The organism is Microbulbifer sp. SH-1, from assembly GCF_011326135.1.
Lineage (GTDB): Bacteria > Pseudomonadota > Gammaproteobacteria > Pseudomonadales > Cellvibrionaceae > Microbulbifer > Microbulbifer harenosus.
In genome coordinates, this window is record NZ_CP046948.1 from 286658 (window position 1) to 344328 (window position 57671).

38 protein-coding genes, 4 pseudogenes and 1 other annotated feature (1 of these 43 cut by a window edge) are annotated in these 57671 nt (G+C 48.0%); of the genes and pseudogenes, 13 read left to right on the forward strand and 29 right to left on the reverse strand.

Going from position 1 to position 57671, the window contains the following annotated elements:
* Positions 1 to 139: 139 nt before the first annotated feature.
* The 5 genes from GNX18_RS01300 to GNX18_RS01320 all read right to left on the reverse strand — a co-directional run bounded on the left by GNX18_RS01300 (position 140) and on the right by GNX18_RS01320 (position 4286).
* Positions 140 to 724, reverse strand: a complete 585-nt coding sequence (locus tag GNX18_RS01300; protein WP_166214954.1) for a nucleoside deaminase — start codon at positions 722 to 724, stop codon at positions 140 to 142.
* A gap of 74 nt (positions 725 to 798) precedes the next feature.
* Complete coding sequence (blaOXA, locus tag GNX18_RS01305; protein ID WP_166214956.1) at positions 799 to 1581, reverse strand: class D beta-lactamase; 783 nt, start codon at positions 1579 to 1581, stop codon at positions 799 to 801.
* A gap of 304 nt (positions 1582 to 1885) precedes the next feature.
* Complete coding sequence (locus GNX18_RS01310) at positions 1886 to 2443, reverse strand: dihydrofolate reductase family protein (protein ID WP_166214958.1); 558 nt, start codon at positions 2441 to 2443, stop codon at positions 1886 to 1888.
* 366 nt (positions 2444 to 2809) lie between these two features.
* Entirely contained in the window at positions 2810 to 3202 is a 393-nt protein-coding gene (locus GNX18_RS01315; protein ID WP_166214959.1) for a VOC family protein, read from the reverse strand.
* Between the two features lie 676 nt (positions 3203 to 3878).
* Positions 3879 to 4286, reverse strand: coding sequence for a GFA family protein (locus GNX18_RS01320; RefSeq protein WP_166214960.1), 408 nt, complete (start codon positions 4284 to 4286; stop codon positions 3879 to 3881).
* A 530-nt stretch (positions 4287 to 4816) separates the two neighbouring features.
* On the opposite strand from GNX18_RS01320, the gene GNX18_RS01325 reads away from it, so the two are divergent.
* Together GNX18_RS01325 and GNX18_RS01330 are read left to right on the forward strand one after the other, a co-directional pair.
* Positions 4817 to 5767, forward strand: a complete 951-nt coding sequence (locus GNX18_RS01325) for an IS5 family transposase (RefSeq protein WP_166214962.1) — start codon at positions 4817 to 4819, stop codon at positions 5765 to 5767.
* Positions 5768 to 6133: 366 nt separating this feature from the next.
* On the forward strand, positions 6134 to 7252 hold the full coding sequence (locus tag GNX18_RS01330) for an IS256 family transposase (RefSeq protein WP_166220267.1): 1119 nt from the start codon (positions 6134 to 6136) through the stop codon (positions 7250 to 7252).
* Positions 7253 to 7438: 186 nt separating this feature from the next.
* On the opposite strand, the gene GNX18_RS01335 is transcribed toward GNX18_RS01330, so the two are convergent.
* Positions 7439 to 7633 (reverse strand): hypothetical protein, encoded by a 195-nt coding sequence (locus GNX18_RS01335; protein WP_166214964.1) that lies wholly within the window; start codon positions 7631 to 7633, stop codon positions 7439 to 7441.
* Between the two features lie 692 nt (positions 7634 to 8325).
* Here GNX18_RS01335 and GNX18_RS01340 point away from each other — a divergent pair.
* Positions 8326 to 9837 (forward strand): tannase/feruloyl esterase family alpha/beta hydrolase, encoded by a 1512-nt coding sequence (locus GNX18_RS01340; protein WP_166214965.1) that lies wholly within the window; start codon positions 8326 to 8328, stop codon positions 9835 to 9837.
* A gap of 181 nt (positions 9838 to 10018) precedes the next feature.
* Here the strand turns inward: GNX18_RS01340 and GNX18_RS01345 are convergent, their stop codons facing one another.
* From GNX18_RS01345 to GNX18_RS01370, 6 genes are all read right to left on the reverse strand, one after another.
* Positions 10019 to 10855: an SDR family NAD(P)-dependent oxidoreductase gene (locus GNX18_RS01345; RefSeq protein WP_240914152.1), complete on the reverse strand. Its 837-nt coding sequence runs from the start codon at positions 10853 to 10855 to the stop codon at positions 10019 to 10021.
* A 232-nt stretch (positions 10856 to 11087) separates the two neighbouring features.
* Positions 11088 to 12818 carry an IlvD/Edd family dehydratase gene (locus tag GNX18_RS01350; RefSeq protein ID WP_166214967.1) on the reverse strand — a complete coding sequence of 577 codons (1731 nt, stop codon included), beginning with the start codon at positions 12816 to 12818 and terminating at the stop codon, positions 11088 to 11090.
* Positions 12819 to 12883: 65 nt separating this feature from the next.
* A complete protein-coding gene (locus tag GNX18_RS01355) occupies positions 12884 to 14266 on the reverse strand; it encodes an MFS transporter (RefSeq protein WP_166214968.1) in 1383 nt (460 codons plus the stop codon).
* Positions 14267 to 14363: 97 nt separating this feature from the next.
* Positions 14364 to 17183 carry an alpha-L-rhamnosidase gene (locus tag GNX18_RS01360; protein WP_166214970.1) on the reverse strand — a complete coding sequence of 940 codons (2820 nt, stop codon included), beginning with the start codon at positions 17181 to 17183 and terminating at the stop codon, positions 14364 to 14366.
* 156 nt (positions 17184 to 17339) lie between these two features.
* The gene (locus GNX18_RS01365) at positions 17340 to 19679 is read right to left on the reverse strand and encodes a glycosyl hydrolase (RefSeq protein ID WP_166214971.1); all 2340 of its coding nucleotides are present in this window, start codon (positions 19677 to 19679) and stop codon (positions 17340 to 17342) included.
* A gap of 86 nt (positions 19680 to 19765) precedes the next feature.
* Positions 19766 to 21481, reverse strand: a complete 1716-nt coding sequence (locus GNX18_RS01370) for a hypothetical protein (RefSeq protein ID WP_205828033.1) — start codon at positions 21479 to 21481, stop codon at positions 19766 to 19768.
* A 711-nt stretch (positions 21482 to 22192) separates the two neighbouring features.
* Here GNX18_RS01370 and GNX18_RS01375 point away from each other — a divergent pair.
* The gene (locus GNX18_RS01375; protein WP_166214973.1) at positions 22193 to 23824 is read left to right on the forward strand and encodes an AMP-binding protein; all 1632 of its coding nucleotides are present in this window, start codon (positions 22193 to 22195) and stop codon (positions 23822 to 23824) included.
* A gap of 121 nt (positions 23825 to 23945) precedes the next feature.
* Here GNX18_RS01375 and GNX18_RS01380 read toward each other — a convergent pair whose 3' ends face one another.
* Positions 23946 to 24731, reverse strand: a complete 786-nt coding sequence (locus GNX18_RS01380) for a DeoR/GlpR family DNA-binding transcription regulator (protein ID WP_166214975.1) — start codon at positions 24729 to 24731, stop codon at positions 23946 to 23948.
* A 455-nt stretch (positions 24732 to 25186) separates the two neighbouring features.
* On the opposite strand from GNX18_RS01380, the gene GNX18_RS01385 reads away from it, so the two are divergent.
* The 3 genes and pseudogenes from GNX18_RS01385 to GNX18_RS19510 all read left to right on the forward strand — a co-directional run bounded on the left by GNX18_RS01385 (position 25187) and on the right by GNX18_RS19510 (position 30286).
* On the forward strand, positions 25187 to 27868 hold the full coding sequence (locus GNX18_RS01385) for a TonB-dependent siderophore receptor (RefSeq protein WP_166214977.1): 2682 nt from the start codon (positions 25187 to 25189) through the stop codon (positions 27866 to 27868).
* 325 nt (positions 27869 to 28193) lie between these two features.
* Positions 28194 to 29890, forward strand: a pseudogene (locus GNX18_RS01395) (glycoside hydrolase family 3 protein); the annotation flags it as partial.
* Between the two features lie 111 nt (positions 29891 to 30001).
* Positions 30002 to 30286: a fibronectin type III-like domain-contianing protein gene (locus GNX18_RS19510; RefSeq protein WP_240914335.1), complete on the forward strand. Its 285-nt coding sequence runs from the start codon at positions 30002 to 30004 to the stop codon at positions 30284 to 30286.
* 100 nt (positions 30287 to 30386) lie between these two features.
* On the opposite strand, the gene GNX18_RS19515 is transcribed toward GNX18_RS19510, so the two are convergent.
* From GNX18_RS19515 to GNX18_RS01420, 5 genes and pseudogenes are all read right to left on the reverse strand, one after another.
* Positions 30387 to 30926: a glycosylhydrolase-like jelly roll fold domain-containing protein gene (locus tag GNX18_RS19515; protein ID WP_240914336.1), complete on the reverse strand. Its 540-nt coding sequence runs from the start codon at positions 30924 to 30926 to the stop codon at positions 30387 to 30389.
* A gap of 72 nt (positions 30927 to 30998) precedes the next feature.
* Positions 30999 to 33686 (reverse strand): annotated as a pseudogene (locus tag GNX18_RS01405) (glycosyl hydrolase); the annotation flags it as partial.
* A 178-nt stretch (positions 33687 to 33864) separates the two neighbouring features.
* On the reverse strand, positions 33865 to 35478 hold the full coding sequence (locus tag GNX18_RS01410; RefSeq protein WP_166214987.1) for a tannase/feruloyl esterase family alpha/beta hydrolase: 1614 nt from the start codon (positions 35476 to 35478) through the stop codon (positions 33865 to 33867).
* Positions 35479 to 35528: 50 nt separating this feature from the next.
* On the reverse strand, positions 35529 to 36356 hold the full coding sequence (locus tag GNX18_RS01415; RefSeq protein ID WP_166214989.1) for an alpha/beta hydrolase: 828 nt from the start codon (positions 36354 to 36356) through the stop codon (positions 35529 to 35531).
* Positions 36357 to 36531: 175 nt separating this feature from the next.
* Positions 36532 to 38172 carry a tannase/feruloyl esterase family alpha/beta hydrolase gene (locus GNX18_RS01420; RefSeq protein ID WP_166214991.1) on the reverse strand — a complete coding sequence of 547 codons (1641 nt, stop codon included), beginning with the start codon at positions 38170 to 38172 and terminating at the stop codon, positions 36532 to 36534.
* A gap of 694 nt (positions 38173 to 38866) precedes the next feature.
* Between GNX18_RS01420 and GNX18_RS01425 the strand changes: the two genes are divergently transcribed.
* Positions 38867 to 40153, forward strand: coding sequence for a glycoside hydrolase family 1 protein (locus tag GNX18_RS01425; protein ID WP_166214993.1), 1287 nt, complete (start codon positions 38867 to 38869; stop codon positions 40151 to 40153).
* 124 nt (positions 40154 to 40277) lie between these two features.
* On the forward strand, positions 40278 to 41894 hold the full coding sequence (locus tag GNX18_RS01430; RefSeq protein ID WP_166214995.1) for a tannase/feruloyl esterase family alpha/beta hydrolase: 1617 nt from the start codon (positions 40278 to 40280) through the stop codon (positions 41892 to 41894).
* Positions 41895 to 42024: 130 nt separating this feature from the next.
* Here GNX18_RS01430 and GNX18_RS01435 read toward each other — a convergent pair whose 3' ends face one another.
* Positions 42025 to 42858 (reverse strand): helix-turn-helix domain-containing protein, encoded by an 834-nt coding sequence (locus GNX18_RS01435; RefSeq protein WP_166214997.1) that lies wholly within the window; start codon positions 42856 to 42858, stop codon positions 42025 to 42027.
* 156 nt (positions 42859 to 43014) lie between these two features.
* Here GNX18_RS01435 and GNX18_RS01440 point away from each other — a divergent pair, with 156 nt between their 5' ends.
* Positions 43015 to 44817: an acyl-CoA dehydrogenase gene (locus GNX18_RS01440; RefSeq protein WP_166214998.1), complete on the forward strand. Its 1803-nt coding sequence runs from the start codon at positions 43015 to 43017 to the stop codon at positions 44815 to 44817.
* Positions 44818 to 44922: 105 nt separating this feature from the next.
* Here GNX18_RS01440 and GNX18_RS01445 read toward each other — a convergent pair whose 3' ends face one another.
* The 3 genes from GNX18_RS01445 to GNX18_RS01455 all read right to left on the reverse strand — a co-directional run bounded on the left by GNX18_RS01445 (position 44923) and on the right by GNX18_RS01455 (position 48251).
* The gene (locus tag GNX18_RS01445) at positions 44923 to 45573 is read right to left on the reverse strand and encodes a 2-dehydro-3-deoxy-6-phosphogalactonate aldolase (RefSeq protein ID WP_166215000.1); all 651 of its coding nucleotides are present in this window, start codon (positions 45571 to 45573) and stop codon (positions 44923 to 44925) included.
* Between the two features lie 57 nt (positions 45574 to 45630).
* A complete protein-coding gene (locus GNX18_RS01450) occupies positions 45631 to 46803 on the reverse strand; it encodes an alpha-hydroxy acid oxidase (RefSeq protein WP_166215002.1) in 1173 nt (390 codons plus the stop codon).
* 62 nt (positions 46804 to 46865) lie between these two features.
* The gene (locus GNX18_RS01455; protein WP_166215003.1) at positions 46866 to 48251 is read right to left on the reverse strand and encodes an FGGY-family carbohydrate kinase; all 1386 of its coding nucleotides are present in this window, start codon (positions 48249 to 48251) and stop codon (positions 46866 to 46868) included.
* A 428-nt stretch (positions 48252 to 48679) separates the two neighbouring features.
* On the opposite strand from GNX18_RS01455, the gene GNX18_RS01460 reads away from it, so the two are divergent.
* From GNX18_RS01460 to GNX18_RS01470, 3 genes are all read left to right on the forward strand, one after another.
* Positions 48680 to 50779 (forward strand): bifunctional rhamnulose-1-phosphate aldolase/short-chain dehydrogenase, encoded by a 2100-nt coding sequence (locus GNX18_RS01460; RefSeq protein ID WP_166215005.1) that lies wholly within the window; start codon positions 48680 to 48682, stop codon positions 50777 to 50779.
* Positions 50780 to 50807: 28 nt separating this feature from the next.
* On the forward strand, positions 50808 to 52100 hold the full coding sequence (gene rhaI / locus GNX18_RS01465; RefSeq protein ID WP_166215007.1) for an L-rhamnose catabolism isomerase: 1293 nt from the start codon (positions 50808 to 50810) through the stop codon (positions 52098 to 52100).
* A 180-nt stretch (positions 52101 to 52280) separates the two neighbouring features.
* On the forward strand, positions 52281 to 53078 hold the full coding sequence (locus GNX18_RS01470; RefSeq protein ID WP_166215009.1) for a DeoR/GlpR family DNA-binding transcription regulator: 798 nt from the start codon (positions 52281 to 52283) through the stop codon (positions 53076 to 53078).
* 185 nt (positions 53079 to 53263) lie between these two features.
* Here the strand turns inward: GNX18_RS01470 and GNX18_RS01475 are convergent.
* The 7 genes and pseudogenes from GNX18_RS01475 to GNX18_RS01505 all read right to left on the reverse strand — a co-directional run.
* A pseudogene (locus GNX18_RS01475) lies at positions 53264 to 53452 on the reverse strand (transposase domain-containing protein); the annotation flags it as partial.
* 2 nt (positions 53453 to 53454) lie between these two features.
* Positions 53455 to 53879 (reverse strand): annotated as a pseudogene (locus tag GNX18_RS01480) (transposase); the annotation flags it as partial.
* Positions 53494 to 53610: a sequence feature (AL1L pseudoknot), on the reverse strand. (Overlaps the previous pseudogene by 117 nt.)
* Before the next feature lie 756 nt (positions 53880 to 54635).
* Complete coding sequence (locus GNX18_RS01485) at positions 54636 to 54818, reverse strand: hypothetical protein (RefSeq protein ID WP_166215013.1); 183 nt, start codon at positions 54816 to 54818, stop codon at positions 54636 to 54638.
* The gene (locus GNX18_RS01490) at positions 54815 to 55276 is read right to left on the reverse strand and encodes a hypothetical protein (RefSeq protein WP_166215015.1); all 462 of its coding nucleotides are present in this window, start codon (positions 55274 to 55276) and stop codon (positions 54815 to 54817) included. The genes GNX18_RS01485 and GNX18_RS01490 overlap by 4 nt, the downstream gene beginning before the upstream one ends.
* 218 nt (positions 55277 to 55494) lie before the next feature.
* On the reverse strand, positions 55495 to 56235 hold the full coding sequence (locus GNX18_RS01495) for a response regulator (RefSeq protein ID WP_205828034.1): 741 nt from the start codon (positions 56233 to 56235) through the stop codon (positions 55495 to 55497).
* Between the two features lie 264 nt (positions 56236 to 56499).
* On the reverse strand, positions 56500 to 56892 hold the full coding sequence (locus GNX18_RS01500) for a VOC family protein (RefSeq protein WP_166215017.1): 393 nt from the start codon (positions 56890 to 56892) through the stop codon (positions 56500 to 56502).
* A 385-nt stretch (positions 56893 to 57277) separates the two neighbouring features.
* On the reverse strand, positions 57278 to 57671 hold the 3' portion of the coding sequence (locus GNX18_RS01505; RefSeq protein ID WP_166215019.1) for an NYN domain-containing protein. 323 nt of this gene lie beyond the right edge of the window; the window shows 394 of its 717 coding nt (coding positions 324-717); the start codon falls outside the window, past its right edge; it ends in the stop codon at positions 57278 to 57280.

Below are 57671 nucleotides of genomic sequence, written 5' to 3' on the forward strand. Positions count from 1 at the left end.
GGTGGCAGGCGCGCAGTGATGAGGGGGACGGCTACCTGAATGACCACACGCTGCCAGCTACGGCGACCATTTCGTCAGTAGAGTCCGTTTGAACGGACGCAGGCGGCCGGGGGCAACCGGACGCGCTCGCTCTGCGTATTTATTTTCCGTCGCGTTTTTTCAAGGCACTTACACCTTGCCAATCTTCCAGATCCTGGTCGGGCTTTTCAGAGCGGAAGCGGGCGTAAAGATTTATGCCAACGCTGTCTTCCAGAATTCTCACCTGGATACCTTTACTCTCCAGCAGCTTTTCATTGCCGGAGGCATTTGTCACGTCTCCGACGACTACCTGGCTGAATCCCCTCATGTAAATTAATGTCGCGCAGACATCGCAAGGGCTCAGGCTGGTAAATAGGGTGGTCTTGCTAAAGTCAATGCGGCCGGCGTCTCGAATAGCGGAAGTTTCACCGTGGTTGTAGGGATGGTTTTCCTGAACAAGAGTGTTGTGCCCCTTTCCCAGGATTTTTTTTGTCACGTTGTCAACGATAACTGCGCCAATCGGACAGCCTCCTTCGTAGTAGCTCTTTTCTGCAAGAAATACCGCAATGCGCATTAGGTTGGCATCGGATAGCCCCATTGCAAACTCCCGGTCCACCAGAACATCCAGACTTTTCGTCGGCATATGCGCTATCGCTCTCAATACCTCATCACTTTTTTCAGTCTGCTTATTAAAAAGAGCCCGCATGTGTTTTGCCCTCGAATCCATTATGTGTAGGGTGTGTTAGAAACCCACCTTTGCCCGATTAGGCCCAAACTCGCTCATAGAATGCCCAGAGTCTTGAGGCTCGCTTTGCCAAGTTCTAAACGCTTCTTTGCGTCAGATGGCTGCTTAATATCGATATTCAAGGCAAAAGAATACACATGATTATTCTTTGTTACCCAGCCAACCCACCAACCGATACCAGGCCCTGGTACATTTTCCCAGCCCGTTTTTCCATACAACTGCCAATTTTGTCCTTTTTCTTGAAGAACGATTTCTCGGACACTAGTTTGAATGTCATTTGATATTGGAAGTTGGCCTTGAGCCAGTTTGGCTAAAAAAACAGCTTGCTCTTCAGCGCTAATTTTAAGCGGGCCTTCTAGCCAGAACGTATCTACAGATGTGCCAATATCTTCATTTCCAAAGCCAAGCTTAGAAACATACTCTTGCATTCTCTCTAGACCAATACGACGGGCCAATTCCTGATAGATTGGAACATTGGAGAGGGTGATTGCTTCGCGTAGTCCCATATCTTTCTCCCATGCATCAAATAGCTGATCCTGCCCTCCATAGGGGAGAACATCGTCAACACTCTTCACTGCACCTACGGAGAGGCCAATCATGCTGTTCGGGATTTTGAACGTAGACGCTGGAACAAATCGCACTTTAGATCTTTCCTGGTTGTGCCCTATAAAATCTCCAGAACTAGCGTCATACAGTACGAATGTTCCTGTTACGCCTGAACGTTTAAACAGGTCATTAATTTGTGGGCTTTCTTCCCAATTTGAGGCGAAACATTGCGCAGTAAAAACTGTGATCAATATTGCTAGAAATAATCTCATCTCTTTATATCTCGATATGGCCTGACGAGGCCGTGGAAAAACTCCGGGCTCTGTGTTGTCTATATTTCACGCACAGGAAGCCGTACCTGTACGTAATTTTTTGGCCTACTTTGTTTTTCGGTTCATAGTTTTTTGGTTCATTGTTTGGCTCCCTGTGTCAGGATAGATATCGCGCTCACATAGCGAGATGGCCGCTACACTCGCATCTGTAGAATTTTCAAATGAATGGAGCTGGCCTGGCTCGCTCAACAACCAGATATGTTGCGGCAAGCGCAACATATCTTTATTTGTTAGACCATTCTCTCTAATCACTTTTATGCACTACATAACGTAACTCAGCCATACCTACCCCCATCTGGCGGACGGAAGTGAGCTGTAGTGTTGAGCCCAGAACACGACGGGGAAAAAGTGGTTTCCCTTTACCAAGAGTGGCAGAGCCAATCTGGACAATAACTTCATCCAGCAAGCCTGCGTCATAGAACTGACCAGCCAGATCACCACCGCCCACAATCCAAATGTTCTTATCCTTAGCGGCGATTCTCATTTCTCTATGAACTTGATGGACATCTCCATTTGCAAAATGGGTATCTGCGCCATCAATCACAGGCAGCTTACGACTAGAGAATATCCATGCAGGTTGGCTGTATGGCCACGGTGAGCCTGTCTCTCTAGCGACCTGATCGGCATTACGTACCATCCATTCATAGGTTGCTGACCCCATAACCAAGGCACCTACTTCGGATATGAATTCTGGATAGCTAGAATTATCAAGATCCCCAAGAGGGAAAAGCCAATCAAGAGAGTCATCTTCCGTCGCGAGAAATCCGTCAAGACTTGTGGCTGTGTAATATTGAGTTTTCATTGTGTGCTTCATCTGCTGATTATATTTGCCTAACATTTGGTGAAGGGGTGGACTTTAGCCCGTCCCAGTGAGCGAGGCGAACGGTTTGAACATTTTGTCGGGCTTTCTGAGAGCGATAAGCTATCTGCTCGGATTTTCTGTTTCGATTCCAGCTCTATTTTTATTTCCACATCTCTTACATGTATAGACGACTTCGAAGTCATTGCTCGATTGTAATGGTTCATTACCATATGTCATTAAGTTATCGCACTCGGTGCACCACCCGGAAAACTAACGCCGCCAGCAGGGTAGCTTACCTTACCTTGTGCGCCTTTTTGGCGATAATGGGGTCTGTAGTGGCCAAAAACTCCAAGTTAGCTGATGGATTTATTTCACGCGATAGATTGCGCAGAGCTTGTTTCCATCGGGATCGCGAACGTAGGCAAGATACATTGCACCCAAGCTGCTCTCGCGCAGGCCTGGCGGTTCTTCAACCGTCTGCCCGCCATGTGCAACCGCTGTATCATGAAATTCTTGAACTTGCTCGGGTGAGCTGCATTTGAAGGCAATAGTACCTCCATTTGCGGGAGCTGCCTCTTTGCCATCTATTGGCTCTGTGACACAGAAGGTGTTGCCATCGTGGCGATAGAAGAGCCGGATATGGCCTGAGCCGGCTTCGTTGCGCAGTGGTTCGCCTGCTCCGAGTGTTCCAAGTACGGCATCGTAGAAATTCTTCGAACGTTCAATATCGTTCGAACCTACCATGATGTGATTAAACATAGCTTGTATCCTGTATCAGTTGAATTTTCTGTCGCTATAGTATGGCATCGCAAGAATCACAGTCTGAGGATGTAAAACGTATCATGTCGATATCCTTGGTGTACATTACATCCATCGCATCGATCACAGTGCAATATTGGACTTGGTCTGATCATACTGCTGCACTGCCTTGATCCCGCGTTTGTACAGTAGCTCTTTCCTGCTCCCTGTGTGGATAATTTCTAATTACCATAGGCTTTGCGGATGGATATTTCGCAACTCCGCTCAGGACATCTTCGATATTGCCTGCAGGGTGGGCGCGTTAATGACAAGGGCAGTTTTCTGATTGATTTCGCCCATTATGAATCCATGGTGGCTCAAGGAATAGGGCGATATATGTGTCAAAACTTTGATCTGACCCCATTGATCTCTTTCAGTAGGTGGGTATCCGCGATGGTAACCGAATTAACGGGTTTCACCTGAAGTATTGTTGTTTACCTCCGCCATGCTCATAGCTGAAAAGGACTCCGTCTCAACCCTCGATGCCGCTCGCCGCGAATCGATCAGCTCTTTTTGCTTTTTCTTGCATCCCGGTCATCCAACGCCTGTACTTTGGGGTGGCGAAGCGACAGCGTAGTTGTCCTAGGCGTATGTATTTTATGCGGCGAACAACATGCGCTTGTTAGCGATGGCTGAGTTACGGCTGCTTGTCATATACCGCTACGCCTTCTGGTAAGGAATACCAGTCTTGCTTCTCGCTTATCCAAACATGAGCGGTCGGTTTAATAATGCTGGTATCTGATAAATTTGAGGGTTTTAACTTGATTTTTCCAGGTTCCTTTGGGTCGAAGTGGTATATTCGATTGCCGCAGGTTGGACAAAACTTTGCCCCATTTACATTGCCGCTATCTGCGACTCTACTCCATTCAGTCATATCGCCCTGAAATTCGACCGTGTCAGTGTCTACAATCGCAGTTATGCTAAACGCGCTTGTAGATAGTTTTTGACATTCTTTGCAGTGGCACGCTACAACCATCAGAGGATCAGAGAGTAACTGATACGTTACACTTCCGCATTGACATGATCCTTTTATCGGATACTTCATTTATATCTCCGAGTTTCTGTATATCGCTAACGCCGCAATCGGCCACGCCTTGCTTTTTTAAGCGGGCTACTTCTTGATTAGCCGGATATCTACGTTTAACACTTGGCTCATTTGCACCGCTTTGCGCTGCTAAAACGAGCCACTGGTTAAGCGGCTCCTGTACTCGCTAACGAGACAAAAGAACCTACTCACTGAGTTTTCATGAATGGAGTTGCTCGCGCCATCATCAAAGCCGACCCAGCTAAAGTTATTGGGTTTAAGGTTCAGTTCTACGGCTAGTATCATATTCCGCCACCCGGAGGTGGATTCATAGAACCCATATTTTTGAGCTACCCAGTCGTGGAACCCAGGAAAATCATCTAAAAACTCGACGTCGCCTACAGCGTGGTAATACCCATCCAGGTATGACCTAACGTTAGAAAGCTCACACTCACCGGTGTACATCGCGGTTCTTTTGCTAATTAGGGAACCTCTGATTAAGCCCCCGAATTCCGGTAAAATAGCCTAAACCCAACTTCGTGCCTAATCCAATGTCTCAACTGACCTTTGCAGAAGCAGAATTCAGCAACAAGAAGCGCCAGACCCGCCGCGAAAAGTTCCTTTCCAAAATGGATGCGTTGATTCCATGGAAAAAGCTCGAGAATCGAATTCGGCCAGTCTATCCAAAAATCGGCAATGGTCGACGTCCATACCCATTGTCCGTGATGCTTCGTATCCACTGCATGCAGCTGTTTTACAACCTTAGCGATCCCGCGATGGAAGATGCGCTATATGAAATCGAATCTATGCGGCGCTTTGCTGGCCTGCGCCTGTCAGATAGTCTGCCTGACGAAACCACGATTTTGAAGTTTCGCCATTTGCTGGAGAAGCACAATCTCGGCAAGAAGTTATTCCGAGAGATCGAAAAGCACCTCGCTGAACATGGGCTGACCCTGCGTGAAGGGACGATCGTTGATGCGACGATCATCGCCGCCCCCAGTTCTACAAAAAATCGTGAGGGGAAGCGAGATCCAGAGATGCATCAGACCAAGAAAGGCAATGAGTGGCAGTTTGGGATGAAGATGCATATTGGTGTAGATGAAGGGTTGGGTTTGATTCACAGCATTGAAATCACCGGAGCGAATGAGCACGATATTACGCAAACGGAAAAATTACTGCATGGCGACGAAACGCGAGTTTGGGGAGATGCAGGCTATCTCGGTGTAGAGAAGCGACCTGAGCATAAAAATAGAGATGTAGAGTGGTATATCGCCATGCGCCCCGGTAAACGACGTAAGCTTGCGAAGAACAGTGATCTGGCCAAGGCTGAGAAAATTAAAGCTCAGGTTCGTGCAAAAGTTGAGCACCCATTTCTCACGATCAAGCGTATCTTCGGATACAGTAAAGTCCGTTATCGCGGTCTGGCAAAAAATGCAGAGCGTCTGCATTTTCTGGCTGGGTTTACGAATTTGTTAAAGAGCAAAGATCACCTCCTCGCGTAGGGGAGGTGCGCCTTAAATCCGCCCAAAAGCGGATTTAAGGCGAAAAACAGGTACAAACGTGAGCCGTCATCTGCCTGGAATTGGGAAATTCCGAAGAAAATCTGAATTTTCTTAAAGTTTCAGGACTTGCGCAGAGGTTCCTTAGATCAATTAGTTCGTAAATATTCTTCACGGATACACTTACGCTAATGTTTAGTAAACGGTTTTAACCTTTTTTAGGCTTTCTGGTAGTGCACCATCCCTTCTGTAAATTCGCCTGTACATGATTTAGGAGCAGGCCACGGTTAGACTGATTGTCGCCAAACGTTCAGTCCACAAAAGGAAATAACCGTGACCTGCGACAATGAGAATACCGCAATTACCGCTATGGCTGAAATCCTATCCGAGCAAGGATTTGATGGCCTGGCTTCAGCTCTGGAAGTGCTGCTCAACGAGCTGATGCTGATAGAGCGAGAGCAGTACTTGGGTGCCGCTGCCTACGAGCGCTCAGAGGGGCGTAGAGGCCACGCCAACGGCTTCAAGCCCAAGCGCATGCGTACCCGTGTGGGCGAGCTGGAGCTGCAGGTACCGCAGACCCGCGACAGCCAGTTCTACCCATCCGTCCTAGAGAAGGGCATGCGCTGCGAGCGGGCGTTGCGACTGGCATTGGCTGAGGCCTACGTGCAGGGTGTATCGACACGCAAGATGGCTAAAGTCACTGAGGAGCTGTGCGGCTTGAGCCTGTCATCGACACAGGTAAGCCGGGCAGCCAAGCTGCTCGATGAAGAGCTGGATCACTGGCGTAAACGGGAGCTGGGAAACTACCCCTACCTGTACCTCGATGCGCGTTACGAGAAGGTTCGCCATGGTGGTAGTGTGGTCGATTGTGCAGTGCTGGTGGCGATGGGTGTGGATGATTCAGGCAAGCGGGATATCCTGGGTTGTTCGGTTTCCTTGTCGGAGGCAGAGGTTCACTGGAGAGAGTTTCTGCAGTCCCTGGTGCAGCGAGGTTTGCGGGGGATCACGCTGATTGTGAGCGATGCGCACGAAGGGCTCCGCTCAGCGCGCAAGGCGGTCTTCGGCGCTACGCCGTGGCAGCGCTGTCAGTTCCACCTGCAGCAGAATGCGCTGGCATATGTACCACGGCAGGACATGAAACAGAGTATCGCAGGGGAGCTGAAAGCAGTGTTTAACGCACCCAATGCACACGAGGCCAGGCGGTTGCTGGATGCCTTTGTTGGCCGCCACGAAAAGGCTGCGCCCAAGCTCGCGAAGTGGGCTGAGGAAAATGTTCCTGAAGGCTTGGTGGTTTACCAGCTACCAGAAGCGCACCAGAGAAGGTTGCGCACCAGCAATCCCTTGGAGAGGGTCAACCGGGAGCTGAAGCGTCGAACGCGAGTAGCAACGCTGTTCCCAAATGAAGAGTCGTGTCTGCGATTAATCTCCGCCGTAGCGATGGAAATCGCTGAAGAATGGCAGACAGGAAAGACGTATTTAACGATGTGAAACCCGGCGATCAGCTAATCGGGAATTTACAGAAGAAAAGTTGCTTTATCGGCTTTCTGAGGGCGATAAGCTATCGGCTCGGATTTTCTGTTTCGATTCCAGCTCTATTTTTATTTCCACATTTCTTACATGTGTAGACGACTTCGAAGTCATTGCTCGATTGTGATGGTTCAGTGCCATATGTCATCAAGGTATCGCACTTAGCGCACCACCTGGCATTGTTTTTTTCAGGTAGAAATATGCTGCGCCTACACCGAACAATAAGACGAATACTATGCCAAATGGCTCTTGAAGGTGCCATGCAAAATACGCGGAATAAATGCAGGCTGCCGCAGCACACACCTCCAAAATATCTTCTTTAAGTACAAAGGTGAACTTCATAACTTTATTAGCCTAAGGCCCTCATTTCGGGGGAGTAGTGAAGCACAGTGGACGAGAGGTCTGAATGCCCTCTTCAATTTCTCGACAACCTGATATTTTTACAATGTGCTTATCATGACCATCTTCCGTTGCGTGAGCTATAAATGGCACTCCATCATTTATGTGATAGTCAGCGCAAACTTCCTGCACAACTCTCTTATTGCACTGCCACAGTGATTTCCGCTTTGAGTTACCGCGCTCAAGACTCTCAAGCAAGAGCTTCGAATCCACATGCTGCCGGGAGCAGGCGAAGCTGGTCACTCGTTGTTCGAAGGCTCCGAAGTAAACGTCTTCCGAATTTTCTATTCACCCTAAAGTTGAATTATGCGCCAATCGGCCGATTACTTGCCCTATTGTGACCCAATAAGAGTGTTTATGATCGCTAATGATTGACTGTGACTCTTTTGGGAGTTAGGTTTTATAGGGAGGGTGCCTGCTCGACTTGGCCGGCAAGATAGTCGCTTTAGGTGTGAGCAGAGCTGTAGCTGTGGCGAGAAGGCCCTCGTTAGATTTTCCCGTACTGTTCGTACGAGAGGCAGTAAATATATGTCAGTAGATAAGGAGGACCTTAAGGAATCTAGGCTTAGTTAAGGCCAATAAAAAATAGCGATGTGAAAGAAGTAAAACAGCAAATAGATACGGAGAATAGAATAATGAGAAGTAATACCGTAAAGCTGTGTATGAAGATCGGCGGTCTGTCGGGGTTCTTCATCACAAGTCTTTTTTCTGGCGCAGTGAGCGCTCAAACCACTCCAACAGTTGAAAGTTGTGCAGAATTAATCGGATTGCAAGTGCAAACCGGTGTAGTGACCAATGCTGTTAGAGTTTCTCAAGGCGATTCAATAACCAACGGTGATATTTTTGGTGGCGGTCCTGTGGACGCAGCCGCAGATTTCTGCCGCGTTAGTATGGTATTAGCGCCAACGTCCAGCTCGGAAATCAATGTCGATGTTTGGCTGCCAGATACCTGGAACCAAAAAATGTTCGGTTATGGTGGCGGCGGATTTTCTGGTGGTCTCGGTCAAAGCGAGGAGGCCATGAATGACGGTCTCTCTCGTGGTTATGTTGCCGCAACCAGTGATCTGGGGCATGAGGCTGGTGCCAACGTAGAGTGGGCGCATAATCAACCTGAAAAGGTGATTGACTTTGGTCACCGCGCTAACCATCTTCTGGCGGTTACCTCCAAACAGCTGATCAATGATTACTACGGAGTCCCTGCGAGCCGTGCTTACTTTCAGGGCTGTTCCGGCGGTGGCAGAGAGGCATTGATGGAGGTTAGTCGATACCCGCAAGATTATGACGGTGTGATAGCCGGAGCCCCTCCAATGCACTGGGGTGAGCTAATGTCTAGTCAAATCTGGCGCGGTGAGGTTGCATTTTGGGCTCCGAACTTACTTAGTAAGATGGACGCTATTAATGCTGCAGTGATGAATAAATGCGATGCTCTGGACGGTGTCACAGACGGTGTACTTGAGAATCCTCAGAACTGTAACTTCGACCCTGCGGAAATCAAATGCGGATTTTTCCAAAACAATTCATGTTTGAACCGTGAGGAAGTAAAGGCTCTGAGGAAAATATACGCGGGTCCTAAGCTGTCGAATGGCGAGCTTGTCATACCGGGATTGGCTGTCGGTAGTGAAGGTATTGGTTGGCTTGGCGCTGCGCTCACAGATTTGGCTGGCGGTGAGCAGTACTATAAGTGGATGGTTTACAATAACCCTTGGTGGAGCAGTTTTACCTTTGATCTCGATAGAGATTACGCCAACTCACGAGCACTCATTCAGCCGATAGTAAACTCTGACAATCCTGATATCAGCGCATTTGCTCAAAACGGCGGTAAGCTAATTATCTATCATGGTTGGAATGACGCAATTGTCCCAGGAAAAAACTCTGTCCGTTACTATGAGGCAGTGGCCAACACCGTTGGTGCAGATGTCCAAGATAGCGCTCGACTCTTTATGATGCCTGGCCAAGATCATTGTACTGGTGATTTTGACGTGGTTCAGCATCTGGAAGACTGGGTTGAGCAGGGGCAAGCACCGGATCGGATTGAGGTTACCGATGAGGGTACTACGTCCAGTCATCCGGCATGTCCTTGGCCACAAACAGCTCACTATAATGGTTCCGGCTCCACCACTGACGCCGCAAATTACACTTGTATGTAATAGTTAACCCTATTTTTGTGTCTCGCAGGATGCAAATTCTGACAGCCCGATCGATCAGGTTCGGGCTGTCAGTTCCGAGAACTTGAAAATCAATTAAACTTCTCGAATAAGAAATTGATAGGTTTTATAGCGTGAAACCAACTGTGAGCTGTACAGCTGATCGATACTTCTGGTCAAATTGTTATACGCGGCCACCATCGACAATTAGTTGCTGTCCGGTAATAGCCCTTGAAGCATGTGATGCTAAAAAGAGCGCAGATTCCACTAGGTCTTCTCCTTGAAGGGCAAACTTTAGGCTTTGTTCTGCCATGCACTCTTCGATTGCCTCCTCAGTAACCCACAAACGTTTCTGACGCTCAGTCATAATCCATCCGGGTATTAGCGCATTTACGCGGATATTCTTCCCTCCCAGCTCTCGGGCTGCTGCTCTAGTCAGGCCAACAATCGCAGATTTTGCGGTCACGTATGCGGGGTAGCCGGCCAGTGCCAAATTTGCCGAAATAGACCCCAAATTGATAATGCTGCCTGAGCCGGCCTTTTCCATCTCTTGTGTCGCCCATTGTACGGCAAAGAACTGCGGTCGAAGATTGGTATTCAGCGCATCATCCCACTGTTCGGGCGTAAAGCTTGTAATAGAGTGGCGAGTATCGCGCGCGGCATTATTGATTAGCACATCCAAGCCGCCAAGCGTCGCGACTGATTCTTTCATGGATTCTTCTAGGGCATTCAAATCTCGGATATCACAGGCCGTAAAATACGGACGATAGCCAGTGTGCGCCTCTATCTGATCGCAGAGTAATTGCGCAGGCTCTTCGCGTAGAGAGACAAAGCTTACTCGTGCGCCCTGAAGTGCAAAGGCTGCAGTCAGGTAGGCACCGATTCCCGAGCCTCCGCCGGTAATAAACACTCGCTTTCCCTCAAGATCCCGATAGCGAGTAATTTTGTTCATTTCACCGCTGGCAAACACTTGGTCAAAATCGTCGATTTGGTTCTGGTTCTGGTTCTGGTTCTGGTTCATCGAAATGTCGTCTTTGTAATATTGGGGATCAGGTATTCGCTGAGTTAGCTGGTTAAGTGCGTAGATCGTTTTGAGTTAATCGTTACTACGGACTACTTTTCTAGAATCAAGGCCGGATGACAGAGATAGATCCTAATGAAAGCTTAGAGTACGTCGTATGCTGAAGAGATCGGTAGGGAGTAGTGCCATACCAATCTCATTCGGCGTCCGTATTACGGTAAGAACTTTTGTATCAGTGTGACTCTCGAGGGACCACGTCACCCGACCCGCCCACCAGGAAGTCCAGGTCTGCGCCCTGGTCGGCCTGTAGTACCGTGTCCACGTATAGTTTTGCGTAGCCGCGCTGATAGGTGGGGGCGGGCTTGTTTTGCTGCCATTCGGCGAGGCGGGCCTGTAGTTCCTCGTCGGAAATTTTCAGGTTGAGGCTGCGGGTCTCGCCGTTGAGCTCGATCAGGTCGCCGTTCTGTACTACAGCCAGTGGGCCGCCGGCGCTGGCTTCCGGTGCCACGTGCAGGATGACGGAGCCAAAGGCGGTGCCGCTCATGCGCGCGTCGGAAATGCGCAGCATGTCCTTGATTCCCTTCTCCAGTAGCTTTTTCGGCAGCGCCATGTTGCCTACTTCCGGCATGCCCGGGTAACCCTTGGGGCCGCAGCCTTTCAGCACCATAATGCAGTGTTCGTCGATATCCAGTTCCGGCAGGTCTTTGCGTGCGTGGTAGTCCTCGATGGACTCAAATACTACCGCGCGGCCGGTGTGGTTCAGCAGTTCCGGCGAGGCGGCATTGGGCTTGATGATGGCACCCTGCGGGCACAGGTTGCCGCGCAGTACCCAGATACCGGAGTTGTCTTTCACCGGGTTGTCGAGGTCGCGGATCACTTCATCGTTGTAGCAATCGGCGCTTTCGATCTGCTCGCCGAGGGTTATACCGCTGACGGTAGTCGCGCTTAGTTCCAGATGGCTGCCGATCTTTTTCATCACCGCGGGCAGGCCACCGGCGTAGTGGTAGTCTTCCATCAGGAAGCGACCGGAAGGCATCAGGTCTACCAGTAGTGGCAGGTCGCGGCTGTAGCGGTCGAAGTCTTCGAGCTGCAGGTCAATTTCCAAGCGGCCCGCCAGCGCCAGCAGGTGCATCACGGTGTTGGTGGAACCGCCCACGGCAGAGTTCACCTTGATGGCGTTGATCAGGGAATCTTTGGTGACGATGTCTTTCATGCGTATATCGTCGCGTACCAGCCGCACGATCTCGCGGCCGCTCATATGCGCCATGGCCTGACGGCGGGCGTCTACCGCAGGGATGGAGCCGTTGTAGGGCAGGCTAAGTCCCATGGCTTCCACCAGGTTGGACACGGTAGAGGCAGTACCCATTGTCATGCACACACCGCGGGAGCGGGACATGCCGCTCTCGGCGGCAATGAAATCTTCCTGGCTCATTTCACCGGCGCGCACCGCTTCGGAGAACTTCCACACGTCGGTACCGGAGCCGATGTCGCGGCCGCGGAATTTGCCGTTCAGCATGGGGCCCGAGGAAACCACAATGGTGGGAAGGTTAACACTGGCGGCGCCCATCAGCTGGCCCGGGGTGGTCTTGTCGCAACCGCCCAGCAGCACCACGCCGTCGATGGGATTGCCGCGAATGGATTCTTCCACGTCCATGGCCAGCAGGTTGCGGAACAGCATGGCGGTGGGGCGCATCTGGGTTTCGCCGAGGCTGGTGACCGGGAACTCCAGCGGTACACCGCCGGCCTCCCAGATACCGCGCTTCACGTATTCGGCGATTTCCCGCAGACCGGAATTGCAGGGAGTGATTTCAGACCAGGTGTTGCATATGCCGATAATGGGACGGCCGTCGAACACGTGATCCGGGTAACCCTGGGCTTTCATCCAGGAGCGGTGGATAAAGCCGTCTTTATCCAGCTTACCGTAGCTAAGCTGGCTACGGCGCTTTGTTTTGTTTGAACTCATAAATCAAAATCTGAATGAAGTAGTGAGGTCTGCATAATGGTGAAATTGAAAGTTTGCACCCAAGATTACACTGCTGCCGCACCGCCGGTGCGGTCACTGGCTTCACGAGAATCAAGCTCTTCTACCAATTTCATGTGCGTCTTCTGGTTAATTGGGTATGACCAAATCGCAATGACACTTGCCAAGAACAATAGCAGTGGACCACCACCATAAATGGAGACGATTCCCTGTAGGGTGTGTTCAGATTGCGGTTGATTTGCTATGTAGCCAATAGAATCAAGGAAAATACCTATTAGACCAGTACCAAGACCCAGTGCGACTTTTTGAGCAAAAGCGATAAGTCCGAAAATGGCTCCCTCTGCACGAACACCTGTTTTCCACTGACCATACTCGACCGTATCTGGGAGCATCGACCAGAACGTCAGAATAAACCCTGAATTCCCTATGCCTATAAGGAAAAGTAATGACCAGAGAAGTAGGCCTTCCTTAGGTGCGACAATCAAAAAGACTAAATAAGATAGAATGTTTATCGTGGCACTACTTATCCAAACAACGCGTTTACTTGTTTTTCGTGAAATAAGTACCCATGGAACCATTGCTAACGCGGCAGCCCCAAGAGTAATCACTAGACCAGTGGTCACTGCTGCTTCTGAACCAGTCCAGTATTTCAGGTAGTAAATCAAAGCTTTACCTGACATCGTATAGCCAGTTGCACCAAGAATCGTGGCAATAAATAGAAGTAGAAATGGCCGGTTAATACCGAGCATTTTGATCATTTCTTTAGCGCTTGGATGGTTTTGCTCAGTAGCTGTAACCACTTCGGTTGTTGTGGAGAAGCAAAACAGAAGAATGACAGTGGCAAGAGTTGCGTAAATTATAGATAGATAGAAAAAGCCCATTTTACCGCCACCGAGAGCGTTCGCTAGAGGCAGGCTCAAGGCGGCAAGCATCAGACCGCATACGATAGCAAATATCATTCTTGCGGCTGCTAGCTTACCTCGAGTGTCACTATTCCGAGTCATTTGTGCTGACATTGAAATATACGGGATGTTGACTACTGTAAAGAGCGTCCGATAAATCAAATGCGTCACAAAGCAATATGCCACTAATGCGCTGCCAGAAAGTCCCGTTGGAATAAACATTGCAATCACAGATATCGCCAGGGGGACGGAGCCAAATAGCAAATAAGGACGGTACTTTCCCCATTTGGTCGATGTTCGATTGGCAATCATGCCGATAATTGGATCGGTGAAGCCCTCCCAGGCTAAGGCGATCATAATGATCATTCCGGCAACACTCGCGTTCAACTCTAAAACATCAGTATAAAAATAGAGTAAGAACAGTGAGCAAAACGTAAAGCTAAGATTGAAAGCGAAGTCCCCGAATCCGTAACTGATAATCCTTCCGGCCCCGGGTTCTGTGCGGCTTTTAGTGGCTATAGTCGACATTCAAAATGGCCTCATGAAATTTATCACCTAGTTATATTGCCTACCTAGGAGAGTATTTATTATTAATCTATAGTGGTTTTAAAGTTCTTTGCGCTATTCAATTGGTTCGCCTGTTTTCAACTTGTGGTTCGATAGCGTTTTCCGCAACAAGAAATTTGTAAGTTCCTGCTGTAGCATTAGCTTCAGAACCATAATCTGTTGAAGTAAAGAGCAGTTCACCCGTAATTTTTGATATCGAAGTTGGCTTAGTAGGAATTTTAATTTTTCCAGACGAGTTGGGTGGAATTACTACGGTTACTATCCAACCTTCAAGTGTGCGTTCCCAGCTGCTTTCTATCTCACCGTAACGTGAATCTAAAGTGGCATTGGCGGACTTTAATGGAATTAGATCGTTGAGGATCGGTTGAATCACAACTTGCTTATATCCAGGGCTTCGCTCGGTCGGAGCTATACCCGCGATACGTTCAAACAAGAAGCTTCCTACAGCACCATAAGCGTAGTGGTTGAAGGAGTTCATGCTCGCATCTCCAAAACCATCTTCTTTGGAGTAGCTGTTCCAACGTTCCCAGATAGTAGTCGCACCTTGATCTATAGAGTAGAACCAACTTGGGTATCTATCGGAGAACAGAATGGACACTGCTTGATCTAGAAGACCGTATTTCTCAAGCGTGCTTATGAGAACAGAGGTTCCGAGAAAGCCTGTATTCAACCGGTTTTGATCTCGTTCAATTCGCTCTGATAAGCGTGCAGCCACTTTTTGAGAAAACTTAGGGTCCAGCAAGTCGAAGGCTAGTGGAAGGAGGTAGGCAGTTTGAGTCTCTGTCCCCTCGATTACCCTTCCATTTTCATCGAAGAACTTGCTCTTGATAGATTCTGATGTCTTAGAATAAGCGGCGCTAAAGCGGTCTGAATCCTCAGGTTTCCCCAGAATAGCCGCGCTTTTTTGCAGAATGGATGCACCTAAACCATAGTAGCTGCTAGCAATAAGGTAGGTGGACGTTTCACCACTTCGCTCGTCCCAGCCAACTGTCTCGGTACCGTATCGTTTAGGTTGAAGCCAGTCTGCAAAGCTTTTGGGCTCGTCTACCAGGCCATCTATGGCTTTACGATCGTAATAATCAAAGTGCCGAACCATCATGGGGTAAAATTCTTTTAATACGCTGATATCCCCAGTTCTAACGTACAGTTCCCATGGCATGATGAAGGCAGCATCGCCCCATCCCGCTGAGTTACCAAAAATATCAAGGTGTGCCTTTGGGACGACAGAAGGAATACTTCCGTCTTCCCCCATTTCGGATCTCATGGTATCGAGGTAACTGGCTAGAAAGGCGTGAGAGTCGAAATTAAAAAGTGCTGTAGGAGCGAAAACTTGAGCATCACCTGTCCAACCCCATCGTTCATCTCGTTGAGGACAGTCTGTTGGTATATCGAGAAAGTTACCTTTCTGTCCCCAAACTATATTTTGATAAAGCTGATTAAGTTTTGAGTTGGAGGATTGAAAAGTTCCTGTTCTTGGGAAGTCCGTGTGAAGAACCTCTCCTGTAACCCAGCTCAACTGGGGTTCTTCTGTTGAATCGTAGCCTGAGATCTCTACATATCGAAAGCCAAAGAATGTGAAGGTTTGAGTATAATCAACCGTGCCATCTTGCTTCGGGATATAGGTTGCCATTGACCTGGCTGTACGGTAGCTGTCGCGATAAAGCGTTCCATCATCGTTCAGCATTTCAGCCATACGTATTGTAATTTTTTGCCCTTCTTTACCCGGGACCTTGATGTGAATCCATCCTGCCATGTTCTGGCCGACATCATAGACAAGCGTTTCTTCATCAGTGTGGTGGAACGATTTTGATGGAAGGGACTCGATGGACCGTACATTCCTAAATGGTTTTGGTGAGAGCTTTACTCCAGTATCTAATGGTGCAGTCTTAACCGGGGAGAAAAGATCCTTTCCTGCAGATGAAGAAGTATCCCAATCGACGATTTCCTTACGCGCGTCATAGTCCTCACCATGGTATATATCTGCCAAAGTGATCGGGCCTTGTATTGTGTAAGACCAAGAATCGTCAGTTACGATGCGTTGACTGACTTTTCCTTCTTTAGTGCGGATTTCAAGTTGGGCTAAAAGTTCTGGATACTTCCCATAAAATCGGTCAGATATCGTGCCCGCATACCAGCCATCAGCAATGCTGGCTGCGAGGATGTTCTCACCTTGTACTAATAAGGAGGTCACATCGTAGGTGTAAACATCAATACGTTGATTGTAGTTCGTCCACCCCGGTATGAAAGCGTCACCTGATACTGGTTGTCCGTTAATGCGGAAATCAACGACCCCTTTAGCTGTCAAATAGAGTCGTGCAGACTCAGGTATGCTCTTAATATTGAAGGTTTTTCGAAGATATACGGCAGGGTTACCGTTATTACCGGCCTTAAAATCAGACGGATCTTGGTGAATCCAAGAAGCTTTCCAGTCCGATTTTTCAAGTAAACCCATTTCGATTACTGAAGAGTTTGACCAATTTGAAGCTTCGTTGAATTGGTCCCAGTAGCGAACCTTCCAGGAGATATTTTCACGTGATTTCAGTGTAGGCCCTTTGTATTCTACGTACACTGATTGATCTGATTGCACCTTTCCGGAATCCCAGAGTAAGAGATTCTTAGAGGCATCCTTTTTGAAAGCTTGGATTTGGTAAGCAGTTTGGTGTGCGCCGCTTCTATCATCCTGTAGCTTCCAAGAGAACACTGGTGTTGGGTCGTGAAAGCCAAGTGGATCTATCCTTCCCTCATTTACCGTAAGTGAATTTGGTGGCTGAGGAGGGGGGGAGGACGCCATTGAGTGAGCATGGTTGTATAAGCTTGTTAAGGCTAAGGTTAAAAATGCAATACAGAGAAGTCTCGGCCGACTCATTTGTTCTACCACGCTATTTCAATTTCTTGTGATCGGTCTTTTTCGCTGTTTCGCCGTTATTCTTCTAGTTTTTCGACCGTATATTCTTAAGGATCTTATGGTGTTTCGGACAATTGCAGCCAGTGGAGACAACTACTATGGAAATCCCACACTGGCTGTATATGAGTGCTACTTTCGAGTTCCTATAACTGCCATTGAAGATACTTCAGGCATAGATAGAGAGAATTCGGTATAGATCTCACCATTGCGCTTTCGCTCCCTGACCTGCGTTATCGGCACTGAGGATCCGTCATGAGGGTTCCACAGGGATAGTGTTTTGAATTGGCCACGAAGCTTAGCAATTGTTTCTATTTTGTCGTCACTAGAGTTTCCGAAGTAGTAAATGTCGCTTCCGTCTCGTTGACGATGTATGTATCCAAACTGTCCGTTCCCAGAAGTTGGAGTAGGCTTTCCCTTGAATTCTACGTCTGGTGCAATCTTTGCCTGGTCTAGAATCTTCGCGATAGAGTCAGCATCTGGTTTATCCAAGAAGGCAGATTTCCCTCCTGTTGCGTTCTTGTATAATTTTTTACCGGGATTGCTTCCGAATACTTCAGAGACTAACTTCTGTACTTCAGGGCTTTTCCCAAATTCTGCTGAACGAGAGGGCAATTTCGATGTGGCAATTACAGTTCCTCCCTTTTCCCAGAATTCTTTGATTTTTTGTAGTGCGGTTACGGAGATTACATCGCCACCTGGCAAAATCAGAGCACGATACTTCTCATTGTTGATTTTGTTACTCATTTCCAGAATTGCATCTTTGACTTGGATTTTGTCACTTGAGAGTGTATCTGGATGAATAAATGTGAAGTCACGATGTAATTCGCTAACAAGCATTTCGCCTACGGCCTGATAGTCTGCATCTTGATAAGCGTAAGTGCCCGAGGGAAGATCCTCTGAATGCTCTTTCGCATTGAAACTATAAAAGGCTTGTAAAGATTCAATCGGAAAGAGAATCGCGATATCTGCTACGTGACGGCCACCCTGTAACAGGTAGGAACTGCGGCCGGCCCACTGATTAAACTCGGCTGGGGTGCTGATTGGATCCGAAGGTTTTCGCGCTCCAGTAATAAAATGATTGAAGCCTCTAACGTAGAGTTCAATCATTCGACGGTAGCCATTTGCATCATTGTTAACACTAAACGCTTCAGCTGCTGTGAGAGGGAGGTCTCTTTGCGCCGATACAGAGCTGATCAGCTTGAACCCGCCTCTCGCAAAGCCAATCCCCCAGAGTACATCCGCCATCGGAATATCGGTGTAAGCGTAGAACTTGAAGGGGTCCCCGATGGTATCGGTCGGTTGGAGGTCGTAGTTACCTGGTGCATGACCAGTTGATTTTACGCCGTGTTCGTGGGCCCAGTCCGTAATGAGTTTCGGGAATGTTTCACCAAGAAGTTCAGCTCGGGCTTTAAAGAAGCCCACGCGGGCGGCCGCAGTTTCAGGGCCAATATCTTGCCAGAGCGCCGGGTAGTAAGAAGAGGCCGGCTGTCCGGTAATCTCTTCGAAACGTTGGTCTATTGACGGGTGCCAGGTTTTTTCATCGTTGAAAATTCCTACATCATCGAAGAACGTATATTTGATGGTTGAACCGAAATGATCAGAGAATCCCTCATGAGCTCGATCATAGCTAGCCTCGATAAACCATTGAGTGGCTTCGTTATCTAAATAATCGGCAGTACCATAATAATCTGGACTAGTGCCTTTCGCGGATGATGTGGTGACGTAGTACTGCTGAACTTGCCAATTTCCGGGAGGCGCATTCCATGAGATATTTTGCTTATCCGCCTGAGCAAGCAGGTCAATGCGTTCGCCAGTCGATGTGTCAATGGCCATTACCGACAGAATTGTTGAGTTGGGTTCTAGCTGGAGGCTAAACGGTTGCCCTCCAGAGACCGTGAGCTCCTGGCGGCGGAGGATTTTTCGGTAGTATTCTGATGGAATAGTCCCGTCTGCACTACCACTCGGGAATCCAGCCTCATCATAATAAATCGCATACAGGCCGTTTAGCTTGGTTTCGTCCAGAACACCTTCAATTACACTGAACCATTCAGGTGTCATGTATCCTAGGCTCTCGGGCTTGCCTGGACCTGCGTTACCATCGTTTAGGTAACTACCAAATCGAGCTTCTCCGGGGAGCGCTTTTGGTAACCATGGGGTGGCGTGTTCAGGATACTCATCAAGTAACCCTACGCGAAGTTTGGCGAGAGCTGCGTAATCAAACGGTTTCTTACGCTCAGGGTCACCTTGGGGGCTGACTAGAATTCCACCTGCGTGCAGTTCTTTGATCGCACGCTCAGTAGCTTGCTCTAAAGGTGCGTTATAGCCGGCACCTTCGTCTATGGTAATTGTAGGTCGATAGATTGAAGGTGGTTCATGGAACACTTTGGGATCCAGCGCTTGTGCTGAGGTTGAACCTGTAAAAATAGAGGCGCTGAGGATCCCTGCGTAGAAAAGTGTAGGGTTGCGCATGAAAAACTCCTTGAATCTGCGAAATACGCCGCGCGCAACCCATTACTTGAGATTGTGTTGCGCGCTTTAGGCAGGCTGTGGAACTGTTAAACCAAGTCAGGGGCGTTGGTTGTCGAAGACACTTGAGACTTCGTGTCTTGAGATGCCTCTCTCTGAATTACCCAGCGAGTGGCACTGACGAAATAAATAATCGTCGGCCATATTAAAAGATTGCGGAATTGCTCAAGTGAAATGGTGTTGATGTACACCATCACTGCGAGTGCCAAGCACGCCACTAAACAAGTGATGGATAACACCCCCCAAATATTCATGAAAATACTAGGTTGTGACTTTCCAATTCCCTGGTGATCTTTGCTTGAAAGCTCTTCCAGGTACTTACGTTCAACCCGCTTTCTTGCTTCCTCGGATGCGATATCCATTGCCACTTGCTCACCGTAGTCACCAGATGCTCCCATGCGAGACGCCATTAGGGTATAGAGCAACATTGAGGCGAACCAGGTCGGGATTAAGAGGAAGAACAAGTGCAAGCCCAGCTGGTTGAGCAGGAACGCAAGGAGGAGGGCTCCCACCCAAGTAAAGATTGCGGCAATATTTGTAGACGCTTTTCGGTAGTGTACCCAGTATCGGGTTTTACCGATTTTGGGAAACACCCAATGTTCGGTCACGATAATTGCACCCACTGGAGACAGAAGTAATCCCATTAGGCCGACAAAATCCATCAACTTACTGAATACAAATGGAAAACAGGCAATGATGGTTGTTACAGCTCCGACAACCGCCGTTACTTTTGTGCGGCTCCACGATGGGTTAATTGACTGAAATGCTAATCCGGCGCGATAGATAGTGGGATTTGATGTAGTCCAGCCTGCGATGATGACGGCTACGATCCCTGCTGCACCAAGTGCCTGAAACGCCACTGCCCCGGCATCTAGCTCGGTAATACTGGATTTCATGAGTAATGCCGCACCAGCACCCATTATTCCGGCCCAAATCCAAGCGAGGAAGTGCCCTACAAACATCCCGAACGCAGAAAAATAGCCGTACTGCTTCTTTCTGGCAAACCGTAGTACGGTCATATCAGAAAGACCACCGTGCATGGATAGGTTACAGATCCATGCAAACGCAGCTACGTGCCACATCCCCATATCGCTGTCGCTATCGACCCATATATAGGTATCGGCAATTGATTTGAACTGGGCGTAGCTGTCAATACTATCTACCCCCGGCGTGGCGCCCACCAAGACTGGCAGCATGCTAAGTGCCCCGGCGAGGAACATTAGGATCATCCAGGGTGCACATATCTCAGCAAATTGCGCTACGCGCTTGAAACCGCGCATTGCAATAGACACCACGACCACGCCTACAAGCAGGGCAACTAGGACGAAGCCCATACTGGTGGGGTACCAGTTCACCTGAGAGGGGAGGTCAAAAAGGATGCGTACGGCGGATGCGGACACCGTAATCATGGCGCCAGCGAGGATACAGAACAGTATCCCATTAACGATTGAGTAAATTTTGACTGTGCCTGGTCCGCCGATCTTCTCGAGGTAGGCGTATAGGGTGAGGCGAGTATCTGTTGCAATAGGAGCGCAGATCAAAGCCCAGCTGAGTACGGCGAGAAGGTTCCCGAGTAGAAGCCCGGTAAGTATGTCTCCAGTACCAACGCCCCATGTAACGAACATGGCGCCGATGACAAATTCAGTACCTGCCACATGCTCACCGGCATAGCTAGCGGCGAAGTTTCTGGCGGGCTCTAGTTTTTCCGGGCGGACCGGTTCTCTTTCGAATTCCTGAGTGCTCATCATGCTCACTTTTTATACATTTTTATGAGTAGCTGTGAATTGGCAGCTTATACATTTTTGTATTGGGCTGCGACGTGGCAGCTTATTCATTTTTGTTCTAAAGGGTCGTTTAGTACTCCGGCCCGCAGTATCTCACTTCAGGAATATGCATATTCCCTGCAGTAGATACTCGACCGATTGTAGCGATCAGTGATTGCCTATGCAATTAAATGATTGCAAATGATTGGCTGCTAGGCTTTTCGATCTTGTAGCGTGTTGAGCTGCGGTGCCGGAGCGTAGGTGGTTAGATTGTTGTGGCACACTCTTCATGCTGCTCAGTGGGTACTGTTGAGAGCGCTCCACCGGATCAACAAGGAGGGAGGATTTCAAGTGCTCTCTTGAAGTGTGGCGGGATTGGCTTGCTCCGCGGAGCTTCATTCAGGATCTTGGTATTCCTGATTGATTTCGGATGATTATGATTTATAGTGATTATTGTTGGGTGCAGGGAAGTCGTAGCCGAAAGTCAGGATCTGGGCCCCGACTTCCACAAGGATGCTACGGTCACTCTGAGGGTGGGTACGTCTGATGATGAGCGATGGGCTCATTGGTTAATCTCAACGGCCAAGGAGTCTTATACGTTCCTCTGCACTTGAACCCCATTGGCTTTTCGCCATGAAATTTGACCTGCCTCAAAGGCAATAATAAGACTAAAAGCTACCACAGGGTCATAATATGATAATAAATAATGCACACCCGGAAATCCAAGAGCGTGTCGAGGCGCTATTGAATGAATGCGGTCAGTCGGAAGCTAGTGCTGCGTACATACTGTGCGATCGGCACCCCGTAGACCTGACCGCTTACACAATAGTTGCGCCTGACTTAAGTGAAGTTTCTGTAACTTACGGCGAGCTACGGGAGCAGTCACAGCGACTTGCTGCAGCCTTTTACGCGATGGGGCTCAGGGCTGGTGATCGGATTGCTACCCTCATGGGAAAGAGCCGCTCATTTCTTGTGACATTGCAAGCGATATGGCGGTTGGGGGCAGTTCATGTTCCGTTGTTTACTGCTTTTGCTACACCTGCTATTCAAATGCGACTGTCTGCGAGTAAAAGCCGGTTGATTATTTGCGATGAGGATCAGCGCGGAAAACTTGATGAGATTGCGTGCCGGGTGGTGACCACGGGGAAGGCCGTCGATGAGGACATATCTTTCGGCCAGTTGATTGACGGAAACTATCCCAAGATACAGCCTGCGGCTCTTGGTGGTGATGCACCATTAATCCAGATCTATACCTCTGGAACAACTGGAACCCCAAAGGGGGTGATTGTCCCTCTGCGTGCTTTAGCGGCATTTCGCATCTATATGGAGTTTGGGCTGGGAGTGCTGCCTGATGATGTCTTTTGGAATGCGGCTGACCCAGGATGGGCTTACGGTCTGTACTACGGAGTAATTGGAACATTTTTGACTGGTGTGAACAGCGTCCTTTACCAAGGTAGCTTTTCACCAGAGTCAACGTTTGCCATTTTCAAAAAATTCAAAATTACCAATTTCGCTGCTGCCCCAACTGTCTACAGGTCGCTCCGCGCATCATCCACCGCTGTTCCAAGCGGGATCTTACTGCGTTGTGCCTCGAGTGCGGGAGAACCTTTGACCCCAGAAGTTAATGAGTGGTCACGAGCGAATTTAGGTGTAGAGGTTCACGATCACTACGGCCAGACAGAAACGGGCATGACTATTTGTAACCATCAGCACAAGGCGTTGAACCGTAAACTGAAAGATGGATCAATGGGAAGAGCGCTTCCGGGCTGGACTGCAAGGGTTCTATCTTCAGAGAGTGTTAATCCCGTAGATATTGGGGAGCTAGGCGGCGTTGCAATTGATCTGTATCAAAGTCCGCTGGCTTGGTTCCGTGGATACGTTGATGAGCCGGTTAAAACTGCAGAGAAGTTTTCGCAAGATGGGCGCTGGTACCTTACCGGAGATTTGGCGCGCATGGATAGTGAAGATGACTTTTTCTTTGCATCGCGAGACGACGACGTAATCATCATGGCGGGGTATCGATTAGGGCCGTTTGAAATAGAGTCGGTACTTTCTAGTCACTCCGCCATAGCGGAGTGTGCAATCGTTGCTGTTCCTGATGAAATTCGAGGTGAAGTATTGGTCGCTGCCGTTGTGCTGCGATCAGGTATACCCGAATCAGATCAACTTACAGCTACACTGCAAGATTGGGTTAAACAAAAATACGCAGCACATGCCTACCCAAGAGAAATACACTACATGGAATCTTTGCCAAAGACTCCTTCAGGAAAAGTTCAGCGCTTTGTGGTTAGAAACCAACTGAGAACCAACCCGGCTAAATGTTAAAAGCTAATAACGGTACAGCTTTCTAGCTCACGTTGACCGGCTTCGGGTGACCCGGCTGTGCGTTGTCACCCTATGTTCACTTTTGACATTGAGCTGCCCAAGCGAAGTGGTATTTTGGTGTTCACGAAAGCTCCACGACTTCCACATTTACTCCCCGCTTCTCTAACTTTTTAATGACAGCGGGATCTGCATTGCTGTCCGTTATCAGCAGGTCTACTTGCTCAAGTGGGCAAAGAATGAACTTGCTACGTTTGTCTAGTTTCGAGCTGTCCGCCAGAATGATCAGCTTCTCCGCCTGCCGGAGTAGTTTCTGCTCCGCCGTGATGAGAAGGGGGTCTGATTCGGTAACCCCCATTTCGACGATGCCTGAAGTGCTCATAAACATTTTACTGGCAGAGTAATGCTGTATCGCATCTTGTTCGTAGGCGCTAAGAATAATGCCCTGGCGGCGGTACACTTCACCGCCGGGTAAAGTAACTTGGTTACTACTATTCTCGATAAGCTCCTGCGCGAGTACGAACGAGTTGGTAAGAATGCTCAGTTCGCGATTGGCCAAGAACTCTCCCATCATATATGTCGAACTCCCGCCGTTGATGATGATCGACTCTCCATCGTCACAATGTTCGACAGCACGTTGAGCAATTAAGCGCTTCGCATCTGACTGCTTCTCCCTTGATACCAGGAATGCGCTTCCGCTGATATGGGGGCGGTGAACAGAGCCATTCTGGCGCAATGAGCGAGCTCCGCCGCGAATCTTCTCGATCTGCTGCTGTTCAGACATTTTCAGCAAATCGCGCCGAATGGTTGCCTCTGACGAATTCAGCTCCTCAGTCAGGTGCCTTACGCTAGCAAATTCCCGTTCATCGAGAATGTCGAGAATTAACTGATGACGTTGTTTTTCCAGCACGGCGCTCTGGCCTCTCCTTCCAATCAAATTTTGCAAAATCTATCGGTTTTTGATTGGTTGTGCAACGGATTTTGCATGGAACTGACTGAACCATGAGTCATCTTTCTGTCCTGGAATGAAGATTTAGTGGTGTTTCTGGAGGGAAACATTTAATGCGAGTTTTTGGGGCGAAGGTGGCGGGGCCTACCCTGTATCGGTTTGCTCAGCTTTTGTCGGCGATGTCGAGGAGGCGTCGCTGCCAGAGTGAGCAAATTTTGTTCGATGCGCCTACGAGCATAGTGTTATTCTTTTGTTTTGGCGGGAAAAGCAACGCCAGGGGGCGATCGAGAGATTGGATGTGGGTTTTGTTGACGTAAGATGATTGGAAGTGATAGCCTGTGACGAAACGATGATCGGAGAGTGAGTCCTGTGGTTTAGGGCTTATAACAATAGCCTGTAAAAATAGGTGGATAATAATGATAAATAGCAAACGGCGTGTTTTGTACACGGCCATGATGATGTTGATGGCCACTAAGGCCGCGGCACAATCAGATCAAACCGAGAATGCAGCATTCGACGCTCAGCAGGCGGAGCTGGAAGAGGTGACCGTTACTGGTACACTCATTCGCGGTATCGCCCCAACGGGTGCCAATGTCGTATCCCTGGATCAAGAGGATATAGTCGCGACTGGTGCGATGTCCGCAAGCGAGGCGCTGGCGGCCATTCCCCAAGTATCCAGTAACTTCAATAATGTCCGTGCGCTAACGGGCGGTGGAGCTCTGAACCTGGCTCCAAGCTTGCGCAATTTCGGACCATCGGCAGCTGCGACCACCTTGGTCGTGATGGATGGCCGTCGCCTTATTAACGCTGGTCTTCTGGCAACATCGCCTGATCCAGATGTCATTCCGCCTTCCATGCTTGAGCGAGTTGAAGTACTTACCGATGGTGGGTCTTCAATCTACGGTTCAGATGCAGTTGGTGGGGTAATTAACTTCATTACCCGGAAAAATTTCGATGGGGTAGAAGTTTCTGCGAATTACGGTGTTGAAGGGTCGTACAACCAGGTCGATTTGAACCTGAGTGCGGGCCATGATTGGGGTTCGGGCTCTGCATTTGTTTCGTATACCTATGCCGGTAACGAGGCGATTTATGGCCGAGATAAGGACTTCATGCGGCAGGTGAGTGAGAACGGTGGGCAATGTGGTGCTGGGACGGTGTTTTCCGGGTCAACTCCTCATGCTTTGCCAAGCCGTGATCCGGGGACCATCACCGACTGTGATATCACCGATGATTCCACCTTCTACCCGGAAGTAAATCGGCAGTCTGTATTCGCAGGGTTTACCCAAGATATTTCCGATACCATTAATTTTGACCTCAAGGCATTCTATTCCGAACGGGAAAGCATTGCGTGGGGAGATCCGGAAAGTGATGATGCCGGAGGTGGCGGGCAGACCGCAGTAATTTGCTCGCCTGCCTTGGGCGAAACTTGTGCCGCACTGGGTGGGGTAATTTTCCCTGGCTATATTCCTGTGGCTGGTGATGTTGGTTACCAGACCGTGAAATTCAATTACGCAGGTCTAATTGATGAGCGGGAGACAAATGATCTTGAAGCCTTCCAAGTTTTACCGAGTCTGACATTTTCTTTGGCAAATGGCTGGAGATTGCAGGCTCAAGCTAGCTATGGCGAAAGCTCAACTGAAACTTATGACCAGCTGGTCAATGGTGCGGGGCAGCAAATTGCCATTGCGAGCGGTGCTCTTAATCCCTATGACCCGCGTTCTTCTATATCTGAAGACGTGATTGGTGCGTTCGGTAATTTTATTGGGTCTGGAACCCAAGAGCTTACAAACGTACGTTTCGTGGCGGATGGTGATTGGTTTGAAACCGGTGCTGGAGCGGTAGGTGTCGCTGTCGGTGCTGAATACACCTCTCAAGGTCTCAGCGATATCATTTACGGAGAGTTTCCTGCTGCTACTGGGGCTGCGGATGCACCTACCACAAGCGCAGATCGTGATATTGAATCCGTGTTTGCTGAATTTGTGGTTCCCATCGTTGGAGGGCAAAACGCAGTCACTGGCATTGAAGAATTTACGCTCTCCGTTTCTGGTCGTTATGACAATTACTCAGATTTTGGCGACACAACGAATCCAAAAGTAGGGTTCACCTATGTTCCAGTCGAAAGCGTGACTATACGTGGTAACTGGGGTAAGTCGTTCGTGGCGCCTAGCTTGGCTGACACACATGCGCCAGATACACGCTCTCAATCGCTACCAGCGTTCCTTGCACTGAACCCGGCAGTTCCCCCGGCATCAATGGCGCAAAATCTGATTACCCTACTCGGTGGCAACCCGGACCTTGACCCTCAGAAGGCTGAAACCTGGTCTTTGGGAGCCGAAGTCGATCTGCCGTTTGTCCCGGGGCTGACTTTGAGTGCCACATACTACGACATTCATTTTGAGGATCAGATTGCCCTCAATACTGAGTTCTATACGGATGCTACAGCACCGTATTGGGTGATGAACCCTTCACAGGAAGAGGTTGAGGCTGCCGTTGCTGGCGCGCCATATATCGGTGTCCCTATTGAGACATTGTACACACCCGGTTTTGGGAATGGTGTATACGCGATTTTGGACTTCCGCAGAAATAACCTCGCGGAAGTGAAGCAGAATGGCCTTGATTTCAATGCCAGCTATCTGGCCGATGTTGGGAACGGTAGTTTGCTGGCGACTTTGGGCGGTACTTATACCCTACACCGTGAAGTAATGTCCGGGCCCGGTAAAGAGTTCGTCGATGTTTTGGAAGCTCCAGGAGAAAGTGAATTAGCGGTCCAGGCGTCAGTTAGCTGGCAGTTGGACAACTTCACTGCTAAGGCAACCTGGAACCACACAAGTGGCTACGATCTTGATCCTGTCGTGACGACTGCTAGGTTTGGTGAGCAAAGCAAAGTCGGTTCGTTTGATACGATGGATCTTTTCTTTAAGTACGATCTCGAAGGCCAAGGTGCTCTGGAAAATACCTCGTTAACTTTCAATGTTAAAAACGTACTGGATGAAGAACCACCGTTCTTTAGTGGTACAGAGCTTGGAAGTCTTCCAGGATTTACCAATGGCTCGACACTAGGTCGGCTAGCAATACTCGGGGTCAATAAGAAGTTCTAATTTTCCCCGGCACATTTTATTGCGTCCCTGATCACGTTTCCTAAATGTGAAATGGTCGAAATTAAGTGTAGATTGTTACCCTGAAAAAGGCCTCTATTAAGAGGCCTTTTTATTTGAATTTTTGTGTCTGGATGTATTTTCAGGAAACTAGAAATAGTTGAATAAACTATTTTCCTGGCAACCCAATATCGCGGGAATATACATTTTCAGTGCAGCCTGTCTTAGGCGTTACTTCCTTATGAAAAAAACTTTAGAGCTAATAAAGCAGCTATCTCTTGAAGAAAAAGTATCCATGCTTTCAGGGGATTCGGAATTTTATAGTGGAATGCATGCATTATTGAATGAGGATAGTTATCACACAAAGCCATTTGTCGCAGCGGCCAATCGTCGCTTGGGGATACCTGGAATCGCTTTTGTCGATGGACCAAGAGGTATAGTTTTAAAGGGGGGCGCTACATGTTTTCCAGTAACGATGGCTCGTGGAGCCACCTGGAACCCTCAATTGGAAGAGCGAATTGGTGAGGCAATCGGTAAAGAGTTGCGCTCTTTAGGTGGAAACCTATTTGGTGGTGTTTGCGTAAATTTGTTAAGACACCCATCTTGGGGCGTGCCCAAGAGACATACGGTGAAGATCCAGTTCATGTCGGGTTTCTGGGTTCCGCTTTGACAAAGGGAGTCGAAAAACATGCACTAGCATGCGTGAAGCACTTTGCAGCAAACTCAATAGAAAATTCCAGATTTCAGGTGGATGTAAAAATTTCGAAACGTGCGCTTCACGAAATGTACCTTCCGCATTTCAAAAGATGTGTTGACGCTGGTGCTACTGCTGTCATGACAGCATACAATTCTGTCAATGGATCTTGGTGTGGTGAAAATAGAGAACTGCTTCTGGAAATTCTGAAAGAACGTTGGGGGTTTGAGGGTTTTGTACTTAGCGATTTTGTGTTTGGCGTTAGAGATCCAAAGGCTTCAAAAGAGAACGGGATGGATTTAGAAATGCCGTTCTCTATGGTCTGGGGGAGAAATCTTCTAGACCTGGTAAAACGTGGTGAAATTAAAGAATCACTGCTTGATTCCTCCTTGGAAAGGCTGATTAATCCGATATTTAGATTGCCCGACAGTGATTTCTATGGAAAAGATATGCTTGGGAGCCAAGAGCACAGAATAATTGCTAAAGAAGCAGCCGTTCAGAGTATGGTTCTTCTTAAAAACGCAAATAGTGCATTGCCATTGAGTAAGTCTGATGAAATCGTTGTCCTTGGTGCGTTGGCTAATACTCCAAATTTAGGTGATCGTGGTTCCTCTGATTGCAGGCCTGATTATGTTGTTACGCCATTGGAAGGTCTTAAAAAGCGTTCAGAAGGAAGTATTCAGCACTTTAACGGTATTGATAGTGTGGAGAGTTGTCATGCAGTCAGTGAGGCGGATGCCGTTATTGTTGTGGTTGGCTACACATATCTTGATGAGGGGGAGCATATCGAGCCGCCAAAACTGTCAGATTTCGCTCATCAGATTCCTCCTCCCCCGGCCATACAATGGATGTTCTCGAATGCCATCACCAAAAATATCTGGAAAAATTTAAACAAAAAAATACTTACTTACAAGGATAGGAAAAATCAAAGGAACAACCCGTCAGGAAAGTCGAGGCTGGGGAAGGGGGGCGATAGGCTCTCTCTAGGCCTTTCTGAATGCGACGTGCATTTAATTGAGCAAGCGAGTCTTTTGAATGACAGGGTTGTTGTTGCAGTAATGTGTGGAAGTGCCATTACAATGGAAGAATGGAAAGACTTTCCTCAGAGTATTCTGATGATGTGGTATCCAGGAATGGAAGGTGGTAGCGCTTTTTCGGACCTCGTTTTTGGAGATCGATCTCCGAGTGGAAAGCTTCCCTTTGTTATTCCAAAATCCTCAAAGCATCTCCCTGTATTCGATAGGGATGCTAAGGCAATAACCTATGACCTATGGCATGGATATCGCAAGCTTGATGCCGACAATAATGTCCCTGCCTTTCCGTTCGGATTTGGCTTGAGTTACAACGAATATTCTTATGAGAATATAAGGATATCACCGGATCTGATTTATCCTGATGGAATCGTAAGGATTACGCTTGATGTGCGGAATCATGGTCGATTCATGGGGGAGGAGGTTGTTCAAGTTTACGTTAGCGTCCCCCACTCTAATATCGAAAGGCCATTATCTGAACTGAAATCTTTCAAGCGCGTAGCGGTGGAACCAAAGTCCGTCACAACAGCTGAAATCGATATATGTGTCCACGATCTTGCATATTTCGATGAAGGTTTGGATGAATTTGTGGTCGAGCCAGCAGACTATATTTTTACGGTAGCAAAATTCTCAGGTGATCCAAATGGAATCAGTATAAGAGCGAGCATTCTTGAGAGGTCACTTATCCCAGAGTAAGTTGCTGGAAAATTTGTATATGATAAAGGCCGCCGTCCAATCGGCGACGGCCCGTATCGTGCAGAGTAGGTTTATAAAGGAATACTGAATCTGGCAACCGCTACCGCGGGGCTGTCAGCAGGCGGACGGGACCCAGTAGGCCAGACTGTTGTAGCGGACTGTCTTTATTAAATGGGTTGTACGCAGCCTGCGCGTATTGACGTTCAGCATCGGGTTGACGATCCCCTATAAGGCGATTAGGCCAAAGGTTTGCAACGGAGATATCAATCTGGTTGCTGCCCTCATGCACAAAGTCAGTAATATCTACACGGTACGGAGCCTTCCAGGCAACACCTGCAGAGTGTCCGTTCACACTTACTTCCGCGATATTCGCTACTTTTCCGAGATCAAGCAGGAGGCGCTTTTCACTCTCTATGTCGGTAATTGCGATAGTTTTACTATACCGCGCCGCGCCAGAGAAGTAGCGAACCCCTGATGACTCGTTCTCAGTCCAAGAATGCAGCTGATCAAAGGTTACAGTGCTTGGAGCGCCCCGATCGGGCGGGAAGCTGACTTTCCAAGGTCCGGTCACCGACTGAAGTGGCGTAAAGCTGGTTGGTGGTGTGTGAAAGGTAGTTGTACTGGAAGGCTTCTGGAACACGACGAAGACTGCGTCGTTCGCGGAGAGTGTCAGCGGAATGGCAGTACGGCCACCAACGGCGTTGTAGCTTATCGGCGTTACGGTGGCGTCGTCAGCCCGCCAGATTTCAGGTGCCTTTCCACTGGTCCTGAATGATACCAATGAATCGATATCCTTATTACTGAGGTTCGCGATGTAGTAGAGGTCGCCGTTTGGCAGTTTGCGGTGAACGAACGATAGAGACTCACCTTCGGTCTCGACATCTGGTTCAAGTTGTAGCGCTGAAATTGCGGCTTCTACGGTCAGGTAGGTCCGGTCTGTACGGCTCCACACCGCATCAGCGAGCGAGGAGAATTCGGATATATCATCAGCGAGACTTGGCGAGTGTGAGGGCTTTGGCCCGGCAATGATCAAGCCAGCCTTTGAAAGTGCATCTAGTCTGCGTAGTGTTGGCAGAGTGATTCTGCGCACATTTGGGTCGATGGCGAGTAGACGGTACTTCGCACCGCTTGGAGATACTAGGTATTCGTCTTTCATTCGCAATAGTGTCCGGATCACATCCGCGTTGACAAAATCGAATGCGTAGCCGCCGGGAATGGAGGGAGGTTGATCGTCGTAAAGGGCGGTAATGTTATCGTCCTCGCCATAAAACCAGGCGATGTCGGCTACAAAGCGGCCTTGCTGGAGCAGGTAGCTTGATCGTGCTAGGTATTCCATCCATGGGCGGGCCATTTCGGCCCAGGTTTCTTTGCGAGTAAACCACTGGCCCACAGCTCCCAATCCAATACCCGGTCCTGAAGAATCGTCAGGTTGATGTGCAGAGGTATGGATGACGAACCGATTAACGCCATTCGCCATCATTTTATCCGCGATCGGCTTTAGCCGTGCGGGGTCAAAACCGTAGGCCGGAAAGAGTCAAGTAAATGACTCGGCTGCGACAATGTTTTGCCCGTAGAGGTGAGACACTGACGCCGATTCCCGTAAGTCCGGAAGCAGTTTCGGTAAATTGGATCTCGCCCAAGCGGCCCCCATTGGGACGTCGGCAGACTTCTTCACTTCCATACCGTCACCTATGAATGCTCGTAAAGCTTCATGGGATTCACCATATCGTCCCATACCGCGGGCGCGAAGCTCTTCTGAGATGGTTCCGTAGTGTTCTTCGGCGATGAGGTCGGCGAGCGTGCGCCGGTAATCCCAGAGAAAGCGATCACTGTCTTCGGCATTATCAACAATCCGTCCAGTTAACACTGGTAGCCATGGCGTGGGGTTGTAGCCCCGGCGGCGTTCAAACTCTGCCAGTATGTCATCGGTCCAGTTAGCGGCCATGGCTTCGTAGCTATCGTTGAGCATGTAACGGATGCCTTGGCTACCCATATTGCTGCGGCCGACCGCTTGCTCGTAGATACCGAGATAGGTGTCCATGTATGCCTTGACGTGTTCTTGGTTGAGCTTGTCAACCTCTAGTCCGGTGCCTTCTTCCGAGGCTGGGTTATTGAGCTTTCCGGTGAGCGACCATCCCAACCTCAAAATGCGCCACCGCCCCTCCGGGGGTGTCCAGTGGAGGGTGCCGTTAGCATCCATTTTGTCGCTGATATCCAATACGTTTTTAGTATGAACGACTGCATCGTTATCGGCCGGCGGTGTCTCCACCTCGCTCAGGCCTGGGATCGTGGACCACCCGGCCTTGTCTTCAAATCGGTTGACGCGGGCTTCTGGGATAAACTTGATCCTGGCAATCTCATGTTCAGCTACCAGCTTTTCAGGAGGAGCGAACGCTTTTACTGGAAATGGACTGAATCGTGGCTCAAGTGCTAAACGAAAGTGCTGTGCGGTGGTCGCAGGAAAAGAAACCGTCTGCTGTGGAGCGCCGCGTTCTGGGAGATCGGCAACATTCCGATAATTGCGTCCATCATCACTTGCCTCAATTCGACCTAAAGGCCACGAAGGGTAAATTGGGCCTATGCGTTGTCCGGGTTCTAAAACCAGCTCCACTGCACGCATTGTTACGGGCTTTGAATACTGAAAATCAACCCAGCCTAATTGCTCGGGCTCAATTTCTAGCTTTTGAAAATTGGTTCGCCCGCCATCCGTCAACAGAGGTACATCAAGAGGGCTTGAGGAGGTGATCTTCGCTTCGAAACTCTGATCAGCCGCCGGAATACGGTACGCAATGACTCGGCTGTCACGATACAGTTGTGGAAGGTCGGGTGGTGGAGCCTTAGAAGGCTCAGCGCCACCACCTGGAATATCCAAGAATGGTCCTGTCGTGGTGGGAGGAGTTGGTAACGACAGCGATAGAGGCTGGCCCCCATGGATTTCAACTTCGCTCCATGTCAACTTCTTCATTGCCTGTTCGGGGGGAACCCAGGGGCCACCCGTCTCGCTCCAGCCAGGAGAGCTTGCGATAGTAAACTCAAGGTTGGCAGCTTCCGCCTCAATGACAGCGTGGCGAATTGCAGAGCGCCACGCTTCGCTGCGGAAAGGGACTCGTGTCTCGACAATCTGGGGAGTCTCCAGCGATCCGTCAAAATATTGCATTCCACCAATTCCGACACGCTTCATCCAATTCAGATCTTTCGAGATACCTTCCTTGGTGACATTCCCATCCATCCAGTGCCACCACACGCGTGGAAATGCGGAAGTGGGGGGAGTAGTGAACTCTGTATGAAGGTTTTGTACGGAAAGGAGCTCCGCTGGTTCTTCTGCAACGGTTACGCCGTATTCACATCCTGAATGAACCAGCGCGAGTAATACTGGCACAAGATTAGCCAGTTTATGCATACGTTTATGGGTAGGTCTAACCTGAGTGTTTACGGGAGTATTTTCTGACAAAATGATATACCCAAATTTTTCATGGCATTACGACTTACAGAGAAAGATCAGTTAAATGCACGCTGGTAAAAGCTAGGATTGGATCACTTCCAGTGGCGATACTGGAGACGGGTTCAATCATAAATAGTTATTGGACGCTAGCATCGGTAACATCAGATGTGCATACAAAGCTTGTTTCTAAGCTCGCATCTCCATGTCCATCGTATTTAGCGATCTGCGGCCAGGGGCAAATTGGGCGACTGAAAACAGCCTTGCCCTCGGCGGCATCATCGGAAAATTTGCTTACGACGATTTTTTCAGGAGCTGTGTCTTCTTCTACCCATTTATCTATTACGTCCAGGGCGTCGAATGTACTAGGGCCGGGACCGCCGCCACAGTGTCCGACACCAGGCATCAAATATAAGCGGACACTATCATCTACCGCTTGGCCCATTTCAGATTGAAGACTTGAAAAATAGCGGATAGAAGCACCTGCAGGTATTGCCGGGTCTTCCCAGCCATGTGTTATCAGAAGCTTTCCCTGGCGTGCGATAAATCCACTAAGATCTGGATTGGTCGCATCAATGATATCGCCTAATTTGGCTTTAGCCTCGTCATAGTCACTCTTTACATCGAACTCTTGAATCGACCAATCCGAATCTCCCGCGACGAACCACCGAAAATACGGAATAGCTAGCCTTTTAGCCCCGATTCCTCCTGGAGTAATGAAGCTACTCCAGCCAAGTTCGCTTCCTTTGGGCAGGCCTGGAAAGGGAATTTCTTCAGAACCAAGTTTCGCACCGGCATACAATTCTTTAGCGGCAGCAACCTCGGCTTCTGTGAGGCATTCATCCGTATCCTTCCCTGAGGTGCAACGAATAGACTCGAGGTCGAAATTACAGGCAGGAGGGTGAGAAACTATACCGTCTTTTACACCATCAATTTCATCGCAATGTTGCAGTACAGCAGCATTAAGTGCCTCAATCTTATCTGTGAAGCTATCAGTTTCAGGAAAGCGGTGTGAACGTGTTGCATTCCAGAGGCCCGCAGAAAATAGGGAGCTCATATCACCAGCGGGGGCACCGGCAATAATTCCATCGTAGTCGTTAGGGTATTTCTGTGCTGCCATGAGCGCTTCTCTACCGCCACCAGAGCAACCTTGGAAATAGCTTCGACTTGGGGCTCGCCCGTAAAAGTCCGAAACAACTGATTTTCCGAAATTTGCAACAACGTGGTTTGCTCTGTGTCCAAAATCGATAACCTTATCCATACTCCCATTTGCCCATTTACCAGGCGAAAATAGTGATCCGTCATGACCAAGGTTACTGGTGACTCCCGCATACCCTTTTTCAACCGCCTTGACCAGGTCTGATTCCGTATTGTTGAGTCCACCGTTGATCCCACCACCGCCCTGACCAAGAAACTTTCCATTCCACTCTTCAGGGAGCCACATTTCAATTTTTATGTCAGATCCGTCAGTTGTGGTTGCTTGAACGCGGCATAGATCAAGTGGTGCGACAATTTTTTTAATAAGAAAAATCCGCTTTATTTTGTCGCCTTCCTCAACAGGATATGCGGATTGAATAGTAGCACCAGCAATTTTCTTACCCTCATAGCTAGTACATTGGTCTTTGAAGTTTAGAGGAGAATCGCCTCTGCTGTCAGCGGCTACTGGTAGTGAGAATGTCGAAATTGCGAGAACAGCTCCATATAGAGAAAGGAGTATTTTGGAGTCAGGTGTATTGGAGTCATTCTTTTTCATTATATTCAACCTCAAAAACTTATATTTATATATTTGGAGATCTTGCACATTCAGGTCTGAATCAATCCTTTAGATCGCAGCCAGCTTTCAAATGCCTGTGGCCAGGAATCGATAGGCTTACCCTGGGGACGCATCCCAAAGCCGTGACCGCCAAGTTCATACATATGAAGTTCGGCGGATCGATCTATTTCATTCCAAAGTGTGAATATCTCAATACTACTCTGTGCTGGAATTGTTGAGTCATCCTGAGCTGCCACGATAAAAATTGGAGGTGCATCTTCTTCTGGAACCCCCCGGCTCATCGTCATCCCATAAATAGGTGCCGCGAAATTTGGTTGGTTTTCGCGTGGTGATTCAAGTAAGACGCCCATAGTTGTAACCGCACCAGCAGAGAATCCAATCATTCCAATTTTGTTTTTGTTTATATTTAGCGCGTCGGATTTTTCTCGAAGAACCTTAATGGCCTGTGTGGCATCGGCGACAGCAAGTTTTCGACCAGGTTCGAGGATTCTTTTAAGGTCATCTAGAGACTTTGGTGCTTCACCCGCATCTGATTCTGCCCAATCTTTGACTCGATACTTCAGCAGAAATGCAGTAATTCCCCTTTCAGAAAGCCATTGAGCAATTTCAGTTCCCTCTACATCCCATGCTAATGCGCCAAACGCACCACCAGGGAGAACAAGTATCGCGGTTTTTTCATTATTCTTTTTTAGTGCGGGGAAAACGGTTAGCGTTGGTATTGATACATTTCTCTTTAGAATGACATTTCCCGCGGGTAACACTACAGTAGTTGTTGATTCCTTATCTTTTCTAGCTTCTAAAGCCAATGCTTCATTTGGCCAAATTTCTATCGTCTGCTGGTGGGATTCAATTGCCAATGCAGAGCCTGAGGGCGCCGCGAGCAGCATTAGATATACTAGTGTCAACGTAAATGTAGATTTCATCTTAATATTTAATGTAAATATATTATCTCTTGGATCCGATTTAAGCCGATGCTATCTAAGATAGAAATTGGCGGATTTCAAATTTGTGAAAAATCCGCCAATTATTGGCTTATTTACACTGGAAGCTAGTGGCTTCATCCTCCGGGCCGCTACCGTCATATGTTGCAATTTTGGGCCAGGTGCAAAGTGGTCTCGTCCTTACCACCTTTTTCCCGGGAATGGGAATTATCTGTGTGGTCTCATACTGAGAGGCAATCATCTCCTCTGGAGCCTGATCATGTTCAACCCAATTTTCTAGCGCCGTAAGGGAGTCGAATGAAGTAGGTGCATCACCTCCGAAACAATGCTGCATACCGGGAATCATAAACAGGCGTGTATTCTGTATTGCGTTGGGACCAGAGACTTCCTTGACCTTGTTGTAGTAATTGATAGTGGCTTGTGGGGAAATGGCTGCATCATTCCACCCGTGATATATCAGCAGTTTTCCGCCTTTACTCATGAAAGGAGAAAGGTCAGGTTTGTCTGAATTGAATACATCTTGAATCTTCTTCAACTTCTTGTGATCGGTATCCAGGTTGAATTTACTTACATCCCATTCTGGGTCTTTATGTACGGCCCACTTCATGAACTCCTCGCTCATGTGCATGCCCGGACCGTCTTCTTTGGTGATCCAAAGATCCCAGTTGTTCTCAAGAGCTTCTCCACCCTTCGCGAAGCCCGGGTACAGGGAGGTTCCATCTTTGAAAACGGGGCCCCGGTAAATTTTATTCAGTGCTTCAACTTCCATTGCCGTAAGGCAATTTTTTGAATTACCACTCGTGCATTGGAGCTCTATCGGTTCGAAGTCACACTTTGCCGGGTTCTGAATCAGGTTATCCACAAGCCCGTCGTTAGCGTCACATTTTTCCATTACGGCACTTTGCACAAGCGCCAGCTTTTCTTCCAGATTATCGGTTTCTGGGCTAGTTAAAACGGATTTCTCTAGCCAGGAAAATGTGGAGGTTAACTGGATCCATGAGGATGCAGGGGCCCCTGCAATAATTCCATCGTAGTCATCGGGGTATCTCGATGCCTCCATGAGGGCATCTCGACCGCCGTTGGAGCATCCGTGAAAGTAAGCCTTTTCTGCTTCCGCCTCGTAGTAAATGTTGACAAGTTCTTTAGAAAATTTCGCCGCGACATGGTTGGCGCGGTGCGCAAAATCTATCAGTTGCTCGGGGTTATCATAGGCAAACTTAGCCGAATCACTTTCCTCATGGCCTGCATCAGTGACAAAAGTTGTGTATCCCCTGCCAAGAGGGGAGGCCATCATCATTGGTGCCGTTGCCGTCAGACCACCATTCAATCCACCGCCGCCGAGCGCCAAGAGTTTGCCATTCCAGTATTGAGGCAACCAGGCTTCTACCGTTATTTCCGATCCGCTGACTGGTCGTAATTTGGCGGTAGCTCTGCAGAACCCAAGGGGAGCCTGCAAGCCGGCAAAGTCAGGCACGAAAAAGCCGATCATTGTCCGCTGGAAGAAGTTGAACAACTCATCGCCAGCATCCACAAACTCTGTTTCTACAACCGTTCCACTATCCATGGACGCTGCTGTGAGAGATTCACAGCGTCCGAGGCCATCAACGGCTGCAACTGCGTTATTTTCAGTAATTGATACAGTTGGGCGGATTGGGTTTTCGCCCGACGGGGTACATGCCGCGAGACAGCTAGTAACGACTAATGTCTGCGATAAGGATTTGAGTTTCAGCATGGCTCCACCTGTTAATGGTTATTGTTTGTAATTTGGGCAGTCAGTGACTGGTTGGTCTGATCTGAAGTTGGCACAGCGATTTGGATGGACCTAAATCGATTGTCTAGTTAAACCGCTGTACGCAAATAGCGAGTAGAAGTGCGTTCTTTTGACAGGTGACTGATGGTATGCACGCTGGTTGCATGGATATCTTCTTGTCTCTCACGCTACTAAGCACCCGATATATTCTTATTTGGGCCCCGGCGAGGGGCCTTTGGCTACCATGGCTTGAGATGCTTGCCTTGATCGGTAGGTATTCTTCATTCTACGATCAAAAGGAATCACGGGCAATCATATTGCGGCAATCAGTTTTGAGTGTGATTAATCGGCAATGTGAGGTAATTTTCACCGAAAACTTGCTGTTTACTGTTGTATTTCCGACCTTGTGATCTAAAACTGTGTATCTGTTGACTCGTGTGAGATCCATTGATAGGGGTCGGGATTACAGCCTTTATGACTGAAAATGATTGACGCTGACGGGGTTGTGAGTGACCATGTCATGATAGCGATCAGTCCAAAAGGTCGCAGCCTTGGTGATTCGGTGGAAATGAAGTATTGGAGCCTTGTACCAGATTGGGCTCTGCCGCTACATGGCCAGGCCTGATGTTGGGCTTGAATCAAAGAAAAATAAGTGATGATTAAGAGGTGCTATACGATGGCGAGCAATTTTCCTAAAGGTTTCGTCTGGGGCGCAGCCACAGCGGCCCACCAAGTGGAAGGGGGCAACTGCAATTCTGATGCCTGGGCACTGGAGAGGGCTGTTCCATCAATCTTTCGTGAGCCTTCTGGAGATGCTATCGATCATTGGAATCGGTTTTCGGATGATGTGGCACTATTGGCTGCGCTTGGTCTTAAGGCGTACCGATTCTCGGTCGAGTGGGCGCGAGTCGAGCCGGAAGAGGGAGTGTTCTCTCAGGCTGCCATTGATCATTACCAGCGCTGTATAAATGCTTGCCTGGAGCGTGGAGTACAGCCAATTCCTACGTTTCATCATTTCACCTCACCAATTTGGGTTGCTCGCGATGGCGGGCTAGTAAACGCGAAGTTCCCCGAGAGGTTTGCTCGATTTTGTGACAAGGCAGCTCGTGAGCTGAGTGGCTTCCAGCATGCTTGTACTATCAATGAGCTGAACTTGCCGCTATTCATGCGCGAAAAACTAGTATCAGCTATAAATAACGAGTTAAAAACGGCTGCGGAGACTGCATTGGGTTCAAGCCTCGACAGTTTCTTCCTTTTTTCCCCACGAGAGGCCATTTTGAAGCAAGGCCTCAAAGCTCACGCCCTGGCTCGAGACGCAATTAAAGCGCATCACCCGAGCTGCCAGGTTGGTGCAACCCTATCTATTCAGGATGAACAAGCTGAGCCGGGAGCTGAAGCGTTCCGTGACGAGCGAAACGCACAGTTCTACGACGAGTGCCTCGACGCTTTAAAGAATGATGATTTTATCGGCGTTCAAACCTATACCCGCCTAATTGCAAGAAAAGATGGAACTGCTACCGGCGCAGAAGGTAAACCCCGAACAATGATCGGCTGGGAAGATTATCCGCAAGCTCTTGCTAATACGTGTCGATATGTCTTCGTGAAAACGGGAGCGCCGATTATCGTTACCGAGAATGGCTGGGCTGGTTACGATGATTCTCGGCGATCCGAGTTTATTCGGGAGGCACTAGCGGGGGTGCATGAGGCAATTCAGGAAGGAGTAGACATTCGGGGGTATTTGTATTGGACACTATTCGACAACTACGAATGGATGTCCGGCTATGAGCCAAAGTTCGGCCTTATCGGCGTAGACCGAGAGACACAATTGAGAAGAATTAAACCCTCGGCCCTTGTTCTTGGCAGCATCGCTCAAAACAACTCTTTAGTGGCGCCGGTCGTTGAATCTGTTAAAGCAACAAAGATGTCTCCTGACCAGGAAAGCTCACCGGTTGGTATTGGTTGACGATGTAGAAAAGCAAAGTGGCGTATTTGATTGCCTACTCCTGTGATAATGGAGGGGGGCCAACTCGTCACTCGAGTTAACTAAAGTGTTCGATATATTCCATGATAAAAATAGGTATTTAACAATGAATAAAGTAAACAATACCTTACGTATATTTGCGATAGCATGCTGTGGCGTATTATCCGCGTGTAATTCAGTAGCAAATCGATCTGATTATGACAGTTGTAATACCTTGGTTGGGGAATCAACGAGCTTCGGCGAGATCGAAAAAGCGGAGTTGGTGAATAAAGGGGATGCTTTTGTAGGACTATTTAAACGGGTATTCCTTAAGTTCGCAGCTCCGGGGTTTCCTGAAATGCGTGCTTCCGCCAATTTTTGCCGCGTAACCGCTAAACTTCGCCCTGAACCCGGGTCTGAAATTACTGCCGAAGTTTGGTTGCCGCAAAATTGGAATGGAAAAATGATTGGTGCTGGGGGCGCGGGGTTCAATGGTGGCCTTTCAGGCGCAAGTATGACGCTTAACGCACCGCTAAAAAAAGGCTTCGCAGGCTTGGTTACAGATGCGGGGCACCCGGAAGATGTGGAAACGTTTAAATACGCCTACGAATCCGACCATCAGTTGATTGACTATGCCTATCGCGCAAATGAAGTCGGAACTATGTTCGCTAAGGATTTAATCTCTAGGTATTACGGAGATTCTGTAAGTAGATCTTACTTTATGGGGTGTTCTAACGGCGGTAGAGACGGCTTGATGCTCGCTCAGCGTCTTCCAGAGGCGTACGACGGGGTGATTGCTGGTGCTCCCGCAGCAGCCTATTCCAAGTTGGCTGTTAGCTTTGCTTGGACTCAGCAAACTGCATTAACTGCACCTGGGCTTAAAGATAAGCTGAATTTAGTATCTAGCGCGGTCCTAGAGCGGTGTGATAGTAACGATGGAGTAATAGATGGGGTTATCGAGAACCCCATGCAGTGTGATTTCGATCCGGTTGATCTTCTCTGTAACAGTGGTGAAGGAGATGATTGCCTGCTTGAAAACGAAGTAACAGCTTTGAAGAAGTTGTACGACGGACCTAGATTGAGTAATGGCAGAAAAGTATATCCGGGGTTGACCGCAGGCGGTGAATCCCTGGGGAGTAATTGGGACGAGTGGGTGATGGGGAACGTCCCAATTGCTGCAGAGCTTTTTCGTTGGGGTGTCTACAAAGATCCTGATTGGGATATTAGTCGTTTTGATGTAGACAAGGATTACTCCGCAGCACTGGAAAAGATGGGACCAATTCTAGACGCGGATGACCCTGATCTTAGCGAGTTTTTTGCGAGCGATGGAAAGCTGATTCTTTACCATGGATGGAACGATGCAGGTATTCCGGCAGAAGCGTCTGTAAACTACTTTGACGCTATCCATCACTCCGTGGGAGAAAAAGCACGCGACCATGTAAAGTTATTTATGGTGCCTGGAATGATGCACTGTGCTGGAGGTGTTGGTGCGACTAGCTTCGATATGTTTGATCATTTAGTTGATTGGGTCGAAAATGGGCAGTCTCCCGAGCGAGTCATCGCATTGGAGACCGATCCGCCGTCATTCTTCGGCTTGGTTCGGCCAGACGTCGAGGTGATCAGCACACATCCTTTATGCCCTTGGCCTGAGGTGGCAATCTATGACAACGAGGGAGATACTAGTGATGCGGGTAGTTATTCCTGCGGAATGGTAGGGAATGTCGAAAGTTCAGCTGCCAGATAAGTAGATACTTGTATGCCTTGTTTCTAGTGTCTGTAGTTGGCAGAGAAACAAGGCATCGATCCAATTAAAATACGAATATTTCCACGGTGAAGAGCGATTATCTCTGGTAAATTCTGGGAATATTGAATGGTTAGAAGAATAGCAGCGGGTGAACTGCCTGCGCTAGATTCTCAGTGTCGAAGCCTTCGTTCTCGCCTGCAGGGTAGAGAGTATTGATCGATAGCTGGGGAGCGGACGTGAAAGACGCTGGCCCAAGTGCGCCAACCATAAGATTGACTGAGTAGTAGCTTCGAACTCGACCTTTGTATTCTAGTTCCACACGGTAACTGGTCATCGGCTCTTGATCGGAAGCCGCTTTCTGCCAATCCTGAGGTGCGTTTGGTAGATTTGTCAGGTCGCGAACCATTGCATAATATACTGGGTCGTTCGTTAACAATGCCTCTTGCTGTATGGACATTAATATCATGGCTAGTGTGTTTTGCCATTGGGTGGAGGTGTGGCTGGAACGGGGCCTGGTGAATAGTAGTTCATAATGATTACGAACTTTTCCAAGCGTATTTTTTGGTAAAACATCCTGGTGGAAAATCACCCAGCTTCTATTAACCATCAGAAGGTTTCCATACCGATCCATCAGGGCAGATGGGTGTGGGTCCATTGCTTGTAAAGATAGAAGCATAGCATTTCGAAGCCATTTATAAGTTGGCGAGTGAAAATCCACTTCTTGACCTTTGGAAAGGTACCCTGCCGATAGCCTCAAGTAGCACCTATCCCGTTCACCTAGCTTCAATTTTGTGGCGAATGCATCGACAAGCTCTTCGCTTGGCTGTGATTTCCCTGTTTCGACAAAGCTAATATGACGTGTGGAAAATCCTAAGCTAAGTGCAAGTTCTTCTTGAGTAATACCTCGAAGATTCCTCCAGAACCTCGTTAAATTTCCGAAAGCACAGTTGTTTGTACTAGTCACAGCCCTCTCCATTTTTTGAGCTCAAGGCCTTCTGCACGTTGGGTAGAGAATGTAAATATTAACCCAATAGGTCATGGTTGATCCAAAACTTTCCAGTGACAATATCGGGTACTTTCAAATATCCAAAGATTTTTAGTTCCTAGTTTGAGGTTGAAAATGGAAGAGAATATTCTCAATCAGCGCGATATTGAGTTCATGTTGTATGAGCTGTTTGATATAGAGTCCCTGACGAGCCGAGATCGCTTTCGAGACCACAATCGAGAAACCTTCAATGCCGCAATTGAGACTGGAAAGTCCGTGGCATTTAAGTATTTTCTTCCTATTCGTAAGATTATTGATACACACGAACCAGATTTCGATGGAGAGCGGGTTGAGCTGATTCCGGAGATAAAGCCGGCGCTTGATGCCGTGTTTGATGCTGGTCTGGCTACATCGACGTTAGATTATGAATCTGGCGGAATGCAGCTACCAATTACAGTGGCGAACGCTGCGCAGTCTTATCTATCCGCAATCGCGAGTACAACACTCGGATACATCTCATTGACAAGCGCTAACGCAAACTTGATAGAGGCTCATGGAACTGAGGAGCAGATAAGTAAATGGGTAGTTCCTATGAGGGAAGGGCGGTTTATGGGGACTATGGCAATGACAGAGCCTGGTGCTGGCTCAGGTCTCGCTGATATAACTACTACTGCGGTAAAAGATGATGACGGAACTTATCGTATATACGGGAACAAAATTTTCATCTCTGGCGGTGATCACGAACTAAGTGAAAATATAGTGCATTTGGTTCTTGCTAGAGTTAAGGGGGCACCTAAAGGTGTCAAGGGAATCTCCCTTTTCATTGTTCCAAAGTATTTGGTGGCGGATAGTGGTGATATCGAGAATAAAAACGATGTCGCACTTTCTGGCTTGTTTCACAAAATGGGGGGGCGGGGACATACCTCTACTGCACTAAGCTTTGGTGAAAATAGCGGTGCGATTGGGTACTTAGTCGGAGAAGAAAATCGCGGCCTTTCATACATGTTCCATATGATGAATGAAGCTCGAATAATAGTCGGAACTAACGCGGCTTTGACAGCTCTGACCGGTTTTCAATACTCGCTATCCTATGCCATTGATCGACCTCAGGGGCGTCCACTGTCTAATAGAGACCCATATTCACCGGTCGTGAATATTATTGAGCACCCAGATGTGCGTAGAATGCTCCTGACACAAAAGGCCTATGCCGAAGGTGCCTATGCATTGTGTCTATATGGTAGCTATCTCGCTGATAACGAGAGGACAGCAGAGACCGAGAGTGAGCGAGAGCATGCTAAGACGTTACTCGACTTCCTTACGCCAATTATCAAAAGCTGGCCTTCTGAATATGGAGTTAAAGCCAACAATCTTGCGATACAAGTTTTGGGCGGGCATGGTTATATTAACGAACACCCCGTAGAAATGTTTTATCGTGACAATCGACTTAACCCAATCCACGAGGGAACTACAGGGATTCAGTCGATAGACCTGCTATGCCGTAAAGTTCCATCAGATAATTTCTCCGGATACAATGCAGTTCTAGCCGAAATAGAGAAAACTGTTGCGTCGACAAATGATGCTGACCTATTCCTTTATGCAAAGCAACTGAGCGAAGCATTGTCCTTGATACATCAAGTCACTTCGTCCGTGTTCGTCGCGCAGAAAAAATTTAGCCCAGATTTGGTTTTCTCGAACTCTGTAAGTTATCTTGAGATGTTCGGTCATGTAGTCATCGCTTGGTTATGGCTGCGCCAGGGAATCGTTGCGTATGCTGGGCTTGGAAATGGCCCACACGATGAAGATCGGAATTTTTACTTAGGAAAAATTCAAGCGATGAAATTCTTTTTCCATTCAGAGTTGCCAAAGATTAAACATTGGGCATCGTTGGTAAAAAATATCGATAGTACAAGCTTTGACATGAAGCAGGAGTGGTTCTAGATCTGGGTCATAGCTTATATAAATAAGTGTGTAGTTGTGCGAGATCGACTTGTTCTCGCACAACTACTTTCTACTTGTAAGTAGAATCTTTAAAGTATCTCTAACTTACTTAGATAGGCTGGCGCGCTTTGCCGCCTCAACCATGATTCCTGCCTTGTCAGAAATTTGTTCCGCTGAATCTCCTGGGGCATAAATGTTGGGGGCTAAGCCAAATCCACGTGCACCAGCATTCCAGAAATCCTTCATATTGTGTTCGGTTACTCCCCCTACCGCTAAGGTCAGGATACCTTGAGGGATCACAGCACTTAGTGACTCTAGATATTGGGGCGTGAAATCTGCGACAGGAAACATTTTAAGAACACTTGCACCAGCATTCAACGCGCTGAAAACTTCGGTCGGTGTAAGACAGCCAGGTATTGGAACCAAATTTTCCTTGATTGTCTTTTTTACTATTTTTGGATCGCAGTTTGGCGAGACGATAATTTCTCCCCCTGCATTCTTCACACTATCAACTTGATCTTCGGTGATTACGGTACCTGCGCCACAAATCGTAACGTCATCAAAATCAGACATTATCTTGGCCAGTCTTTCAATGCTTTTCAGTGGTTCGACTGGGGAGTTCAGCGGGATTTCAATTGCTCGGACGCCAGAATCCAGAAGGGTCTTTGCCACCATATCTATGTCGTCAGGCGTTACTCCGCGAATAATGGCAATGATCGGGCATGAAGAAAGTGCTTTCTGCAATTTTACCAACATATTTCTCTCTCTTTTTTAGGTTGATTTTTTATCGCTCTTGTTGTTTCAAGTGAGGGCTCAGAGGTTGGGAATTTTTGCCAATCTAGATATATGACTTGAGTTAATTTCAGAAACTTTACTGACGCCGAGAAGAGTCATGGATCTCTCTATTTCGGTCTTTAGTATGCTGATGCATCGCTCAACACCAGCCTGACCTCCTGCTGCCAAGCCAAACAAATATCCCCGCCCGATAGAGCAGGCGTCGGCACCTTGTGCCAATGCCTTTATCACATGGGTGCCACGCCTAATACCTCCGTCTACAATTAACTCGAGTTTGTCGCCAACTTTATCTCTTATAGGTGCTAATGAATCGATTGGTGCAGGCGCGCTCTCGAGTTGTCTTCCCCCATGGTTGGATATCATGATTCCTGTTGCGCCAATCTCCACGGCTCTTTGTGCATCGGAAGGGGATTGGATTCCTTTTATAATGAAAGGTCCATCCCACTGCTCGGCAAGCCAGGCTGCATCTTCCCAAGTCACACTTCTATCAAACTGACTGTTAATGTAGTCGATTAGACCCATAGAGCCGCCGCCGAGAGCATCAACACGATGTGCAACATTGGCCAGTTTGAAGTCAGGATTGAGTGCCATATTAAAAAGCCACTCGAAACTGGTTGCGTAGCTAAAAAAATTCTTAAAGCTAGTGACTTTAGGGGGCATTGTCATCCCATTTACGAGGTCCCGTTCCCGGTTTCCCGCGACCATAGTATCTACAGTCAAGCAAAGTGCTTGATACTTACTATCCTTACAGCGCTGTACAAACTCCTTGGTGAGCTCCCTATCTTTAAGAATATAGATTTGAAACATTTTGGGGCCGGTAGTCTCAGCGGCTATATCTTCAAGGCTAGTTGTTGCGAGGGTCGAAAGGCTATATAGCGTGCCGAATTTATCTGCTGCTCGACAGGCGGCGGGCTCTTTTTCATGGTTGAATAAGCGCGACATTCCTGTTGGGGACAGGAAAAACGGAAGGTCAATCTCGCACCCCAAAACCTTAGTTTTCAGATCAATACTTGAAACGTTGCGAAGGTAGTTTGGTTCTAATTGATAGTCGTTAAATGCGTCGGTATTTCGTCTTAGCGTCCACTCATCATCCGAACCGCCATCAATGTAGTGAAACATCGGGGCGGGTAATTTCTTTTTGGCCAAATTTCGGATGTCGGAAATGTTATTGCATTTATTCAAGCTTTTCATGTTGGTAAAATCCGATCTTCAATTACTAAGGTTTTCTGAGGTTGTAAGAAAGCTATGGGTTTTTAGTTGTCACAATGGTCAGACCATTTTTTCTTATAGAGTTGAATGTCACGTAGTTTTACTGCCTCTATTTTTTTAACGGAGACAACATCTTCCGAGTCAATTTCTTTCGCTAGCATGAATGCGCCGGTCACAGTTCCGGTTTCATCTTTCGAAACAAATAGTTCTTGATTTCCCCTCAGCGTAGAAAGTATGCCGAGTAAAAGGTTGTTTTTTTGATATGCGCCTTCAATAAATATTGGACCACTTGATGAGATAAGGTCTAACTGTTTGTCAATCATTAATGCTAGGTAAAGTGTTGCTACTGCCGCGGGAGGCGTATTTAGTGGCAGTTCTCCAATAATTTTTCCGGTTTTGTGAGGGTAGGGGCCGGTGCCGTCTGCCCAAGAGGGCAAGCAGAAGCATGAATTGTCAATCAGGCGTTGAAGATCAGATACCGTAAAGTCCTCATCAATTGTGCCGTCTAGCTGGTCGCATATTAGTTGCGTCTCACGCCCCGCCATAAATCTTGAACAGACTACTGGAGATCCGTTGACATCTACGTTGAGAAGTAGGTCTTGAGATTCAGATAGAGAACTTGGTTTTGAGTGGCTCGACATTGCAACTGACCAGGTGCCAGTGGAAACTACTGTGAACTCATCGCCTCTTTTTTTTGCTAAATAGCGATAGTAACTTGCATTGCTATCGTGGATTCCTACGTAAACTTTACAGTCCGTGGATATTCCTGTTGCCGTCGCAATATTAGGTGCAATTGCGCCTGCAATATCGGTAGCCTGTCTTAACTCGGGGAATAGCTTAGTCCAGTTCATCGCCTCAACTAAGCTCGAGTAGGTTGCTTTTTGAGGATTCCACAGGTCCGTGTGGCACCCGAGCGATGTGACCTCGGAGTATCTTTTTCCCGTTAGGCGCCAAGCCCAGTACTGTGGGTAGGTCAGTATGTCGGTTACTTTCGAAAACTCGTTAGGGAACATTGAGTACTGCCAATACAGTTGTCTGGCAAGATTTAACCCTGCGGGTAGGTCTGGTGATCCTGTCTCGGAGAAGCATGGGCGAACTCTTTGGTAATTCTCATTCGCGCTTTCTACACCTTTATATTCGTAATCAAGCACCGGTAGCACTAATGGAGTACTGGGATCTGTTCGGTCAATCAGGGCGGCCGTAGCACCGTGTGTAGTGATGACAATTGTGGTTATATTATGATCAATCTGCCAGCCGCCTAGATGATCAAGTATCCATCTCCAGATGCTTTCAACATCGTAATGTGGGTACGGTGGGGTATCTGAAACTGAATTGGGCTTCGTTGCCTGTTTGATTGAGTCCCCGGTCTCCGAGCGCAAGTGCAGCTTTATATTGGTTTTTCCGATATCCAATATTGCGATGTGATTCATGATCTAGTTCTTCTGATATTACCGATTAGATTTCTAGGTTTTAGGCCGGCTCTGATCGATACCGCGGCATGTACATTCCGGCGGGCTGGACACTGCTTTGCAGGAGGCTACTGCCTATTGACTATACCTCTGCTGCCAGTTTTACCTGGTGAATGTCTGATCAGTCACGCGGTTTGACTTGTGCAAACGGCCGTGCCTCATGCTCGAAAGGTTATCCGGGTGTGATTGTTGTTACAACAAAAATATCGAATATGATTGCTTGCGAGGCTAAAACCAATCAAATACAATCGTACTCAATCGTTGGGCGGTACCTAGTGGGTTCCGGGTGCATTCTTGGTCTGGGGTGGGGTTTTGCTCTGAATGTGTCTCAGATGCACCAAATCAACGTACGTACAATGAAGTAATATCTGACAATAATGGGTTTATCGATGACTTCAACGCTGACCAATCTTTGGGATGACGCCGTAGCTTCGCGGTTGGACGAACCAGAACTTCTGCAGTACCGATCAAACCTCCTCGGGAGCGATCTGCGCATTACTAACTATGGCGGTGGAAACACGTCTGCAAAAATCCAAATGCAGGATCCGCTGACATCAACGGACACCACGGTTTTGTGGGTCAAAGGCTCTGGTGGGGATCTTGGTTCAATTGAGCTGAATGGGTTTTCCACGCTGTATATGGACAAACTGCAGCAGTTGAAGTCTCTGTACCGTGGAAAAGAGTTTGAAGATGAGATGGTGGGGTATCTCCCTCACTGTACATTCAATCTGAATGCCAGGGCAGCGAGCATCGATACACCGTTGCATGCTTACATTCCGCATAGGCATGTTGATCACATGCACCCAGACTCCGTGATTGCAATTGCATGCACTAAAGACAGTCAGAAACTGACTGAGGAGATCTTTGAGGGGGCTCTTGGGTGGCTGCCATGGCAGCGCCCAGGCTATGATCTCGGCCTACAGCTGGAAGCTGTGTGTAATGAAAACCCCAATATCAAAGGTGTAGTCCTCGAAGGACATGGACTGTTTACTTGGGGGGATACCTCAAAAGACTGTTACCTGAATACCATTGAGGTGATTCAGCGGGCTTCTGACTGGCTGGCTCGAAATAATACTAAAGAAGCCTTTGGTGGTTCTTCAATTGTGCTTGGGCTACATCAGGGGTCTCGAGAGAAAGTGGCAGAGCGTCTAATGCCCCTGATTCGTGGAAAAATCACTCAGGGACAGAAGAAGGTCGGTCACCTCAACACCTCAGAAGCAGTACTTCAATTTGTAAACTCTGTTGAGCTGAAAGAACTTGCTGCAATGGGGACCTCATGTCCGGACCACTTTCTACGCACCAAAATCTGTCCTCTAGTTCTGGACTTCAATCCCGATGCCGTTGATCTGGATATCGAGATCGAGCGCTGTATTTCTGGGTTGGATGCGCAGCTGGAGAGCTACCGTGAGGGTTACGCTGCATACTACGAGCGTTGTAAGAACCCTACTAGCCCCGCAATGCGCGATCCGAACGCCGTCGTGTACCTAGTACCTGGCGTAGGTATGATTACTTTTGCCAAGGACAAGCCAACCGCTCGTATCGCTGGTGAATTTTATGTGAACGCAATCAATGTTATGCGTGATGCTAGTGGCGTAAGCGCATACCTGGGGTTGGATGAGCAGGAAGCATTTGATATTGAGTACTGGCTACTTGAAGAGGCAAAGCTACAGCGTATGCCGAAGCCAAAATCTCTTGCTGGGCATGTAGCCTTTGTCTCTGGAGGCGCAGGGGGGATTGGTAAAGCTACTGCTCGACGTATGCTGGAGGAAGGGTGCTGCGTAGTTTTGGCTGATATCGATTCGGAATCTCTTGCTGTGGCAGAAAGCGAGCTGAAGCAAGAGTTTGGTCCGGACTTCATACGGAGTGTCGTATGTGATGTTACCAGTGAAGCCAGTGTGTCTGATGCATTCAATTCCGTATCGAGAGAGTACGGAGGCGTGGACATAATTGTTTCGAATGCCGGGATTGCATCATCCGCGCCTCTGGACGAAACGTCCCTGGATCTCTGGAATAAAAATATCAGTATTTTGACTACTGGCTACTTCATCATTAGCCGGGAATCATTCAAGCTATTAAAGGCTCAAAATACTGGCGGTAGCTATGTTTTTGTGGCAAGCAAGAACGCCTTGGTAGCTTCACCTAATGCATCTGCTTACTGCACAGCAAAAGCTGCAGAAATTCAGCTGGCGCGCTCTGTTGCGTTAGAAGGAGCTCCCCTGGGAATTCGTTGTAACGTTGTAAACCCGGATGCGGTTCTTCGCGGTTCAAAAATTTGGACTGGAAAATGGAGAGAGGAGCGAGCAGCAGCTTACAACATGGGTGAGGAAGAACTGGAGCAGCACTATCGAAATAGAAGCCTGCTAAAGCTGAACGTATTCCCTGAAGATATTGCCGAAGCAGTTTACTTTTTTGCTTCTGATAAGTCCGCCAAATCTACTGGCAATATTATTAATGTTGACGCTGGCCACGCGCCGTCATTTACCCGGTAGAAGCAACTTCATTAGTATAGGTCTTGAGATGAATAATAAAATTAATGTAGATATGCTCTCCGAGCAGAATGCTGTAAAGCTCAGTGCGTTGGAGGAAGATTATTCCTACCTTTCAAGCCGTCTCGCAAGAGAAAACCTAGATATTGAGGCTCTGGTTGAAAAGGCTCAAAATTTTCAAATTGCGGTACCATCATGGGGCGTGGGCACTGGTGGGACAAGGTTTGCGCGATTCCCTGGTATTGGTGAACCGAGAAATATTTTTGAGAAGCTGGATGATTGCTCGGTAATTAATGAGCTATCGCGGTGTGCTCAGAGTGTTTCTCCACACTTTCCGTGGGATGCTGTCGATGATTTTAAGGAGTTGAAAGGCTATTCAGATTCTTTGGGACTCAAATGGGATTCGATTAATTCAAATACGTTCCAAGATCAAGTTGATCAAGCAAAGTCCTATAAGTACGGTAGTCTAACTAATACTGATGCTAAAACGCGTGAGCAAGCGATTGAGCATAATATTCAGTGTATTGAGTGGGGGGAAGCGCTCGGATCCAAACGGTTGACTGTCTGGATCGGCGACGGCTCCAACCACCCTGGGCAGCAGCATTTCCAAAGAGCTTTCGAGCGTTATCTCGACAGCATGAAGACCATTTACGGTGCGCTTCCATCCGATTGGGAGCTGCATATTGAGCACAAAATGTTTGAGCCTGCTTTTTACTCAACAGTAGTGCAGGACTGGGGTAGTAATATCCTTGCGGCTATGGAGCTAGGGGATAAGGCGAAGTCCTTGGTTGATCTGGGACATCATGCACCGAATGTAAATATTGAAATGATCGTGTCCCGCTTGATCCAGTTTAAAAAGCTTGGCGGTTTCCATTTTAACGATAGTAAGTACGGTGACGACGATCTAGACAGCGGTTCTCTTCATCCGTACCAGCAATTTTTAATATTTAATGAGCTGGTAGATGCAGAATTTCGTGGCCAGGAAGGATTTGATCCTTCCTATATGTTGGATCAATCTCATAATGTTACAGATCCCATCGAAAGTTTGATTAATTCTGCTATTGAAGTTCAACGTTCATATATCAAAGCCTTAATCATAGACCGGGACGCTCTGTACGAGTTTCAGGATAAGAATGATGCTTTGATGGCAAGTGCCACGCTTAAGAAGGCGTTTAATATGGACGTAGACTCAATACTAGCAATGGCGAGATATCGGTCTGGAGGTGCTATAGATCCGATATATTCTTATCGCCAGTCTGAGTATCGTGCCCAGGTGGCAAAAGATCGTCCTGCTATGGCAGGTAGCGGTTCCGGCATCGTGTAATTTTTAATTTGTTTTCTCATCATCTTGTCGCTTGGATGGAGACCTTGTATGCGCCGCTTTGCGGCGCTTTTTTGTTTGGGGTATGGGAAAAAGCTATTTTTTAGCGCTCTGCCTAGTTTTCTAGGGGGTGGCTGCTATCCACAGTACTTAAACTTAATCAGTGTAGGTCAATAGAATTTAATGCTTGAAAGTGAACGTCACCAATTAATATTAACCACTCTTTCTGAGCAAGATTACACGAGCGTGCGCGCTCTTTGTGAACAGGTTGATGCCTCAGAGGCAACGGTTAGGCGAGATCTGACACAGCTCGAGCGGGAAGGGAAAATAAAACGTAAACGTGGCGGAGCTGAAATATCCGCTTCAGAACGCACCAAGCAACTTCTTCAGCGTAGGAATGGTGGGTTTCTATTGGGTCTTGGACGGAACATTCCTGAAAAGCGTCAGTTAGCGAAGCGTGCCGTGGAGATGTGTGAAGACGGGGAGTCCATAATTATCAATGGCGGCTCCTCGACATATATGATGGGGGAATTCTTAAAAGACCGAAATCTTAGTATTCTTACAAACTCATACTACTTGGCTTTGGATTTAATCGAGAATAGCGATAACCAAATAACATTGCCTGGCGGAGAAGTTTATCGAAAGCAGGGGGTCGTATTGAGTCCATTCGAAAACGATACCATACCATTTTATCATGCGAGTAAAATGTTTATGGGTACCCCTGGAATTGGGAATTGTGGGGTTATGGAATCTGATCCGCTTTTGATAAGAGCTGAGCACAAGTTGCGAAAGCAGGCGGAAAAGCTAATTGTGCTTGCGGATAGCTCAAAATTGGGAAAGCGTAGTAATTTCATTTTCGAGCCCCTGGAAAATATTGATGTTCTAATCACTGATTCGCGTGCCAAAGAATCTGATATCAAGCTGTTTGAGCGTAGTGGTATTGAAGTTGTCCTAGTGGATTGTAACGTGCCTAACCAATAACCTGGCGCTGTTAAGTACTTCATATATCGATTGAGGGATGAGTCTTGATAAGATTTTTTGAGTCTTTATGCGGGTTAGTTTAGCCAAGCCTGAATATCTCTGAGAATAAACTCTATTATCCATATTAGATATCACATTATTTAACACACTTTCAGGGTAAGCGCCGTTAAATCGACACACTTCCCCTAACCATACTGAGCCACATTTTTTGAAACAGGCTTCAAGGGCACATCCCACGGTAGAAGAGCTTCGAGCTTCTCCAGCGTGTCGGCCTCACCGATTCGGTCCAGTACATAGTGGATGTAGGCTGAGGGCTCCAACTGATTGGCCTTGGCGGTTTCGATTAGGGAGTAGCAGGTGGCGCTGGCCCCTGCATGGGATTACGCAGTCGGGCGGCATGACGGCGATAGGCTGACGGGGCCACCTGCAGGCTCCTGCAAAGGGGCTCGACCCCGAACCGCTCCCGATGGTTGTCGATGAACGCCCAGATCACTTTAAGCGGCGGTCGAGCTCCGCCTGGGCGAAAAAAGCACTGGCCAGTTTGAGGATCTCGTTGGCCCGCTTCAGCTCGCGAACCTCGCGTTCCTGTTCCTTGACGCGGGCATCGGCAGCCGAGGCGGATGGGGGCGCAGGCGCAGCTGCCTTGCGAATCCAGCTGCTCAGTGTCTGCGCGGTGCAGCCGATCTTGCTGGCCACGGCCTCGATGGCGGCCCACTGCGATGTGTGGGACTCCCGAACTTCGTAGACCATCCGGATGGCCCGGTCACGGACTTCAGGGGAAAATTTGGGGTGCTTACTCATATGGGCTCCATTCTCTCAAAAAGTGGAGTCTCCGCGAAACCCGGGGCGGTTCAATCCTTTTATCGGATACTTCATTTATATCTCCGAGTTTCTGTATATCGCTAACGCCGCAATCGGCCACGGCTTGCTTTTTTAAGCGGGCTACTTCTTGATTAGCCGGATATCTACGTTTAACACTTGGCTCATTTGCACCGCTTTGCGCTGCTAAAAAGAGCCACTTGTTAAGCGGCTCCTGTACTCGCTAACGAGACAAAAGAACCTACTCACTGAGTTTTCATGAATGGAGTTGCTCGCTCCGTCATCAAAGCCGACCCAGCTAAAGTTGTTGGGTTTAAGGTTCAATTCTACGGCTAGTATCATATTCTGCCATCCGGCGGTGGATTCATTGAACCCGTACTTTTGAGCTATCCAGTCGTGGAACCCAGGAAAATCATCTAAAAATTCGACGTCGCCAACCGCATGGTAATACCCATCCAGGTATGACCTAATGTTAGAGAGCTTACACTCACCGGTGTACATCGCAGTCCTTTCGCTAATTAGATCAATTAGTTCGTAAATATTTTTCACGGATACACTTAGCCTAACGCCATCCCTCTGCAGCGCTTCGTTAACTCGGGACTATGCCTCTATGCAGGGGGGGATTTATCGGAGTTCTTACTCTTTAAAACTTGCTCAATACTTTTTGCCTTTTGTTTGATTTTCGAATTATTTTCTTTGACCTGCTGCTTCAATTTTTCTTTGTCATGTACTGAGTTATTAATCATCTGATTTTCTATCCTTAACTCTATCAAGATCACTAGGGTTAGTTAGTTTTCCTGATGGTTCCGCATCAGAAATATCCTGAGCGCGCTCTCTGACTTTGGCTGCTTCTTTCTTTCGCATTTTTGCCCTGCGCACTATTTCTTCTCGACCTTCTTTTGTGTTTGGATCAGGGATCATAATATCCTCCGCTGTCCGACTCGCTTACCATGATAGATCGTTCTAGAGCTAAAACCTTCCTTCATGTAAAAGCTCTCCAAGTTGGGATCTGGATCTAGAACCCAAAGCTCATCCGCACCCACAATATCCGCAAAAACTGCTGCGGCATATGACATGATAGGGAATGCCTTCATGCCTAGTGGCGTAGGTCTTATTGGAATAGATTCAATCAGATTCATTCTAACGGTTGTACCTTGTTTAGAGGTTTGCCCGTAACAAAGTGCACCTAAAATTCCAGTCCTCCACAAAGATATCTCAAACCGATTTGGTCTTTTTTTATAGTAAGAAAACTCCCTTACCCACTCCCAGCCGCCTCGACTTCTGCGCGCTTCGACTGAATTGATGTTTTTCCAAGAATCTGCAGTGAAGGCATCTTTATATGATATTCCCATCGCCTCAATCTCGGGAAATTCTTCCATGACGGACTCGTATGTTACCTCTCGGAAAATTCTGTATTTTTCCTCAGTCCGAATGTGATCATCTCTCCAGCCGTACATAATCTCCTCCATGAGTTTAGAATTAACGCCGCCAGCAGGGCAGCTTACCTTATGCGCGACAATGGGGTCGCAGCGAAACGCGCAAAACGTGCAAAAGGTAAGCTGTCCTTGGAAGGAGGCCCTGCTAATGTAAGATGATTCTATTCTTCATTCGTCGAATTCAGTGATAGGGCGGTATACGCACTCAACTCGCGATCTTCCGCTTCCAGCATATTATTAAAATCATCTTCGGTAAGTAGAGTCTGTGGCAACAGATTGCTACTCTCTTTGAAAAGATGGCATAACGTTGGTTTGTCTTCGTCTCGGTTAAGGAACGTAGTAAGCAGCTGGCCCTTTACGTTAAAGTCATGGGAAATCTTATTAATGGTGTTCTTGTGCACAATCAATGCTCGATTGGGGTTCTCGAACAAAACCATTTTGCACAAGTTTTTTCTTGCAAGCTCTCTTAGTTCTTCAGCTTGTTGCTTGTCCACTGGCATCACCTCTTTCACACCGAAACTGCTTGACTTGGTTATGAGTCTATATGACTTTACTGACAACTTCTTGATTCTATCGAACAATTCATTTAACGAACACGGTTTTTTAGCGAAATCATCCACCCCTGCTGCAAAGCATGCTTCTCTGTAGGATTCATTGGCTGTTAACGCCAGTATAGGAAAGTAGCTGCTGATTTTTCTTATTACTCTCGTGGCTTCAATACCGCTCATCTCTGGCATATTGACATCCATAAGGCAGCAATCGTATTTACCTTGATTTTTCCTGGCAAAATCTACGGCCTGCTTTCCATTTGATGCCATATCAAATTTGAATCCAAAGCTTTTCATGGCCATCCGATGAGCCACCTGGATCATTTGATCGTCTTCTGCAATTAGAATATTCACTCCTTGCTCCTTTTCTCCTTCAGATAATGGTCAGCTGGAAGTGATCAAGAATGCATCGTTCACAGTGCTTTCCAAAATATGTGATATTCATTTGTTGGCGAAGAGAAACCCTTAGATGACATTTACACTACCCGCTGTAATGAAAAGTTGAACTTCTGGACGATCTAGATCAGGTCCTTCCGTGGTTCCAAGATATTTTAATGCTTTAAATTGCCCGGGTTTCTCGTTTGGTTGGGCGTGAAAAATCCATGTTGGCTGATAGATTTATTTCACGCGATAGATTGCGCAGAGCTTGTTTCCATCAGGATCGCGAACGTAGGCAAGATACATTGCACCCAAGTTGCTCTCGCGCAGGCCCGGCGGCTCTTCAATCGTCTGCCCGCCATGTGCAACCGCTGTATCATGAAATTCTTGAACTTGCTCGGGTGAGCTGCATTTGAAGGCAATAGTACCTCCATTTGCGGGAGCTGCCTCTTTGCCATCTATTGGCTCTGTGACACAGAAGGTGTTGCCATCGTGGCGATAGAAGAGCCGGATATGGCCTGAGCCAGCTTTGTTGCGCAGTGGTTCGCCTACTCCGAGTGTTCCAAGTACGGCGTCGTAGAAGCTCTTCGAACGTTCAATATCGTTCGAGCCTACCATGATGTGATTAAACATAGCTTGTATCCTGTATCAGTTGATTTTTCTTCGCTATTGTATGGCATCGCAAGAATCACGGTCCGAGCATATAAAACGTATCATGTCGATATCCTTGGTGTACATTACATCCATCGCATCGTTCACAGTGCAATATTGGACTTGGTCAGGTCATACTGCTGCACGGGCTCGATCCCGCGTTCGTACAGTAGCTCTTTCCTGCTCCCAGTGTGGATGATTTCCAATTACCATAGGCCTTGCGGATGGATATTTCGCAACTCCGCTCAGGACATCCTCGATCTTGCCTGCAGGGGGCGTTTCACTTGAAGCATTGTTGGATACCTCCGCCACGCTCATAGCTGAAAAGGACTGCGTCTCAACCCCGATGCCGCTCGTCGCGAATCGATCAGCTCTTTTTGCTTTTTCTTGCATCCCTGACCAGGTAGGACTTACCCTGGCCCCGCTTCAACTCAAACAGGTCGATGGCGCGGAACAGGCTGCTCAGGTTCTTGAAACCGTAATTGCGGCAGTCGAACGACGTGCGGTTGGAAATGTTGGAACCGACGGCGCCGAGTACCGCCCAGCCATCGTCGTCCTCGGTAGCCTCGATGGCCTGGCGCAGCAGGGTGATCAGTTTGGCATCCGATTTGATGTTCTTGGGCTTTTCACCGTTCTCTTCCTTGACCACGTCTGATTTGTCGAGGAACAGGAATTTGGAGCAGGCGTTCACGAAGGGCATCGGCGTCTTTCGCTCGCCAAACCCGAGCACCACCTTGCCCTCGGCCAGTGCCCTGGTCACC

Excerpts from the sequence above, each read along its gene's own strand:
- GNX18_RS01410 (WP_166214987.1), bottom strand. The coding sequence starts at position 35,478 with ATGAAAAAGAATGACTCCAATACACCTGACTCCAAAATACTCCTTTCT.
- GNX18_RS01350 (WP_166214967.1), bottom strand. The coding sequence starts at position 12,818 with ATGAGTTCAAACAAAACAAAGCGCCGTAGCCAGCTTAGCTACGGTAAG.
- GNX18_RS01500 (WP_166215017.1), bottom strand. The coding sequence starts at position 56,892 with ATGTTTAATCACATCATGGTAGGCTCGAACGATATTGAACGTTCGAAG.
- GNX18_RS01440 (WP_166214998.1), top strand. The coding sequence starts at position 43,015 with ATGGAAGAGAATATTCTCAATCAGCGCGATATTGAGTTCATGTTGTAT.
- GNX18_RS01355 (WP_166214968.1), bottom strand. The coding sequence starts at position 14,266 with ATGTCGACTATAGCCACTAAAAGCCGCACAGAACCCGGGGCCGGAAGG.
- GNX18_RS01340 (WP_166214965.1), top strand. The coding sequence starts at position 8,326 with ATGAGAAGTAATACCGTAAAGCTGTGTATGAAGATCGGCGGTCTGTCG.
- GNX18_RS01375 (WP_166214973.1), top strand. The coding sequence starts at position 22,193 with ATGATAATAAATAATGCACACCCGGAAATCCAAGAGCGTGTCGAGGCG.
- GNX18_RS01315 (WP_166214959.1), bottom strand. The coding sequence starts at position 3,202 with ATGTTTAATCACATCATGGTAGGTTCGAACGATATTGAACGTTCGAAG.
- GNX18_RS01330 (WP_166220267.1), top strand. The coding sequence starts at position 6,134 with ATGGCTGAAATCCTATCCGAGCAAGGATTTGATGGCCTGGCTTCAGCT.
- GNX18_RS01490 (WP_166215015.1), bottom strand. The coding sequence starts at position 55,276 with ATGGAAGAATTTCCCGAGATTGAGGCGATGGGAATATCATATAAAGAT.
- GNX18_RS01320 (WP_166214960.1), bottom strand. The coding sequence starts at position 4,286 with ATGAAGTATCCGATAAAAGGATCATGTCAATGCGGAAGTGTAACGTAT.
- GNX18_RS01325 (WP_166214962.1), top strand. The coding sequence starts at position 4,817 with ATGTCTCAACTGACCTTTGCAGAAGCAGAATTCAGCAACAAGAAGCGC.
- GNX18_RS01470 (WP_166215009.1), top strand. The coding sequence starts at position 52,281 with ATGCTTGAAAGTGAACGTCACCAATTAATATTAACCACTCTTTCTGAG.
- GNX18_RS01420 (WP_166214991.1), bottom strand. The coding sequence starts at position 38,172 with ATGCTGAAACTCAAATCCTTATCGCAGACATTAGTCGTTACTAGCTGT.
- GNX18_RS01345 (WP_240914152.1), bottom strand. The coding sequence starts at position 10,855 with ATGAACCAGAACCAGAACCAGAACCAGAACCAAATCGACGATTTTGAC.
- GNX18_RS01300 (WP_166214954.1), bottom strand. The coding sequence starts at position 724 with ATGCGGGCTCTTTTTAATAAGCAGACTGAAAAAAGTGATGAGGTATTG.
- GNX18_RS19510 (WP_240914335.1), top strand. The coding sequence starts at position 30,002 with ATGGGGGAGGAGGTTGTTCAAGTTTACGTTAGCGTCCCCCACTCTAAT.
- GNX18_RS01455 (WP_166215003.1), bottom strand. The coding sequence starts at position 48,251 with ATGAATCACATCGCAATATTGGATATCGGAAAAACCAATATAAAGCTG.
- GNX18_RS01485 (WP_166215013.1), bottom strand. The coding sequence starts at position 54,818 with ATGATCCCTGATCCAAACACAAAAGAAGGTCGAGAAGAAATAGTGCGC.
- GNX18_RS01370 (WP_205828033.1), bottom strand. The coding sequence starts at position 21,481 with ATGAGCACTCAGGAATTCGAAAGAGAACCGGTCCGCCCGGAAAAACTA.
- GNX18_RS01425 (WP_166214993.1), top strand. The coding sequence starts at position 38,867 with ATGGCGAGCAATTTTCCTAAAGGTTTCGTCTGGGGCGCAGCCACAGCG.
- GNX18_RS01385 (WP_166214977.1), top strand. The coding sequence starts at position 25,187 with ATGATAAATAGCAAACGGCGTGTTTTGTACACGGCCATGATGATGTTG.
- GNX18_RS01445 (WP_166215000.1), bottom strand. The coding sequence starts at position 45,573 with ATGTTGGTAAAATTGCAGAAAGCACTTTCTTCATGCCCGATCATTGCC.
- rhaI (WP_166215007.1), top strand. The coding sequence starts at position 50,808 with ATGAATAATAAAATTAATGTAGATATGCTCTCCGAGCAGAATGCTGTA.
- blaOXA (WP_166214956.1), bottom strand. The coding sequence starts at position 1,581 with ATGAGATTATTTCTAGCAATATTGATCACAGTTTTTACTGCGCAATGT.
- GNX18_RS01335 (WP_166214964.1), bottom strand. The coding sequence starts at position 7,633 with ATGAAGTTCACCTTTGTACTTAAAGAAGATATTTTGGAGGTGTGTGCT.
- GNX18_RS01365 (WP_166214971.1), bottom strand. The coding sequence starts at position 19,679 with ATGCGCAACCCTACACTTTTCTACGCAGGGATCCTCAGCGCCTCTATT.
- GNX18_RS01460 (WP_166215005.1), top strand. The coding sequence starts at position 48,680 with ATGACTTCAACGCTGACCAATCTTTGGGATGACGCCGTAGCTTCGCGG.
- GNX18_RS01430 (WP_166214995.1), top strand. The coding sequence starts at position 40,278 with ATGAATAAAGTAAACAATACCTTACGTATATTTGCGATAGCATGCTGT.
- GNX18_RS01450 (WP_166215002.1), bottom strand. The coding sequence starts at position 46,803 with ATGAAAAGCTTGAATAAATGCAATAACATTTCCGACATCCGAAATTTG.
- GNX18_RS01310 (WP_166214958.1), bottom strand. The coding sequence starts at position 2,443 with ATGAAAACTCAATATTACACAGCCACAAGTCTTGACGGATTTCTCGCG.